The sequence below is a fragment of the Microbacterium sp. NPDC055455 genome, from assembly GCF_053619935.1.
In genome coordinates, this window is sequence record NZ_JBSHLB010000009.1 from 1 (window position 1) to 55,996 (window position 55,996).

Annotated in this window: 49 protein-coding genes, 2 tRNA genes and 1 pseudogene (1 of these 52 cut by a window edge); 28 read left to right on the top strand and 24 right to left on the bottom strand. The window is 72.2% G+C overall.

What is annotated here, in order from left to right; genetic code table 11:
• Both ACWGUG_RS17310 and ACWGUG_RS17315 read right to left on the bottom strand, forming a co-directional pair.
• Window positions 1-181, bottom strand: a pseudogene (locus ACWGUG_RS17310) (hypothetical protein); the annotation flags it as partial.
• Window positions 182-283: 102 nt separating this feature from the next.
• Window positions 284-1,804: a DEAD/DEAH box helicase gene (locus ACWGUG_RS17315; RefSeq protein ID WP_452325344.1), complete on the bottom strand. Its 1,521-nt coding sequence runs from the start codon at window positions 1,802-1,804 to the stop codon at window positions 284-286.
• 218 nt (window positions 1,805-2,022) lie between these two features.
• On the opposite strand from ACWGUG_RS17315, the gene ACWGUG_RS17320 reads away from it, so the two are divergent.
• Window positions 2,023-2,736: a ferritin-like fold-containing protein gene (locus ACWGUG_RS17320; RefSeq protein ID WP_336396776.1), complete on the top strand. Its 714-nt coding sequence runs from the start codon at window positions 2,023-2,025 to the stop codon at window positions 2,734-2,736.
• A 27-nt stretch (window positions 2,737-2,763) separates the two neighbouring features.
• On the opposite strand, the gene ACWGUG_RS17325 is transcribed toward ACWGUG_RS17320, so the two are convergent.
• Complete coding sequence (locus ACWGUG_RS17325; protein ID WP_336396777.1) at window positions 2,764-3,054, bottom strand: hypothetical protein; 291 nt, start codon at window positions 3,052-3,054, stop codon at window positions 2,764-2,766.
• A 13-nt stretch (window positions 3,055-3,067) separates the two neighbouring features.
• Window positions 3,068-3,292 carry a DUF3107 domain-containing protein gene (locus ACWGUG_RS17330; RefSeq protein ID WP_045296833.1) on the bottom strand — a complete coding sequence of 75 codons (225 nt, stop codon included), beginning with the start codon at window positions 3,290-3,292 and terminating at the stop codon, window positions 3,068-3,070.
• A 157-nt stretch (window positions 3,293-3,449) separates the two neighbouring features.
• Between ACWGUG_RS17330 and ACWGUG_RS17335 the strand changes: the two genes are divergently transcribed.
• Together ACWGUG_RS17335 and ACWGUG_RS17340 are read left to right on the top strand one after the other, a co-directional pair.
• On the top strand, window positions 3,450-6,638 hold the full coding sequence (locus tag ACWGUG_RS17335; protein ID WP_452325345.1) for an ATP-dependent helicase: 3,189 nt from the start codon (window positions 3,450-3,452) through the stop codon (window positions 6,636-6,638).
• Between the two features lie 2 nt (window positions 6,639-6,640).
• Window positions 6,641-9,997, top strand: a complete 3,357-nt coding sequence (locus tag ACWGUG_RS17340; protein ID WP_452325402.1) for a UvrD-helicase domain-containing protein — start codon at window positions 6,641-6,643, stop codon at window positions 9,995-9,997.
• A gap of 33 nt (window positions 9,998-10,030) precedes the next feature.
• Here the strand turns inward: ACWGUG_RS17340 and ACWGUG_RS17345 are convergent, their stop codons facing one another.
• Entirely contained in the window at window positions 10,031-11,320 is a 1,290-nt protein-coding gene (locus ACWGUG_RS17345; RefSeq protein WP_452325346.1) for a phosphotransferase, read from the bottom strand.
• Window positions 11,321-11,397: 77 nt separating this feature from the next.
• Here ACWGUG_RS17345 and nudC point away from each other — a divergent pair, with 77 nt between their 5' ends.
• Window positions 11,398-12,312 (top strand): NAD(+) diphosphatase, encoded by a 915-nt coding sequence (nudC, locus tag ACWGUG_RS17350; RefSeq protein WP_452325347.1) that lies wholly within the window; start codon window positions 11,398-11,400, stop codon window positions 12,310-12,312.
• On the top strand, window positions 12,309-14,087 hold the full coding sequence (locus ACWGUG_RS17355) for an ATP-dependent helicase (RefSeq protein WP_452325348.1): 1,779 nt from the start codon (window positions 12,309-12,311) through the stop codon (window positions 14,085-14,087). Before nudC ends, ACWGUG_RS17355 begins: the two co-directional genes overlap by 4 nt.
• Before the next feature lie 769 nt (window positions 14,088-14,856).
• Here ACWGUG_RS17355 and ACWGUG_RS17360 read toward each other — a convergent pair.
• The gene (locus ACWGUG_RS17360; protein WP_452325349.1) at window positions 14,857-16,257 is read right to left on the bottom strand and encodes a zinc-dependent metalloprotease; all 1,401 of its coding nucleotides are present in this window, start codon (window positions 16,255-16,257) and stop codon (window positions 14,857-14,859) included.
• A gap of 144 nt (window positions 16,258-16,401) precedes the next feature.
• Between ACWGUG_RS17360 and ACWGUG_RS17365 the strand changes: the two genes are divergently transcribed.
• Together ACWGUG_RS17365 and ACWGUG_RS17370 are read left to right on the top strand one after the other, a co-directional pair.
• Window positions 16,402-17,526 (top strand): YlbL family protein, encoded by a 1,125-nt coding sequence (locus tag ACWGUG_RS17365; RefSeq protein ID WP_336396783.1) that lies wholly within the window; start codon window positions 16,402-16,404, stop codon window positions 17,524-17,526.
• Between the two features lie 95 nt (window positions 17,527-17,621).
• Window positions 17,622-20,528: a UPF0182 family membrane protein gene (locus tag ACWGUG_RS17370; protein ID WP_452325350.1), complete on the top strand. Its 2,907-nt coding sequence runs from the start codon at window positions 17,622-17,624 to the stop codon at window positions 20,526-20,528.
• A 42-nt stretch (window positions 20,529-20,570) separates the two neighbouring features.
• Here the strand turns inward: ACWGUG_RS17370 and ACWGUG_RS17375 are convergent, their stop codons facing one another.
• From ACWGUG_RS17375 to idi, 7 genes are read right to left on the bottom strand one after another with little or no spacing between them, the layout of a single operon-like run.
• On the bottom strand, window positions 20,571-21,464 hold the full coding sequence (locus tag ACWGUG_RS17375; protein WP_336396785.1) for a prenyltransferase: 894 nt from the start codon (window positions 21,462-21,464) through the stop codon (window positions 20,571-20,573).
• Window positions 21,461-21,784: a lycopene cyclase domain-containing protein gene (locus ACWGUG_RS17380; protein WP_452325351.1), complete on the bottom strand. Its 324-nt coding sequence runs from the start codon at window positions 21,782-21,784 to the stop codon at window positions 21,461-21,463. Before ACWGUG_RS17380 ends, ACWGUG_RS17375 begins: the two co-directional genes overlap by 4 nt.
• Window positions 21,781-22,134: a lycopene cyclase domain-containing protein gene (locus tag ACWGUG_RS17385; RefSeq protein ID WP_452325352.1), complete on the bottom strand. Its 354-nt coding sequence runs from the start codon at window positions 22,132-22,134 to the stop codon at window positions 21,781-21,783. Before ACWGUG_RS17385 ends, ACWGUG_RS17380 begins: the two co-directional genes overlap by 4 nt.
• A gap of 2 nt (window positions 22,135-22,136) precedes the next feature.
• Window positions 22,137-23,702 carry a phytoene desaturase family protein gene (gene crtI, locus ACWGUG_RS17390; protein WP_452325353.1) on the bottom strand — a complete coding sequence of 522 codons (1,566 nt, stop codon included), beginning with the start codon at window positions 23,700-23,702 and terminating at the stop codon, window positions 22,137-22,139.
• On the bottom strand, window positions 23,699-24,580 hold the full coding sequence (locus ACWGUG_RS17395) for a phytoene/squalene synthase family protein (protein ID WP_452325354.1): 882 nt from the start codon (window positions 24,578-24,580) through the stop codon (window positions 23,699-23,701). Before ACWGUG_RS17395 ends, crtI begins: the two co-directional genes overlap by 4 nt.
• The gene (locus tag ACWGUG_RS17400; RefSeq protein ID WP_336396790.1) at window positions 24,577-25,632 is read right to left on the bottom strand and encodes a polyprenyl synthetase family protein; all 1,056 of its coding nucleotides are present in this window, start codon (window positions 25,630-25,632) and stop codon (window positions 24,577-24,579) included. The genes ACWGUG_RS17395 and ACWGUG_RS17400 overlap by 4 nt, the downstream gene beginning before the upstream one ends.
• Window positions 25,629-26,180, bottom strand: a complete 552-nt coding sequence (gene idi, locus ACWGUG_RS17405) for an isopentenyl-diphosphate Delta-isomerase (protein WP_336396791.1) — start codon at window positions 26,178-26,180, stop codon at window positions 25,629-25,631. Before idi ends, ACWGUG_RS17400 begins: the two co-directional genes overlap by 4 nt.
• A gap of 152 nt (window positions 26,181-26,332) precedes the next feature.
• Here idi and ACWGUG_RS17410 point away from each other — a divergent pair, with 152 nt between their 5' ends.
• Window positions 26,333-26,752 carry a MarR family winged helix-turn-helix transcriptional regulator gene (locus ACWGUG_RS17410; protein ID WP_336396792.1) on the top strand — a complete coding sequence of 140 codons (420 nt, stop codon included), beginning with the start codon at window positions 26,333-26,335 and terminating at the stop codon, window positions 26,750-26,752.
• A gap of 41 nt (window positions 26,753-26,793) precedes the next feature.
• On the opposite strand, the gene ACWGUG_RS17415 is transcribed toward ACWGUG_RS17410, so the two are convergent.
• A tRNA-Met gene (locus ACWGUG_RS17415) sits at window positions 26,794-26,867 on the bottom strand.
• A gap of 92 nt (window positions 26,868-26,959) precedes the next feature.
• Between ACWGUG_RS17415 and ACWGUG_RS17420 the strand changes: the two genes are divergently transcribed.
• On the top strand, window positions 26,960-27,478 hold the full coding sequence (locus tag ACWGUG_RS17420; protein WP_452325355.1) for a DUF6328 family protein: 519 nt from the start codon (window positions 26,960-26,962) through the stop codon (window positions 27,476-27,478).
• Window positions 27,475-28,278 carry a carbon-nitrogen hydrolase family protein gene (locus tag ACWGUG_RS17425; RefSeq protein ID WP_452325356.1) on the top strand — a complete coding sequence of 268 codons (804 nt, stop codon included), beginning with the start codon at window positions 27,475-27,477 and terminating at the stop codon, window positions 28,276-28,278. Before ACWGUG_RS17420 ends, ACWGUG_RS17425 begins: the two co-directional genes overlap by 4 nt.
• On the opposite strand, the gene ACWGUG_RS17430 is transcribed toward ACWGUG_RS17425, so the two are convergent.
• Window positions 28,265-29,485, bottom strand: coding sequence for an aminotransferase class I/II-fold pyridoxal phosphate-dependent enzyme (locus tag ACWGUG_RS17430; protein WP_336396796.1), 1,221 nt, complete (start codon window positions 29,483-29,485; stop codon window positions 28,265-28,267). The genes ACWGUG_RS17425 and ACWGUG_RS17430 overlap by 14 nt on opposite strands.
• Window positions 29,486-29,600: 115 nt before the next feature.
• On the opposite strand from ACWGUG_RS17430, the gene ACWGUG_RS17435 reads away from it, so the two are divergent.
• From ACWGUG_RS17435 to ACWGUG_RS17445, 3 genes are read left to right on the top strand one after another with little or no spacing between them, the layout of a single operon-like run.
• Window positions 29,601-31,172, top strand: coding sequence for a S1C family serine protease (locus ACWGUG_RS17435; RefSeq protein WP_336396797.1), 1,572 nt, complete (start codon window positions 29,601-29,603; stop codon window positions 31,170-31,172).
• 47 nt (window positions 31,173-31,219) lie between these two features.
• A complete protein-coding gene (locus ACWGUG_RS17440; RefSeq protein ID WP_452325357.1) occupies window positions 31,220-32,497 on the top strand; it encodes a CDP-glycerol glycerophosphotransferase family protein in 1,278 nt (425 codons plus the stop codon).
• The gene (locus tag ACWGUG_RS17445; protein ID WP_452325358.1) at window positions 32,494-33,945 is read left to right on the top strand and encodes a CDP-glycerol glycerophosphotransferase family protein; all 1,452 of its coding nucleotides are present in this window, start codon (window positions 32,494-32,496) and stop codon (window positions 33,943-33,945) included. The genes ACWGUG_RS17440 and ACWGUG_RS17445 overlap by 4 nt, the downstream gene beginning before the upstream one ends.
• Window positions 33,946-33,952: 7 nt before the next feature.
• Here the strand turns inward: ACWGUG_RS17445 and ACWGUG_RS17450 are convergent, their stop codons facing one another.
• The gene (locus tag ACWGUG_RS17450) at window positions 33,953-34,978 is read right to left on the bottom strand and encodes a glycosyltransferase family 2 protein (protein ID WP_452325403.1); all 1,026 of its coding nucleotides are present in this window, start codon (window positions 34,976-34,978) and stop codon (window positions 33,953-33,955) included.
• 109 nt (window positions 34,979-35,087) lie between these two features.
• On the opposite strand from ACWGUG_RS17450, the gene ACWGUG_RS17455 reads away from it, so the two are divergent.
• On the top strand, window positions 35,088-36,365 hold the full coding sequence (locus ACWGUG_RS17455) for a CDP-glycerol glycerophosphotransferase family protein (protein ID WP_452325359.1): 1,278 nt from the start codon (window positions 35,088-35,090) through the stop codon (window positions 36,363-36,365).
• An 11-nt stretch (window positions 36,366-36,376) separates the two neighbouring features.
• On the opposite strand, the gene ACWGUG_RS17460 is transcribed toward ACWGUG_RS17455, so the two are convergent.
• The 3 genes from ACWGUG_RS17460 to ACWGUG_RS17470 form a co-directional block, all read right to left on the bottom strand.
• A complete protein-coding gene (locus tag ACWGUG_RS17460) occupies window positions 36,377-37,780 on the bottom strand; it encodes a maltokinase N-terminal cap-like domain-containing protein (protein WP_452325360.1) in 1,404 nt (467 codons plus the stop codon).
• A 91-nt stretch (window positions 37,781-37,871) separates the two neighbouring features.
• Entirely contained in the window at window positions 37,872-38,783 is a 912-nt protein-coding gene (locus ACWGUG_RS17465; protein WP_452325361.1) for a hypothetical protein, read from the bottom strand.
• A 64-nt stretch (window positions 38,784-38,847) separates the two neighbouring features.
• Window positions 38,848-39,540, bottom strand: a complete 693-nt coding sequence (locus tag ACWGUG_RS17470) for a phosphocholine cytidylyltransferase family protein (protein ID WP_336396803.1) — start codon at window positions 39,538-39,540, stop codon at window positions 38,848-38,850.
• Window positions 39,541-39,734: 194 nt separating this feature from the next.
• Between ACWGUG_RS17470 and ACWGUG_RS17475 the strand changes: the two genes are divergently transcribed.
• The 3 genes from ACWGUG_RS17475 to ACWGUG_RS17485 are packed head-to-tail and all read left to right on the top strand — an operon-like array spanning window position 39,735 to window position 42,696.
• Window positions 39,735-40,838 (top strand): ABC transporter ATP-binding protein, encoded by a 1,104-nt coding sequence (locus ACWGUG_RS17475; RefSeq protein WP_452325362.1) that lies wholly within the window; start codon window positions 39,735-39,737, stop codon window positions 40,836-40,838.
• Window positions 40,814-42,379 (top strand): hypothetical protein, encoded by a 1,566-nt coding sequence (locus ACWGUG_RS17480; RefSeq protein WP_378883258.1) that lies wholly within the window; start codon window positions 40,814-40,816, stop codon window positions 42,377-42,379. Before ACWGUG_RS17475 ends, ACWGUG_RS17480 begins: the two co-directional genes overlap by 25 nt.
• Before the next feature lie 50 nt (window positions 42,380-42,429).
• Window positions 42,430-42,696, top strand: coding sequence for a DUF3039 domain-containing protein (locus ACWGUG_RS17485; RefSeq protein ID WP_109210754.1), 267 nt, complete (start codon window positions 42,430-42,432; stop codon window positions 42,694-42,696).
• Between the two features lie 29 nt (window positions 42,697-42,725).
• Here ACWGUG_RS17485 and ACWGUG_RS17490 read toward each other — a convergent pair whose 3' ends face one another.
• Entirely contained in the window at window positions 42,726-44,051 is a 1,326-nt protein-coding gene (locus ACWGUG_RS17490) for a nicotinate phosphoribosyltransferase (protein WP_336396806.1), read from the bottom strand.
• A 41-nt stretch (window positions 44,052-44,092) separates the two neighbouring features.
• Between ACWGUG_RS17490 and murI the strand changes: the two genes are divergently transcribed.
• From murI to ACWGUG_RS17510, 4 genes are all read left to right on the top strand, one after another.
• Complete coding sequence (gene murI / locus ACWGUG_RS17495) at window positions 44,093-44,920, top strand: glutamate racemase (protein ID WP_452325363.1); 828 nt, start codon at window positions 44,093-44,095, stop codon at window positions 44,918-44,920.
• Window positions 44,921-44,948: 28 nt separating this feature from the next.
• Window positions 44,949-45,695 (top strand): ribonuclease PH, encoded by a 747-nt coding sequence (rph, locus tag ACWGUG_RS17500; RefSeq protein ID WP_336396809.1) that lies wholly within the window; start codon window positions 44,949-44,951, stop codon window positions 45,693-45,695.
• Window positions 45,696-45,712: 17 nt separating this feature from the next.
• The gene (rdgB, locus tag ACWGUG_RS17505; protein ID WP_336397124.1) at window positions 45,713-46,369 is read left to right on the top strand and encodes an RdgB/HAM1 family non-canonical purine NTP pyrophosphatase; all 657 of its coding nucleotides are present in this window, start codon (window positions 45,713-45,715) and stop codon (window positions 46,367-46,369) included.
• 86 nt (window positions 46,370-46,455) lie between these two features.
• On the top strand, window positions 46,456-47,367 hold the full coding sequence (locus tag ACWGUG_RS17510) for a cation diffusion facilitator family transporter (protein ID WP_452325364.1): 912 nt from the start codon (window positions 46,456-46,458) through the stop codon (window positions 47,365-47,367).
• 6 nt (window positions 47,368-47,373) lie between these two features.
• On the opposite strand, the gene ACWGUG_RS17515 is transcribed toward ACWGUG_RS17510, so the two are convergent.
• Window positions 47,374-49,830, bottom strand: coding sequence for an ATP-dependent DNA ligase (locus ACWGUG_RS17515; RefSeq protein WP_452325365.1), 2,457 nt, complete (start codon window positions 49,828-49,830; stop codon window positions 47,374-47,376).
• A gap of 77 nt (window positions 49,831-49,907) precedes the next feature.
• Between ACWGUG_RS17515 and ku the strand changes: the two genes are divergently transcribed.
• The gene (ku, locus tag ACWGUG_RS17520) at window positions 49,908-50,831 is read left to right on the top strand and encodes a non-homologous end joining protein Ku (RefSeq protein WP_452325366.1); all 924 of its coding nucleotides are present in this window, start codon (window positions 49,908-49,910) and stop codon (window positions 50,829-50,831) included.
• A 3-nt stretch (window positions 50,832-50,834) separates the two neighbouring features.
• Here the strand turns inward: ku and ACWGUG_RS17525 are convergent, their stop codons facing one another.
• The 3 genes from ACWGUG_RS17525 to ACWGUG_RS17535 form a co-directional block, all read right to left on the bottom strand.
• A complete protein-coding gene (locus ACWGUG_RS17525) occupies window positions 50,835-51,614 on the bottom strand; it encodes a DedA family protein (protein ID WP_336396813.1) in 780 nt (259 codons plus the stop codon).
• A gap of 47 nt (window positions 51,615-51,661) precedes the next feature.
• A tRNA-Leu gene (locus ACWGUG_RS17530) sits at window positions 51,662-51,743 on the bottom strand.
• 68 nt (window positions 51,744-51,811) lie between these two features.
• Window positions 51,812-52,024, bottom strand: a complete 213-nt coding sequence (locus tag ACWGUG_RS17535) for a PLDc N-terminal domain-containing protein (RefSeq protein ID WP_452325367.1) — start codon at window positions 52,022-52,024, stop codon at window positions 51,812-51,814.
• Window positions 52,025-52,128: 104 nt separating this feature from the next.
• On the opposite strand from ACWGUG_RS17535, the gene ACWGUG_RS17540 reads away from it, so the two are divergent.
• The 6 genes in view from ACWGUG_RS17540 to ACWGUG_RS17565 are tightly spaced (at most 30 nt apart) and all read left to right on the top strand, a layout consistent with a single transcriptional unit that may run on beyond the window.
• Entirely contained in the window at window positions 52,129-53,277 is a 1,149-nt protein-coding gene (locus ACWGUG_RS17540) for a CpaF family protein (protein WP_452325368.1), read from the top strand.
• Complete coding sequence (locus ACWGUG_RS17545; protein ID WP_452325369.1) at window positions 53,274-54,134, top strand: type II secretion system F family protein; 861 nt, start codon at window positions 53,274-53,276, stop codon at window positions 54,132-54,134. Before ACWGUG_RS17540 ends, ACWGUG_RS17545 begins: the two co-directional genes overlap by 4 nt.
• 20 nt (window positions 54,135-54,154) lie before the next feature.
• Window positions 54,155-55,057 carry a type II secretion system F family protein gene (locus ACWGUG_RS17550; protein WP_452325404.1) on the top strand — a complete coding sequence of 301 codons (903 nt, stop codon included), beginning with the start codon at window positions 54,155-54,157 and terminating at the stop codon, window positions 55,055-55,057.
• Window positions 55,058-55,087: 30 nt separating this feature from the next.
• The gene (locus tag ACWGUG_RS17555; RefSeq protein ID WP_336397125.1) at window positions 55,088-55,276 is read left to right on the top strand and encodes a hypothetical protein; all 189 of its coding nucleotides are present in this window, start codon (window positions 55,088-55,090) and stop codon (window positions 55,274-55,276) included.
• A 4-nt stretch (window positions 55,277-55,280) separates the two neighbouring features.
• Entirely contained in the window at window positions 55,281-55,715 is a 435-nt protein-coding gene (locus ACWGUG_RS17560; RefSeq protein ID WP_452325370.1) for a TadE/TadG family type IV pilus assembly protein, read from the top strand.
• Window positions 55,690-55,996 carry the 5' portion of a TadE family protein gene (locus tag ACWGUG_RS17565; protein WP_336396819.1) on the top strand. Its footprint extends 149 nt past the window's final position, so 307 of the gene's 456 nt are visible here — the first part of the coding sequence; its start codon is at window positions 55,690-55,692; its stop codon lies beyond the right edge, outside the window. The genes ACWGUG_RS17560 and ACWGUG_RS17565 overlap by 26 nt, the downstream gene beginning before the upstream one ends.

A 55,996-nucleotide genomic window follows, 5' to 3' on the forward strand; every position in this document is an offset into this window, starting at 1 on the left:
GGAAGAAGACCCACACGGCCTTCCACCACCCGCTCAGCTTGTGGTCACGGAAGAGGTCGGAGATGATCGCGAACAGCGCGAACAGGTACGCCACGAAGATGAAGGCCCACAGGAACCACCAGATGAGGTCCCAGAAGGAACCCCAGAAGCCCTGGTATTCGACGGTTTCGAAGAATCGCACGATCGTGCCTTTCTGACGGGGACGACGGCGCCCCTGCGCCGTCAGCGCTCACGATAGCGCGCCCTCGCGGGCCTCGTGGGCCCCGTGGGTAACGATCCGAGATCAGGCGTTCGCTGCGGGCGCCTGACCCGAGCGGGGCCCGCGGCGCCGACGGCGTCGCCGCGGCGACGGGTTGCCGTCGTGATGCTCCTTGCCGCCGCCGTCGTGCGTCCCGCCGCCCTCCGACGAGCGATCGGCGTCGCCGCTCTGCGCGGCGTGGTCCCGCGACGTCTTGGCGCCGTCCCCGTCGCTCTCGAACGTCGAGCCGACACGCTCGTCCTGGCCGCCCGAGCGACGCCGGCGACGCCGGCGCGCGGGTGCCTGCCCGTTCGTCTCGACCTCGGCGGCGGCATCCGCAGCCCTCTCGGGCTGGACGCGGACGGCCTGGGTCTTCGGGGCGGTCACGATGCGCCCCTTCGTGCCGGCCGGGATGTCGAGATCGGTGAACAGATGCGGGCTCGACGAGTAGGTCTCGACGGGCTCGGGCTGACCGAACTCGAGCGCGCGGTTGATGAGGGCCCACTTGTGCAGGTCGTCCCAGTCCACGAACGTCACGGCGATGCCGGTCTTGCCGGCACGGCCGGTGCGACCCGCGCGGTGCAGGTAGGCCTTCTCGTCGTCGGGGATCGTGTGGTTGATGACGTGGGTGACGTCGTCGACGTCGATGCCGCGCGCGGCGACGTCCGTCGCGATGAGCACGTCCTTCTTGCCGGCCTTGAAGCCCGCCATCGAGCGCTCGCGCGCCTCCTGGCTCATGTCGCCGTGCACCGCGCCGGCGTTGAAGCCGCGGTCGCTGAGCTCGTCGACGAGCTTCTGGGCGGCCCGCTTCGTGCGCGTGAAGATCACGGTCTTGCCCCGACCGTCGGCCTGCAGGATCCGGGCGATGACCTCGTCCTTGTCGAGCGAGTGCGCCCGGTACACGAGGTGGCGGATGTTCGCCTGCGTGAGGCCCTCGTCGGGGTCCGTCGCACGGATGTGGATCGGGTTGGACATGAACCGCCGCGCGAGCGCGACGATCGGACCGGGCATGGTCGCGGAGAAGAGCTGCGTGTGACGGACCGCCGGGACCTTCGAGAAGATCTTCTCGATGTCGGGGAGGAAGCCGAGGTCGAGCATCTTGTCGGCCTCGTCGAGGACCACCTCGGTGGCGTTCGAGAGGTCCAGCAGGCGCTGATTGTTGAGGTCGATCAGGCGACCGGGGGTGCCCACCACGATCTGGGCGCCCGCCTTCAGCTGGTCGATCTGGCCCTCGTACGCCTTGCCGCCGTAGATGGCCACGACGCTCGTCGAGCGGTTCGAGGTCAGCATGTCCATGTCCTCGTAGACCTGGACGGCCAGTTCGCGCGTAGGCACCACGATGAGCGCCTTCACGCCGTGGGCCGGGTCCGGGCCCAGGCGCTGCACCACGGGGATGCCGAAGCCGAAGGTCTTGCCGGTGCCGGTCTTGGCCTGGCCGATGATGTCCTGGCCGGGCAGGCCGAGGGGGATCGTCTGCTCCTGGATGGGGAACGCGTCGACGATGCCCTTCGCAGTGAGGGTGTCGACGATGTCCTGATCGACGCCGAGTTCGGCGAAGGTCGTCACGATGTGTGCCTGTCCGGCAGTGGGATGCTGCCTGGGTTGGTGTCGCCCGGGCGCGGTTACCGGCCTCGTCGAGGCCGCCGCGCGGGCGGAAGTGCGGTCCACGCCCTTCTTTCCCACAGGCGCGGGCGCCCCGATCCGACGCCGGGGACGACACCCACGATACCCGAGGTGCCCCGCGAGGCACGCTTTCGGGCGCGCGCCCTCGTAGGCTTTCGTGCATGGTCAAGTGGTTCTGGGAGCGCCGCGACACGGGGCGCAAGCTCCAGCTCCGCTCGCGAGACGAGCTCAGCGGCGCGAATCGCGTCGACTTCGAGGAGCTGGCGCCCGACATCGACACGTTCCTGGGTCAGGCGGCGTATCTGCAGCTCGGCTTCTTCGAGACGCTGACCGAGCAGATCCAGACGATCCCCGAGCTCGCCGAGAAGGAGGCCGTCTCGCGGGCCGCCGGCGCGGCCCTGACCAAGCACGAGGCGCTCGTTGCGCTCATCAGGGAGCGGGGCGACGACCCCACTGAGATCATGCGCCCCTTCCGTGAGCCGCTGGACGCCTTCCGCGCCGCGACGCACGGCGTGCGGCCGCAGGAGACGCTGCTGTCCGTGCACATCACCGCCGGCATGCTGGACGACTTCTACCTCGCACTGTCGGCCAGCTACGGCGAGACCGGGGACCGCGTCGCGCGCATCCTGCTGGCGGACTCCGATCGTCAGGCGATCGTCGAGCTGATCGCCGAGACCATCTCCAGCGACCCGGAGTGGCGCTCGCTGCTGGCGCTGTGGGGCCGCCGTCTGGTCGGGGACACGCTGCTGATCGCACGCGCAGCGCTGCGGCCCACCCCGCGCGGGCTCGCTGCACAGGAGAAGGTCGAACCGGTCTTCACCGAGCTGATGGCCGCGCACTCGCGGCGCATGGACGCCATGGGCCTGGCTGCCTGACGACGGCGCCGGCGGCGAGGCGGCGGCTCAGCCGATGCCGAGGCGGGCCTTCTCGCGGACGTCGTGCTGCACGCGGGCGCGCGACACCGCGATGATGGCGGGATACGTCACGACGATCGGGACGACCAGCGCCGCCAGCCACGGCCACGGGGTGTCGATGCCCACACCGAGCCAGGTGAGGATCGCCCACGCCGCGCCGGCGGAGACCGCGCCGATCATCGGCGCGAGCGCGACGCCGCGTGTCAGGCGCTGGTGCAGCTGGAAGTGGATGCCGGTGCCGATGACCGCGCCGAGGATGAAGGCGATGAGGATCTGCACGCCGGGCTCCGGATCAGGCGACGAAGCCGACGCGCCGCGACTCCTCGGAGCCGAGCTCGATGTACGCCAGCCCCGCGGTGGGGACGATGTACGAGTTGCCCTTCGCATCGGCGAACGTGACGTGCGTGGCGCCGGCGTCGAGCGCTGCGGCGACGGACTTCTTCACGTCGGCCGCCGGCTCGTTCGTCTCGAAGTTGAGCTCGCGGCCGGTGTTCGCGATGCCGATGCGGATCTCCACGTGACTGACCTCCTGCGCGGGGCGACGGTTGCTCGCTGAAAGGCTCAGGGCTCCCCGGGCGCATGGCAACTCTACGACACGCGCGCGGGGCATCCGCCGTCGCCGAAACGCTCTGAGCGAACGGTCGGATGTCGGTCGCACGCGTTACCGTCGAGGCATGGTCTCGGGAGGCGGTGAGCGCGGGGCGCTCCCATTCGACGCGCAGCAGCGCGCGGTGATCGCGCTGCCCGCCACCGCCTCGGGTGTCGTCGTCGGGGCACCGGGCACCGGCAAGACGGCGACCCTGGTGGCCCGCGTCGCGGCGCTCGTCGACGCCGGCGCCGACCCCGACTCGCTGCTGGTGCTCACGCCGTCGCGGCAGACCGCCACGGCGCTGCGCGACCGCCTCGGACTGGCCGTCCGGGTGGCTACGAGCGGACCGCTGGCGCGGTCGGTCGCCTCCTACGCGTTCCAGATCGTCCGGGCGCACGCGGTGGCGGTCGACGCCGACCCGCCGCAGCTGCTCACCGGCGGCGACGAGGATCAGATCATCCGCGACCTCCTCGAGGGCGACGAAGAGGACGAGGCCGCCGGTGCGGCGCGCTGGCCCGACTGGCTCGGTCCGGCGATCCGCGGCACGGCGGGCTTCCGCACCGAGGTGCGGACGTTCCTGGCCGAGTGCACGACGCTCGGCATCGATCCGCGTCGGCTGCGCGACCTCGGCGAGCGCCACGAGCTGCCGGCGTGGGTGGCGCTGTCCTCCTTCTTCGCCGAGTACCTGCAGGTGCGCGACGGCATGCGCGGTGCGCATCGCGATGCCGCCGGCCTCGTCCGCGAGGCCGTGGGGCTCCTGCGCACCGCCCCCGCCGGCACACCGGCCGTCGACCGGGTCCGGGTGGTGCTCGTCGACGACGCGCAGGAGCTGACGCTCGGGGGCGTCGAGCTGCTCGAAGCGGTGCGCGCACGCGGCGCCGCCGTGCTGGCCTTCGGCGACCCCGACGTCGGCTCGGGGTCGTTCCGCGGCGCGACGCCGGAGAACTTCGCCCGCCTGGCGGGCTCGCTGGGCGAGGTGCACGTGCTGTCGGAGGGCCACCGCGGAACACCGTGGCAGCGTGTGCTCGTCGACCGGGTGACCGAGCGCATCGGGGCCGTCGGCGTGGTCTCGCACCGGCGCACGGGAGCCGACGGCGAGCCCGACGGATCGGTGCGCGCCCTGACGCTGCGCTCCCCGGCCGAGGAGTACGACGCGATCGCCCGGCTGCTGCGGGAGCGGCACGTCCACGACGGCGTGCCGTGGCACGCGTGCGCCGTGATCGCGCACGACACCCGGCAGGTCTCCGCCCTGGAGGCCGAGCTGTCCGCGCGCGAGGTGCCGGCGCGGGCCGGCGGTCCCGGGCGCGCGCTCGGCAGCGTCCGGCCCGTCGCCGATCTGCTTCGCCTGATCGAGCTGGCGGCCCAGGACGAATGGGTGTTCGAGGACGTGTCCGCCGCGCTCGTCGGGACCTACGGCCGGCTGGACGTCATCGAGCTGCGGCGGCTGCGCTCGGTGCTCCGTCACGCGGAGCTGCGGCTGGCGGTCGATCCGGCGCACGATTCCGCGCAACCCGAGCGCTCCGGGCGGGACCTGATCCTCTCCGCCATGCGCCGGCCGATCGAGTTCGACGTGCTCGACACGCGGGAGGCGCGCCGCGCGGCCTCCCTCGCGCGCACCCTCGCCGTCCTGCGCGACGACCTCGAGCGCGGTGCGACCGCCCACGAGCTGCTGTGGACCGCGTGGGACAGGAGCGGTCTCGAGCGCGCCTGGTCCGAGCTCGCCCGCGGGAACGGACCGCTCGCCGAGCAGGCGAACCGCGACCTCGACGCGCTCGTCGCCCTCTTCCAGGCGGCCAAGCGCTTCGTCGAGCGATCGCTGGACGCCGATCCGCGCGTCTTCGTCCGGTCGATCCTCGACAGCGGCGTCGCCGAGGACCGCCTCGAGGCTCCGACGCGCGCCGACAGCGTCCGCGTGATGACACCCGCCGGTGCGCTGGGCCTCGAGTTCGACACGGTCGTCATCGCCGGCGTCCAGGACGCGGTGTGGCCCAACACCCGCCTGCGGGGCAGCCTGCTCGACACCTGGCGCCTCGCCGATGCGGCCAGCCGCGCCGACGGCGAGGCGATCGGCACATTCGACCGGCGCCGGGCCGCGATGCACGACGAGCTGCGCCTCCTGGCGCGGGCCCTGTCGCGCGCCACCGCCCTGACGATCGTCACGGCCGTCGACGACGACGACACCGGTCCGAGCGTCTTCTTCGAGCTGCTGCCGGATCCCGAGCCGCTCGACCTCGATCACCCGGTCTCACTGCGAGGCCTGGTCGCACGCCACCGCCGCACGCTCACCACGGCCGGCATGCGCGGTCTCGTCCCGGCGCAGCCGGTGCCCGCTCAGAGCGTCGGGTCGGTGGCGCGGGCGGCCGAGCAGCTCGCGCTGCTGGCCGATGCCGGCGTCCCCGGCGCGGCGCCACGCGAGTGGTACGGCATCGCCGCGCCCACCTCGACGGGCGCGCTGCGCGACCTGGAGCGCGAGGACGTGCGGGTGTCGCCGTCGCGGCTGCACGCGCTGGAGGAGTGCGAGCTCAACTGGGTCATCGGCGATCTGGGCGGCGACCCGGGCAGCACGACGGCCGGTCTCGGCACGATCATCCACGCGGCGCTCGAGCATGCGACCGGCAGCGATGAGACATCGCTCTGGGCCGAGGTCGAGGCGCGCTGGGGGGAGCTGACCTTCGAGGCGGCGTGGCAGGACCGCGCCGAGCAGACCCGCGCCCGCGACCTCGTGCGAAGGCTGCACCTGTACCTGCGCCGCTTCGAGGACTCCGGCGGCACCCTCATCGGCGCCGAGCCGCACTTCGAGGTCGACATCCCCCTCGACGACGACGCCCGCCCCGTCGGCGGCGACCCGCACCGCGTCGTGCTGTCGGGGTACATCGACCGCGTCGAGCTGACCCCCGAGGGCAGCGTCGTCATCCTCGACCTGAAGACCGGCAAGCGCGAGCCGCAGACCGATGCCAAGGTGCTCGACAACCCGCAGCTGGCGGCCTATCAGCTCGCCTTCGAGGCGGGGGCGATCCCCGCGGCGAGCGGCCATGCCCCGGGAGGCGCGAAGCTGCTGGTCCTGCGGCCCACGGCCACCAAGGCCGACTACGCCACGCCCTGGCAGCCGCCGTTCGACGACGAACGGCGCGACGCGTTCCTCGGTCGCATCCGCGCGGCGGTCTCGGTCATGCGCGGCGAGTCGTTCACCGCGCCGTACGAGGAGCACTGCCGCGACGAGCACGCGTACGGCCTCTGCCGCATCCACACCATCGGTGCGGTGAGCGCGTCGTGACGATGATCGACCCGCCCACCGCCGCGGCGACGGCGCCCGCCGGAACCACCACCACGCCTCGCCTCCCCGCACGGGTCATCGCCGCGGCGCTCGGCCAGTTCCCGCCCACGGACGAGCAGACCGCGGTGATCGAGGCGCCGCTGGCTCCGGCGCTCGTCGTCGCGGGCGGGGGCAGCGGCAAGACCGAGACCATGGCGGCCCGCGTGGTCTGGCTGGTCGCCAACGGCATCGTGCGGCGCGACGAGGTCCTCGGCCTCACCTTCACGCGCAAGGCGGCGGGCGAGCTCGCCGAGCGGATCCAGAAGCGCCTCGCGCGCCTGGCCGAGTTCGAGCGTCGCGGCCTGCTTCCGGCTCTTCCGGCGCTCGCCGAGGCCGGGCGCCTCGACGTCTTCGGCGAGCTCGAGCGATCGGGCGTCGAGGGCGCCCGCGCCACCGCCGAGCGGCACCGTCTGCTGGATGCGCTCGCGAGTTCGGTCGGCGCCCAGGCCCAGTCGTCGGCCGAGGACGCGCTCCTGCACCGCCCCACCGTCGCCACCTACAACAGCTTCGCGGATCAGATCGTGCGCGAGCATGCGCTGCGGATCGGACGGGATGCCGAGGCCGCCGTCCTCTCGGAGTCCGCGGCGTGGCTCCTCATGCGGCGGGTCGTCTTCGCCTCCGACGACCCTCGCCTCGAGGTGCGGGCGGAGGCCGTGCGCACGATCGTCGATGCGGCGCTGCGCATCGCGCGCGACGGCGTCGACAACCTCGTCGACTTCGACGAACTGGCCGCCTTCCCGGCGCTTTTCCAGGCCGTGCGCGATCTGCCGTCGACGAACAAGCGCACGACGGTGTACGCCGACGTCGCCGAGGCCGTCGAGAAGGTCGGCGCGCTCTCGCTGCTGTCCGACCTCGCCCGCGAGTACGCCGCAGAGAAGCGGCGTCTCGGCGTCATCGACTTCTCAGACCAGGTGGCGGGCGCGCTCGAGGTGGTGGCCAGTCACCGCGCCGTCGCCGACGAGCTGCGCGAACGCTATCGTGTCGTGCTGCTGGACGAGTATCAGGACACCTCGGTCGTGCAGACCGACCTCCTGGCCGCTCTCTTCGCCGGCACGGGCGTCATGGCCGTCGGCGACCCGCACCAGGCCATCTACGGGTGGCGGGGCGCGAGCGCCGGCAACCTCGGCGGCTTTCCCGCGGCGTTCTCGCCGGATGCCCCGTGCGCCCGGTACTCGCTGCTGACGAGCTGGCGCAACAGCGCGTCGGTGCTGGCCGCGGCCAACGCCGTGCTTGCGCCGCTCGCGGCATCGGCGTCGGTGCCCGTGCATGAGCTCCGCGCGCGTCCCGGCGCGCCCGGCGGGCTGGTCGAGCTCGGTTTCGAGGCCGACCTCGACACCGAGGCCGACCGGGTCGCGGAGTGGTTCGCCCGCGTCCGCGCCGAGCGAGCGCAGGCAGGCCTCGCCACCACCGGTGCGATCCTGTTCCGCAGCAAGAAGCACATGGTGCGGTTCGGCGACGCGCTGGGGCGCCGCGGGATCCCGCACCGCATCCTGGGGCTCGGGGGACTGCTCTCCACCCCGGAGGTGGTCGACGTCGTCTGCGCGCTGCGGGTGATCAGCGACCCCTCGGCCGGCTCCGCCCTCATCCGGCTGCTCAGCGGACCGCGGTGGTCGATCGGGCTGCCGGATCTGCGCGAGCTCGCCGCGCTCGCCCGTCGCCTGGCCCGCCACGATGCGTCCTTGCAGCCGCTCGCGCCCGAGGTGGTCGAACGCATCCGCGGCAGCGCCGGAGATGACGACGGCTCGCTCGTGGACGCGCTGGACTTCGTGCTGCGTCACAAGCCCGACCACGGCTGGCTGTCGGGGTTCACGCCCGACGCGAGGGAGCGGCTGCGCGATGCGGCGTCGGTGTTCGCGGGCCTCCGCCAGGCGACCGCGATGCCCATTCCCGAGCTGGTGCGGCTGATCGAGCTCGAGCTGAGGCTCGACATCGAGCTCGCGGCGAACGAGTCGCGAGGTCCTGCCCGCGTGGCTTCGGCGCAGCTGCGCGCGTTCGTCGACGAGGTGCACGCCTTCCTGGCGGCCGATGAGACGGGGTCCCTGTCGAGCCTGCTCGCGTGGCTCGACCACGCCGAGCAGCTGGACGAGTTCGCCCCGCGCACCGAGCCGCCCGAGGACGACGTGGTGCAGCTGCTGACGATCCACGGATCCAAGGGCCTCGAGTGGGATGCCGTCGCCGTGGTGCGCATGGTCAAGGACGAGCTGCCCAGCGCGCCGCGCGACACGAAGGCCTGGCTGGGCTTCGGCGTGCTGCCGTTCACGTTCCGCGGAGACTCCGCATGGCTTCCCGAGCTCGGGTGGCGGTCGGCGCAGACGCAGCAGGACCTGAAGGCGGCGATGGAGGCGTTCATCGAGGCGAACCGCGCGCGCCAGCTCGAGGAGGATCGTCGCCTGGCGTACGTCGCCGTCACCCGGGCACGCGAGCATCTGCTCCTCACGGGCGCCACGTGGTCGGGCACCAAGCGCCCTCGCGCCCGCAGCACGTTCTTCACCGAGATCGCCGCGGCACTGGGCGTGACCCTCTCCGACGACGAGCCGGGCGAAGATCCGTACCAGGGCGAGCGCCGGGTGCTCCAGTGGCCGATCGACCCGCTCGGGGCGCGGCGCGCCGCCGTCGTACAGGCGGCCTCGGCGGTCGACGACGCCGCCGCCGGGCCTCGCGCGGCGCTCGATCCGCAGGCGGCGCTGCTGCTGGCCGAGCGGGACGCCCGCCGCGCCCGCCCGATGCACACCGCCCCCACACGCATCGCCGCGTCACGCTACAAGGAGTACGTCGCCGACCTGGAGGGCACGCTCGCGAGCATCGCCCGCCCGATGCCCGAGCGCCCGTTCCGCCAGACGCGCCTGGGGACGCTCTTCCACGCGTGGGTCGAACAGCGGTCCGGTCGTGTGGGACTCGGCGGGTCCATCGACGACGCGCTCTGGGAGACGGACGACGAGGCGCCCGACACGGAGGCCTCCGTCGAGGACGCCGCGGCCCTCGACCGCCTGCGCGAGCGGTTCCTGGCCTCCGAGTGGGCGCCGCTGAAGCCGATCGAGGTCGAGACCGAGATCGATTTCGCGACCACCGGGCCCGACGGGCTGCCGCACATCGTCATCTGCAAGCTCGACGCCGTCTACCGGCGGGCCGATCGCGGCGGTCGCATCGAGATCGTGGATTGGAAGACGGGCGTGGCACCGCGCACCGCGGCCGAGAAGGACGAGCGGATGCTGCAGCTCGAGCTGTACCGGCAGGCGTACCACGCCAAGCACGGCGTCCCCCTCGAGGACATCGACGTCGCGCTCTACTACGTCGCCGAGGATGTCATCCTGCGCGGCTGAGAGCTACGGGCGAGTGCCGGGTCCGGACCGACGTCAGTCGGCGAGCCAGCGACGCAGCGCCGCCTCGGACGCGCGCTCCGCCTCCGCTGCGGCATCCAGGCCGTCCGCCGACCCCGACCCTGACCCTGACCCCGACTCGGCGCGCGCTCCCGCTGCCGCCGGCACCGGGAGCTGGATGGGTGCCGTCGACAGGTCGTCGGGACCGGCGTCGGGACCGGCGTCGGGACCGGCGTCCGCGTCGGTGTCGGGCCGGTCGACGTCGTCCGTCACCCACTGCGCGAGCTCTTCGGGATCGTAGGCGTCGGTGTGCATCGAGGTGTCGACGGTCGGCGCGGAGGCCTCGGGCATGCGCTCGAGCAGTGCGATCGCGTCGTCGACGCCGAGGCCCTCGCGGGGGACGATGTCGTCGGTCGAGACGCCTCCGGCGAGCGACTCGAGCAGATCCACCGCATCGGCGACGATGTCCTCGCGGCCCTCATCGTGGCCGTGCACGAGCCACTTGGCGAACTCCAGCTCGGCGTACAGGCGGGCGCGCTCGCGGGCGCGGGAGTCCGGTGCCCGGCCGCTCGCGGCGACGTACGAGGCGTAGACGTCCTCGGCCGCCTCAGGCGCCGAGGCCAGCCACTGCAGGTCCGTCGCGGGGTCGCCGATCGACAGGCCGTGCCACTCCAGCAGGCCGGTCACGGTCGGCACGCCGTCGAGATCCTCGAACAGGAAGGATGCAGCCCCGGCGCCGCCGAGCACGACGGCCGATTCGAAGCGCCACAGGTCGTCGGAGTCGACGGCGCGATGCCACCGCGCCGCGAGGCTCATGGGCAGCCGGCGCGTCGCCGTCGCCCGGTCGATGAGGCGCCCGGCATCGGCCCGCACCTGCTGCGGTGTCCGCGCGGGCAGCCCCTCGGTCTTCACGACGGAATGCGGAAGCGCGTGCAGGGCCGCCAGCGCGGCGCCGAGCGACGTCGCCGCTCCGCGGCCGGGAGGGAGGTGCACCGCATCGACCCGGTACCCGGGCAGGAAGTCGACGACGACGACGCGGCTGCCGCCGAGGCCCGTCTCGCCGAGCAGCTCCGGAGCGCGGAACGGGAGGAGGCCGCGCACGCCCGGCGTGAGGGCTCGCAGCGCCCGCGCCTCCGCGGCCAGCTCCTCGGCGGCCGACGCGGCAGCGGGAACCCGCACGACGACGCGCCGGCCGTCGTCGAGGTCTGCCACCGCGGTGTCGTAGCGACCGGTCGCTCCCTCGGTGAGCGCACCGACTCCCACGACCCCGACCCGCGGCAGAGCCGACGTGACGGACGCGGCTAGAGTGAGGGGTGAGCGTGCCATGTGCCCAGGGTAGGTCGGTCGCGCTCGTCCGTCCCCGCGCCACGCCCGGCCCAGATCGACGAAGCGGAGCATGTCCGATGACGGCGCCCGACAGCACCACACTTCCGCCGCCGGCCGGTCCAGGGCTCGACCGCGCGGCCGAAGAGCGGCTCGTACCGGGGCTGGTCGACGAGCTCCGGGCGGATGCCGCGACGCGGGTCCTCACGATCGCGGGCGACACCGCGCCGCTGGCCACGCCCGACGCGCTGCGGTGGGTGGTGCCGTCCGAGGTGCCGGCCGGCGCCGAATGGGCCTTCCTCGGCCGTGACGCCGACGGCGCCGCCCTGCTGGCGGCAGTGTTCCCGGCGCAGGAGGACGAGCTGTTCGCCACGGCGTCCGGCTGGGCCGCGCTCCGCGCCGTGGGCGGCGCGCTGTCGTCCCGCGACGCGAGCGCCTTCGTCGAGGCGCTGAGCCTCGGCCGATGGCTCCTCGACGCGCCCTTCTGCCCGGCGTGCGGCGCCCGCACCGACCTCGGCGATGCCGGCTGGTCGCGGCGGTGCCCGAACTGCGGTCGCCAGCACTTCCCCCGCACCGACCCCGCGGTGATCGTCGCCATCACGAGCGCCGAGGACCCCGACGCCCTGCTGCTCGGCTCGAACGCGCTGTGGGGTCCCGAGCGGTTCTCGTGCTTCGCCGGCTTCGTCGAGGCGGGGGAGTCGCTCGAGGCCGCGGTGCGGCGCGAGGTGTTCGAGGAGTCGGGGATCGCCGTCGGCGCGGTGACCTACTGCGGCTCCCAGGCCTGGCCGTACCCGCGGTCGCTCATGGTCGGCTTCCTCGCCACGGCGCGCGACGACGCTTCGGCGCGCGCGGACGGCGAGGAGATCGCCGCCGTCCGGTGGTTCACGCGCGACGAGATCGGGCGCGCGCTGGCCGGCGAGGGCGAGGTGGTCCTTCCGGGACGGGCGTCGATCGCGCACCGGCTCATCTCGGACTGGCACGCGGAGCGGGTATGAGCACCGGTGCCCTCGCCGGGCTCGACGACCGTCAGCTCGAGGCTGCGACGGCGCTCCGCGGGCCGGTCGTCGTGCTGGCCGGTGCCGGCACGGGCAAGACGCGCGTCATCACCCACCGCATCGCGCACGGCGTCGACACCGGCGCATACTCGCCACAGCGGGTGATGGCGGTCACCTTCACGACCAAGGCCGCCGGCGAGATGCGCGGGCGACTGCGGGCGATGGGTGTCAACGGCGTCGCCGCACGCACCTTCCACGCGGCGGCGCTCGCGCAGCTGAACTACTTCTGGCCGACGCTGGCGCGCGACACCGCGCCGGCGATCGTCGACAACAAGGTGCGTCTGCTCGCCCATGCGGCCGACGGCATCGGCCTCGATCCCGACGTGGCCACGCTCCGCGACGTCGCCTCCGAGATCGAGTGGCGCAAGGTCTCGATGATGGGCATCGACGACTACGCCGCCGCCCGTCCGGGCGGGGTGGGGCGCCTCTCCGTCGACCGGGTGGTCGCCCTGCAGCGCGCGTACGAGAAGCTCAAGGACGAGCGCCGGCAGCTCGACTTCGAGGACGTGCTGCTCGCCTGCGCCGGCATGCTCGAGGCCGAGCCCCAGGTCGCCAAGGCCGTGCGCGAGCAGTACCGCCACTTCACCGTCGACGAGTTCCAGGACGTCTCGCCGCTGCAGAACCGCCTGCTCGAGCTCTGGCTCGGCGACCGCCGGGACCTCTGCGTCGTCGGCGACGCGAGCCAGACGATCTACTCCTTCGCCGGGGCGGACGCACGCTTCCTCCTGGAGTTCCCGTCCCGGTACGAGGGCGCGCGCATGGTGCGCCTGGAGACGAACTACCGATCGGATGCCGCGATCCTCGCGGTCGCCAACGAGCTCATGCGCGGGCGGCCCGGTGCCCTCCACCTGGAGGCGGCGTCCTCTCGCGGCGACGCGACCGCGTCCGACGTCATCCCGACGGTGACCGCGTTCGAGGACGACCGCGCCGAGGCACGTGCCGTGGCCGCGCGGATCGCGGAGCAGATCGCCGGGGGCGCGGACCCTGGCCACATCGCCGTGCTCTACCGCTCCCATGCCCAGTCGGCGGAGCTCGTCGCCGCGCTGTCGGACGCCGGCATCGCGACGACGGTGCTCGGCGGCCGCCGGTTCTTCGACATGCCCGAGGTCCGGCAGGCGGTGATGGAGCTGCGGGCGGCGTCGATCGCTCCCATAGAGAGCGGCTTCGTCGACACGGTGCGCGACATCCTTCGCTCGCGGGGCCTCACCGACGAGCCTCCTGCCGCGGGCGGTGCGCTCCGCGACGCCTGGGAGGCGCGCGCGGCGCTCCTGCGCCTGGCGCAGGAAGCGCCCGCGGGCACCACCCTGCGCGCGTTCACCGACGAGCTCACCGCTCGCGCGAAGGTCCACGACGAGCCGGCTATGCGGACGGTCACCCTCGCGACGCTCCATGCGGCCAAAGGCCTGGAGTGGGATCACGTGCATCTCGTCGGAGTGGCCGAAGGGCTGCTGCCGATCTCGTACGCGACCACGTTCGAGCAGGTCGACGAGGAGCGCCGCCTCGCCTATGTCGGGATCACGCGGGCCGGGCGAACGCTGTCGCTGACCTGGTCTCGAGGGGTGCGGGAGCGGCAGCCGTCGCGCTTTCTCCGAGAGATCGGCAGCGGCAGTCTGCGTGCGGGCGGTGCGAGCGCACGGTCCGGTGCAGCGAGTCGCCGCGCAGCGCCACCGACCGCGTCCGGGGCGGCGCGGGGCTCTGCGCGCGCTCCGCGATGAGTCGCCCCGCGACGATGCCCGCCTCCCACAGCACCGCGGGTGCGACCTCGACCGGTCTTCCCAGCAGCTGAGCGGCGACGACCGGCCACGACGGGTCCTCGTCGCGACGGGCGGCCGCCACGCACGCGAGGCAGGCGGTGCGGCCGGGCACGACGAAAGGGCCGATCTCGGCGCCCGTGCCGGTGAGCGCGACGGGGACATGGGCGCGGTCGGCGGCCATGAGCGCCGCCGCGGAGCCAGGCGGAACGACGCGGTGGACGACCAGCAGCACGGCCGATCCCGGGGGAGAATCCGTCACCGCGTCGAAGCGGTGAGCGACGGCCACGTCGGCCCCCGCTGCCGAGACGCCCGCGGCGATCGCATCGCGCTGCTCGTCGGGAACGTGATCCTCGCACCGCACGGAGATCCGCGGGCGCGGCGGGGGATCCTTGGCCAGGCACCCTCGCAGCTGTGCGAGCAGGCGGCTCGCGGCGGCGGCGTCGGGCGCGCCCATCGCCTGCGCGAGGGGAGTGAAGGCGGAATCCGGGATGCCGCGCTCCAGCTCGCTCACCAGCCGCAGCATCCACGGCTCGGGGTCGGGAAGCACGGCGGCAGGCTCCGCGCCGAACTGGAGGACGGTGTCTGTCCGCCACACCGGCGGGTGCGAGGGGTCGAGGCGCAGCATGCCCTGATCCTGCCCGAGCGACGCGGCGCCCCGATGCCTGTCCACAGGCGCGGGCGGCGAACCGCCTCCGGCCGCGAGCCTGGGGAGGAGACGGTGCAGCCCGGCTCAGACCGGGCGGTGATCGTCCGGGGCGCTGCCCTCGTCGTCGCCGCGACCCTGTTCATCGAGTCCGTCGGCCTCGGGCACCTCGCCCGCCAGCAGGCGCGCGAGGGCGTCATCCAGTTCATCCCTCGCCGGCTCCTCGCCGCGGGCGCGGGCCTCCAGCCGTGCCACGAGCGCAGCCGGATCGTCGATGTCGGCGGCGCTCGGCATGAGGTCGGGGTAGTCCCACAGCGCGTCCCGGGCACTCGCGCCGACGGCATCCGTCACCGCACGCCACATCGCGGCGGCCTCGCGCATGCGGCGCGGCCGGATCTCGAGGCCCACCAGCGAGCCCAGCGCGCGCTCCGCCGGACCGCCTACGGCACGACGGCGGCGCACCGCCTCGGCGATCCGCTGCGCGGCAGGAAGGCGCGAGGTGGCGGTCTCGGTCACGACCTCGACCCACCCCTCGATGGTGGCGAGGAGATTCTCGAGGCGGGCCAGCGCCGCGTCCTGCGCTTCGGAGCGCGCGGGCAGCAGCGCGCCGCTCTCGATGGCGCTGCGCAGCTCGTCGGGATCGGACGGGTCGAAGCGCGACGCGAGGTCTTCGAGCGCGTCGGTGTCGACGTGCACGCCGCGCGCGAAGTCGGTGACCTGCGAGATGACGTGCAGCCGCAGCCAGCGGGCGTGGCGGAACAGTCGTGCGTGCGCGAGCTCCCGCGTCGCGACGTACAGGGCCAGCTGGTCTTCCGGCACCTCCAGGTCGCGGCCGAAGTCGGCGAAGTTCTGCGGCAGAATGGCGGCCTCGCCGTCGGGCATGAGCGGGATGCCCACGTCACCGCCGCTCACGACCTCCTTCGAGAGACTGCCGACGACCTGCCCGAGCTGCGAGGCGAACAGCGAGCCCCCGACGGTGCGCATGAGCCGTCCGGCGCCCTGCACCATCGCCTGCATGTCCTCGGGCGCCTGCTCGCTGAGCGCCGTCGTCAGAGCGTCGGCGATGCTCGTCGCGACGGGCTCCGCGAGCTCCTGCCACACCGGCAGCGTGGCCTCGACCCACCCGCCGCGGGTGATCGTCGCCGGGGGAGCGGGAAGCTCCGAGATCGTCGTCGCCTCGCTGAGCCACAGCGTCGCCAGCGAGAACGCCTGATCGAGGTCGGTGCGCTGGCCCGCGGTGACGCCCAGTCCCTCCTGGTTGGCGATGTGCAGCGCCTGGCGCTTGGCGAGGTCCCACGAGATGCCCTCGTCGGCGCCCGCGAACGCTCCCTGCAGCTGGCGCATGACGGCCTGCATCATGGCGGGGTCGATGTTCATCCCCGACAGCCGCGACAGCTGCTCGGCGTCGAGGTCGCCCGCGGCGCCGCCGAACAGCTGGCGCATGAGCTCCTGGAAGTCGTCCTCGGGACTGCGGTCGTCGTCTGCCACTTCAGTCGCCTTTCAGCCGGTCGGGACCCACGCGCTCTACGCTAGTCGCAGCATCCGTCGCACTCCCCGGCAGGGACCCCGTACGCCTTACGCCGGTCGCGAACGACCAGCGAATCCACCCAAGGCACGGAAGAGAGGTCCCGCGTGGCCCTGTTCGACGAGAACTCCACCATCGAGCCCGCCCCGCGGCAGCGCATGTCGCGGCGGACGGTCGCCGGTGTGTGGGCCCTCGCGGTGGCGATGGTGGCGCTGCTGGTCATCACCTTCCTGCCGACGTCGTACGTGATCCAGCAGCCGGGGCCGGTGTACAACACGCTGGGCACCGCCGAGAACTCCGACGGCGAAGAGGTCCCGCTGATCTCCGTCGAGGGCGCCGAGACCTTCCCGACGGACGGCTCCCTCGACCTCCTCACGGTGCAGGTGCAGGGCAACCGCGAGCAGACCCCGTCGTGGTTCGAGCTGGCGCTGGCGTGGTTCGACCCGACCAGGGCGGTGCTCCCGATCGACTCGATCTTCCCCGAGGACCAGACGACCGAGCAGCGCAACCAGGAGAGCGCCGCCATGATGATCGACTCGCAGCACGAGGCGACCGCGGCCGCGCTCACCGAGTTGGGGTACGACGTCGGCGGCCAGCTCGCCGTCTACTCCGTGATCGACGGCGCCGCCGCGGAGGGGCTGCTCGAGCAGGGCGACATCATCCTCGCCGCCGACGGCGAGGAGGTGACGGATGCCGCCACCCTGCGCCGTGTCATCAACGACGGCGAGGGCGCCGCCGTCGAGCTCCTCGTCGATCGGGCGGGCCAGGAGGAGACCGTGGAGGTGACGCCCGAGGAGACCGTGCTCGACGGCGAGGAGACGTGGCTCATCGGCGTGAACCTCACCACCGACTACGAGTTCCCCATCGACGTGACGATCCAGCTCAACAACGTCGGCGGTCCGAGCGCCGGCATGATGTTCGCGCTGGGGATCATCGACACCCTCACCCCCGGCGAGCTCAACGGCGGGCAGCAGGTCGCCGGCACCGGCACCATCTCGGCGGACGGCACCGTCGGACCCATCGGCGGCGTCCGGCAGAAGATGTGGGGCGCGGTGGATGCCGGGGCGGAGTGGTTCCTGTCCCCGGAGGCGAACTGCGACGAGGTCGTCGGGCACATCCCGGGTGATCTGCGCGTGTTCGCGGTCGAGGATCTCGACGACGCGATGGCGGTGCTCGACGCCGTTCGCGAGGACGGCGACCTGGACGCGCTGCCCACCTGCACCGCACGCTGACGCGCGGCGATCGTTCCCGAAACGTTGCGCGTTTCGGAGAGTTCGCCCAGGCAGGACTAGGCAGGGCCTGGGAATCCGCCGCCTAGGATGGGATCGTGACCACGACCTCGTCGCCGACTCCGGCCACACCTTCCCGCACCAGACGCGTCATCGCCATCACCCTCGCGGTCATCGCCGGACTCGTGGTGGCGTTCTTCGTCTTCGCAAGCCTCTACGCCGACTGGCTCTGGTACGACCAGCTGGGGTTCTCGGAGGTGCTGCTGACGCAGTGGATCGCGCGCGTGATCATGTTCGCGGTGGGCTTCCTCGGCATGGCGGTGCCGGTGTGGCTCGCCATCCAGCTCGCCTACCGCCTGCGTCCCGTGTACGCGCGGCTGAGCTCGCAGCTGGACCGGTACCAGGAGGTCGTCGAGCCGCTGCGACGCCTGGCGATGTGGGGCATCCCCGTCTTCTTCGGCTTCTTCGCCGGCTTCGCCGCGTCGGCGCAGTGGGAGACCACCTGGCTGTGGTTCAACGGCGTCGCCACCGAGACCACCGACCCGGAGTTCGGGCTGGACACCGGCTTCTACATGTTCGCGATGCCGTTCTGGACCGCGCTGGTGGGCTTCGCCTCGGCCGTGCTCCTGGTGTGCCTCCTCGTCACCGCCCTCGTGTCGTACCTGTACGGCTCGGTGCGCATCGGCCAGCGCGAGCTGCGCATCTCGAAGTCGGCGCGCATCCAGCTCGCCGTGATCGCCGGCCTCTACCTCCTCGTGCAGGGGGTGAGCCTGTGGCTCGACCGGTTCAAGACCCTCGTCGAGTCCGGTGCCGACGGGCGCATCACCGGCCCCGGCTACACCGGCGTCAACGCCATCATCCCCGGGCAGACGATCCTCGCGTTCGCGGCGGTCATCGTCGCGATCCTGTTCTTCGTGACGGCCATCATCGGCCGCTGGCGCTACCCGCTCATCGCGACGGCGCTGCTGGTCGTCTCGGCGATCGTCGTCGGCGTCGGCTACCCGTGGGTGGTCAACACGTTCCAGGTGCAGCCGAACCGGTTCACGCTGGAAGAGGAGTACTACCAGCGCAACGTCGACATGACCCACGAGGCTTATGGGGTCGCCGGTCTCGAGCAGCAGGACTTCACCGCGGTGACCGACGTCGCGGCCGGGCAGCTCCGCGACGACGCGGCCACGACAGCGCAGGTGCGGATCATGGACCCGGCGATCATCTCGCCGAACATCCGTCAGCTCGAGCAGTACCGCTCGTACTACCAGTTCGCCGATCCGCTCGACGTCGACCGCTACGCGATCGACGGCGTCTCCCAGGACACGATCGTGTCGGTGCGCGAGCTGAACCTCGACCAGCTCGGCAACGCGGCGGACTGGCAGAACTCCGCCGTCGTCTACACGCACGGCTACGGGCTCGTCGCCGCGAAGGGCAACGACCGCACCGGCGAAGGAGACCCGGTCTTCCTCGAGCGCGGCATCCCCGCCGCCGGCTTCCTCTCGGACCGCGAGAACTTCCAGCCCCGCGTCTACTTCGGCGAGTACTCGCCGCCGTATTCGATCGTGGGCGCCCCCGAGGGCGCTGATCCCGTCGAGCTCGACTACCCCTCGGGCGAGGACGGCTCGGGTGAGACGAAGACGACGTTCGACGGCGAGGGCGGACCGAGTCTCGGCAGCGTCTTCAACCGGCTCATCTACGCGCTGAAGTTCCAGGCCGAGCAGATCCTCTTCTCGGACTACGTCAACGAGGAGTCGCAGATCCTCTACGACCGCAATCCCCGCGATCGGGTGCAGAAGGTCGCGCCGTATCTGACGCTCGACAACGACGCGTACCCGAGCGTCGTGGACGGCCGCATCGTGTGGATCGTGGACGGCTACACGCTGAGCTCGAACTACCCGTACTCCTCGACGGTCAGCCTCACCTCGGCGATCTCGGACTCGTCCAACCCGGCGCCGCGCTTCGCGCTGGACGACATCAACTACATCCGCAACTCCGTCAAGGCGACCGTCGACGCGTACGACGGCTCGGTCACGCTGTACGCGTGGGACGAGGAGGACCCGGTGCTGCAGTCGTGGCAGAAGGTCTACCCCTCCACGATCAAGCCGATCGAGGACATGTCGGCCGAGCTGATCAGCCACGTGCGCTACCCGACCGACCTGTTCAAGGTGCAGCGCACCATCCTCGGCGTCTACCACGTCGACGACGCGCGCTCGTTCTACCAGAGCGACAACCGCTGGCAGACGCCCGCCGACCCGCAGGAGGAGACGCAGCTCCAGCCGCCGTACTACCTCACGATGCAGATGCCCGACCAGGACGAGCCGACGTACTCGATGTTCACGTCGTTCATCCCGGCGGCCACGGCCGGCAACGCGCGCAACGTCCTGATGGGCTATCTCGCCGTGGACTCCAACGCGGGCACCGAGGCCGGGGTCAAGAGCGAGGACTACGGCAAGCTCCGCATGCTCGTGATCGACGCCGACACCACCGTCCCCGGACCCGGACAGGTGCAGAACACCTTCAACTCCGACCCGCTGGTGTCGTCGCAGATCAACCTGCTCAAGCAGGGGCAGTCCGAGGTGCTCAACGGCAACCTGCTGACGCTTCCGGTGGGCGGCGGGCTGCTCTACGTGCAGCCGGTGTTCGTGCAGTCCTCGGCGGGGACGAAGCTGCCGAAGCTCCAGAAGGTGCTCGTCTCGTTCGGTGACGACATCGCGTTCGAGGACACCCTGAACGAGGCGCTGGACACGCTCTTCGGAGGCGACTCGGGAGCGGATGCCGGTGACACCGACGTGCAGCCGACGCCGGGAGCGACGCCCGCGCCGACACCGGCGCCGACGGAGCCCACGGACCCGGCCGAGCCGACCGACGAGTACCAGGCCGCCCTCCAGGAGGCGCAGCAGGCGATGCTCGACCGGCAGGCGGCGCTCGAGGCCGGCGACTGGGCCGCGTACGGCGCTGCCGACGAGCGCCTCACCGCCGCGGTGGACAGGCTGATCGAGCTCGGCACGCCGTAACCGCCACCTCGCTGCCACGCTGCCGCCGCGCGGGCCCGCAGGTCAGGCCGTGAGGACGGCGTACCAGATGAGCAGCAGCGTCACGAGGAACCCCGACAGCTGGTTGAGCCACAGGAACCGGCGCCAGCCGGCTGTCGCGGCCCCGGCGTCGGCGTCCGCGATCGAGCGGTACGGCCACACGGTGACGAGGTAGGGCACGGCCACCACGGCGGCGAGGGGACCCGGCCAGTCGGTCGCGAACATGACCAGGCCGGCTGCCGCGTAGCAGGCGAGCGCGAACCGCACCGTCCAGCGGGCACCCCGCGCCGTCGCGATCGAGGCGATGCCGGCCTCGCGGTCGGCCACGACGTCCTGCACGGCGCCGAAGGCGTGCGAGGCGACGCCCCACAGCGCGAACGCGACGATGAGGGCGACGAGGCCCGGTGTCCAGACGGCGCCGGCCAGGACCAGCCCGTAGACCGCGGGGGAGAAGAAGTGGATGCTGCTGGTCGCCGAGTCCAGGAACGGCCGCTCCTTCAGCCGCAGCGGCGGCGCGCTGTAGAAGACCACGAAGAACAGGCTCGCCGCCAGCACCGCCCAGGACGCCGGGTCGCCGATCGCGACGAGGTACACCACGAACGGCAGACACGACAGGCCTGCCGCCCAGAGGGTGATCCGGTGCAGCCGACGATCCAGCACGGCGCCGTGCGCGCCGCCCTTGCGGGGGTTGCGCAGGTCGGACTCGTAGTCGAAGACGTCGTTGATGCCGTACATCGCGAGGTTGTACGGCACGAGGAAGAAGAGCGTGCCGACGATGAGGGGCAGGTCGACCTGGCGCGTCGTCAGCAGATACGCCGCGGCGAACGGGTAGGCGGTGTTGATCCAGCTCACCGGCCGCGACGAGACGAACAGCTGCCGGGCCACGCCTGAGGCCCGCAGCGGCGCCGCCGCCGTCACGGGCGCACCTCCTGAGCCGCTCGCCGCGGTTGCGACAGGAGCACGAAGACGGCCGGCACGAGGAAGGCCGCGCACAGCGGGTACGCGAAGTCCTCGATCGGCGCGAGGCCGATCCGCACGCCGGAGATGAGGCCCTCGGGGTACGTGAAGAGCCCCGCGGCGATCATCACGTTGTCGAAGACGGCGGTCAGCGCGATGAGGACGGCGGCGGCGATGGCGGATGCCGTCATCCGGCGGCCGAACCCGGGCCGCGTTGCCGTCAGCAGCACGACGACGGCGGTCAACACCAGGAACGGGAGGTTCAGCAGCAGGTACGTCACGGCATGCCCTCCCTGCCGGAGGCGACGGCATCCGCTCTCCGCCGCTCGATCAGGCGCTGGGCGCCCGCCCACGCGACGAGCGCGAGGTAGCACAGGAAGGCGAGGAAGACGGGCTCCTCGAGCGGCAGATGGGGCGCGAGATCGATGCCCAGCAGCAGCGGGCTGTCGCCCTTGACGAACACGCCGACGGCGATCCCGACCGCATCCCACGCCAGGAAGAACGCCGTGCCGAGGAGCACCGCCGCGGCCGTCCGGCCGGGATGTCGCCATGCCGCAAGGCGCCAGCGGCGGTCGATCAGCAGGATGCCCGCTGCGGAGGCGAGGATGGCGGCGAGATAGATGCCGGGCACCCTCATACTCTCGCAGGTTCGGCGATCGGACCGGGGGATCGGTCGCCGCGGAGACGCTTGACCACGAGTTCCGCCGAGATCAGGCACATCGGCAGGCCGATGCCGGGGAGCGTCGATGCCCCGACGTACGCGAGACCGTCCACGGTTCGGGAGGCGTTCCGCGGCCGGAACACCGCGCTCTGTCCGAGCGTGTGCGCAAGGCCCAGGGCGTTGCCGCGCCAGGCCCCGAACTCGTCCGCGAAGTCGCCGGGAGCGACCGTGCGGCGCACGACGACGCGGCTCGCGAGGTCGGGGATGCCGCACCACGTCGCGATCTGGTCGACGACGCCCTCGGCGGCAGCCTCGATGCGCGCGTCGCCGTCGCCGTCGACGCCGCCGTGCCCGAGCGACGGGTCGGCCGGCACCGGGACGAGCACGAAGAGGTTCTCATGCCCCTCGGGTGCGACCGTGTCGTCGGTCGCGCTCGGTCGGCATACGTACACCGAGGCGGGGTCGGGGATCCGTGGGTGCGCGCCGAAGATGTCGTCGAAGTTGGCCCTCCAGTCGCGCGTGAACAGCAGCGTGTGGTGCGCGAGCTGGGGGAGGGATCCCGCCACGCCGAGCATCACCAGCAGCGCGCCCGGGCTGGGCGTGCGCGAGCCCCACCACTTCTCGGGATACGTCTGCTTCTCGGGAGGGAGCAGCCCGGTCTCGGTGTGGTGGAGGTCGGCGCCCGACACCACGAGGTCAGCCGTGAGGCGACGGCCGTCCGCCAGCTCCACGCCCGTGGCGCGGCGCCCCTCCGTCGTGATGGCGGCGACCCGCGCGCCGGTCTCGATCCCGACGCCGGCGGCCTCCGCCAGGCGCGTCACCGCGCGGATGATCTCGGTGAACCCGCCTCGCGGGTACAGCACGTGCTCGTCGAGGTCGAGGTGGCTCATCAGGTGGTACAGGCTCGGCACCCCGTACGGCGATCCGCCGAGGAACACCGCGGGGTACTCGAGGATCTGACGCAGCCGCGGGTCGGTGAACCTGCTGTCGACATGGCGTGCGAGCGTCCTCGTGAGCAGCGGCGCGAGGCGTGGCATCCGTCGCAGCAGGGCGGGGTCGCGCAGCCCCGCGGTCGTCTCGTACGTGTCGTAGAGGAACCGCGTCACGGCGAGGTCGTACGCGTCGGCGGCGGAGTCCAGGTACGCGTCCAGGCGCGCGCCCGCACCGGGCTCGACGCTCTCGAACAGGGCGGTGGCCGCCTCGCGTCCCGAGTGGACGTCCAGAGGTCCGAGCCCGGTCGCGGGATCGGAGTACACGCGGTACGCGGGATCCAGCGGCACGAGGTCCAGTTCGTCGGCGGCCGTGGTGCCGAGCAGCCGGAAGAAGTGATCGAAGACCTCCGGCATGAGGTACCAGCTCGGCCCGGTGTCGAAGCGGAAGCCGTCCTGCTCCCACGAGCCCGCGCGTCCGCCCAGCTCGTCACGCGCCTCGAGCAGGTGGACGCCCCAGCCGTCCGAGGCGAGCAGTGCCGCCGCGGCGAGGCCGCCGATGCCGCCGCCGATCACGATCGCGGTCCGCGACCCGTCGCTGGAAGTCATGCGCGCGCCTCCTTGGGAGCGAATCCGAGCAGGGCCCGGGCGGCCAGGCGGGCCTTGACGGCGTCGGGGACGCGGACGCGCCCCTCGCCGCCGTGCGCCGCCCGCAGGCGGCGTGCGAGCTCGGCGAAGAGATCGTGGGCGGCCGTGACGGCGCGCCGGCAGTCGGCCGGGAGCTCGGGGATCACGCCGGCCGCCGTCGCGAGGTCGGCGTCGATGCGGTCGAGGACCGCCGCGCGGTCGCCCGCGGGCGTCGACAGTCCGAGGTAGTCGCGACCGAGCCGCGTGCTGTCGTCGTCGAGGTCCCGCAGGAAGTTGACGTCCTGGAAGGCGGCCCCGAGCCGTCGGGCGCCGTCGACGAGCCGCGGCGGGGGAGCGACCGGATGCGGCGACCCGGCGTTCACGAACACCTGCAGGCACATCAGCCCGATCACCTCGGCCGAGCCGTACACGTACTCGTCGTGCGATGCCGCGTCGTGGCGCGAGACCTGGAGGTCGGCCCGCATGGAGGCGAAGAACGGGGTGATGAGATCGGCGCCGATGCCGCACTCGCGAGCCGTGCGGGCGAACGCGTGCAGGACCAGGTTCGTGCTGAATCCGCGGTCGATCGCCGCGAAGCACTCCTGCTCGAGCTGGTCGAGCACCGCGGCCGTCGCCTCGGGCGAGAGGCCGGCCTCCTGTGCGGGCCCGTCGACGACCTCGTCGGCCACGCGCGCCAGCGCGTAGACGTTCCGCACGTGCGGGCGCGGACGCGGACCCAGCATGCGGCACGCGAGTCCGAACGACGTCGAGTACCGGGCGATGACCGCGGCCGCCGCGTCCTGGGCCGTCCGGTCGTAGAGCGAGAGTCCGGTCGCCGCGGGCCTTCGGGAGGCCTTCACGGGATCCTTCCTTCGACCCGGTCGGCGAGGGTGCGCAGCAGCGCCCCCGCCCGCTCCGGCAATGCCGGATCGGCCGAGACCTCGCGGACGTCGTCCAGGGTGTCGGAGATGAGCGCGACGAGGCGGTCCCGCGCGCCGCTCGCCTCGAGCACGATCTGCGCCTCGCGCACCGCGACGGGGCCGGTTCGCGCGAGTGCGAGCGCGTGGTCGACGCCGGGCGCGGCATCCGTCTCGCGCGCCAGGGCGACCAGCGGCGTGCGCTTGGTCTCGCGCAGGTCGGGTCCGCAGTCGCGTCCGGTCTGCGCAGACGTGCCGAAGGCCCCGATGAGGTCATCGACCAGCTGGAAGGCCAGTCCGAGGCGTCCGCCGGCGTCGCCGAGCACACGCAGTGCGTCGGCGTCGGCTCCGCCGAGGAGCGCACCGGCCTGCAGCGGGGCGCGGAAGGAGTACACCGCCGTCTTGTTGAAGGCCGTGTCGAGGGTCTCGGAGCGCGAGGGGAAGGCGGACGTGACGCTGTTCTCGACATCGGCGAGCTCACCGGCCGCCGACACCAGGACGGCGTCGTCGAGGAGCGTGAGCAGCCGATCCTTCGTGGCGTCGTCGGTGTGCGCCATCGCCACGAGACGGAACGCCTCATGGAGGAGGATGTCGCCGGCCAGGATGGCGGCGGCGTCCCCGAGCAGGGCCGCGCCGTCGGCGCCGGCGCCGTGGGTGCGCCCGCGCTGACGGAACTCCCCGCCGACGTTGGGGACGCCGCGTCGCTCGATGTCGTGGTCGATCACGTCGTCGTGCACCACGAACGCGGTGTGCAGCAGCTCGAACGCGGCGGCGACCGAGAGCGCGGCCGAGGCGTTGGCGTCGCCGGAGCGGAACGCGTCGAACGACGCGGTCACCAGCGCGGGGCGCAGGCGCTTCCCGCCCTGGGTGGCGCGCGTGATGGCGTCGGCCAGGGCGCCGAAGCCTGGTCCGAGCTCTGCCGCGCGCTCCCGGATGCGCGTCAGTGACCCGTCGATCGCGATGCCGACGCCGGGATCCTCAGGTCCGATGATCATGACGCCCTTCGCTGACGTGCCGGCGAGTCGAAGAGATGCAGCTGCTGGGCCTGCAGCACGAGCCACGGGCTGAACGCCCACGGCGTGGCCTCGAGGGATGTCGCGAGGTCCCGGGGCTCGACCCAGCGTGCGTCGAGCGCCTCGAGGGGGTTGAGCACCGGCTCGTCGTCGGTGTGGGCGATGTAGACGGGGCAGACCTCGTGCTCGACGATGCCGTTCGCGTCCGTGGCGCGGTAGCGGAACAGGGGGAGTGCGACGCGGAGATCGCTGAGGGCGAGGCCCAGCTCGAAGTCGGCGTGCCGGCGGACGGCCGAGATGACCTGCTCGGCGGGCCGCGGGTGGCCGCAGAAGGAGTTCGTCCAGACGCCGGGCCACGTGCGCTTGGACAGCGCACGGCGCGTGATGAGCACCTTGCCCTCGCTGTTGAGCACGTGGCACGAGAAGGCCAGGTGAAGGGCGGTGTCGGGCCCGTGAACGCTAGACTTCGGGGCGGTTCCGATGGCTCGGCCCTCGTCGTCGAGCAGCACCACGTGGTCGGTGTCCGTCATCGGAAAGCTCCTCTCAATCGCTAGCTTAGCTAGCGAATTATTGAGTGTGATGCTACAACGGCATGGAGGTGACGTCCACGATGTCAGAGCGCTGGTTGCCACAGACGGAGCACGACCACGCCGTGCTGCGTGTGCTCACGTCCATTCGTAGCATGAGCGACGCCATGGAGCGCATGCACAGCGGGATGAAGGGCGACATGGCGATGAACGCCTCGGACGTCGCCGCACTGCGGCTGCTGGTCATCCGGGAGCGCACCGGGCGTCCGGTGAGTCCGCGCGACATCGCCCAGCACCTGCGCATCAGCACTGCGTCCACCACCAAGCTGCTGGACCGGCTGGTCGAGTCGGGCCACGTCGAGCGCCGGCCGCACCCGAGCGATCGGCGGGGGCGCGTGGTCGTGCTGACGGATTCCGCACGGGCAGCGTTCTTCACGGTGTTCGGCGCACGCTTGCGCGCGATGCGCGAGGTCGCCATGAGGTACGACGGGCATGATCTCGACGTGATCGCCCGATTCCTCGACGATCTCGGCGAGGCCATGGATCCCGCAGCCACAGAGAAGCGGGAGACATGAAGAAGGGCGCCCCCTCGTCGGGGACGCCCTTCTTCTTTCTGTTGCGGGGACAGGATTTGAACCTGCGACCTCTGGGTTATGAGCCCAGCGAGCTACCGAGCTGCTCCACCCCGCGGCACAAGAAATAGCCTAACACGGGTTTCGAGTGGGTCGTGCCACAGGTCGCCTCGGGTTGCCGCGACGCGAGCGGCGCGAAAGGATGAGCGCATGTCCGATCGCCCCGAAGCAGACTCCGTGGCGGACCGCGCCGAGGGTCGCGACGAGACCCGCGAGGAGCGCGCCGACCGCAACTGGAACGAGGTGCTCCAAGAGCTGCGCGTGCTGCAGACGGGCACGCAGATCCTCACCGGCTTCCTGCTCGCCCTGGCCTTCCAGCCCACCTTCGCCGAGCTGAGCGCCGGGCAGCGAGCTGTATACCTCACGCTGGTGGTGCTGGCAGCCCTCAGCTCGATCATCGCGCTGGCCCCCGTCGCCCTGCACCGCGTGGTGTTCCAGCAGGGTGCGAAGCCGGCGGTCGTCCGCTACGGCCACGTCGCCCTCATCACCGCTCTGCTCACGGTCTCCGTGCTCATGGTCGGGGTGGTGGCGTTCGTCTTCGACGTCGTCGTCGGCGGATCGGCCTTCTGGTGGGCGCTCATCCTCCTCGCCGCGGTCATCGTCGCGCTGTGGGTGCTGGTCCCGGCACTCATCCGCGTCCGCGCGAGAGAGAAGGGCGGCGCCCGATGACGGACACCCTGGGAGTGGGCGTCGCGCAGTTCGCGCCGACCGCCGACACCGCGGCGAACCTGGACGCCATCGACCAGCTCACGGCCACCGCGTCCGCCCGCGGGGCCCGTGTCGTCGTCTTCCCCGAGTACTCGAGCTACTTCGTCGACCCCTTCGACGAATCGCTCGCCGCCAACGCCGAGGAGCTCGACGGCCCCTTCGTGCAGGAACTCGCACGGATCGCGGCCGCACATGACGTCGTCGTCGTGGCGGGCCTGCTCGAGCGGGCGAGCGACGAGGCGCGCGTGCGCAACACGGTGGTCGCCGTCGACGGGGCGGGCCTGCAGGCGCACTACCGGAAGATGCACCTGTACGACGCGTTCGGACAGCGCGAGTCGGACTGGGTCGAGGCGGGGGAGCCGGCGCCGCCGCAGACCTTCGCCTGCGGCGGTCTGACGTTCGGACTCATGACCTGCTACGACCTGCGCTTCCCCGAGGTCGGACGGCTGCTCGTGGACGCCGGCGCCGAGGTGTTCGCGGTCCCCGCCGAGTGGGTGCGCGGCCCGCTCAAGGAGCACCACTGGCGCACGCTCCTGCATGCCCGCGCCATCGAGAACACGGTGTTCGTGGCAGCGGCCGATCACCCGCCGCCGCTCGGGGTCGGTCACTCGCTGATCGTCGATCCGCAGGGCGTCGAGCTCGCCGCGGTCGGTACGTCGACTGATGTCGCGGTCGCCCACCTCGACCTCGGCGCCATCGAGCGTGTCCGCCGGGTCAACCCGGCGCTGCGGCTGCGGCGATTCGCGGTCAGCCCCCGGTGACCCCGGATCCGGCCGCCGAGGCGAGGCGGGATGCCGCGTCCTCGAGCACGTCCACGCGCTTGCAGGCCGCGAAGCGCACGAGCGTGGCGTAGTCGGCTCGGCGTTCGGCTGTCGCGAACGCCGTGAGGGGGATCGCCACCACGCCTGCCCGCTCGGGAAGCCCGCGGCAGAAGTCCGCGGCATCCGTCGCGCCGAGCGGCGCCGCATCGGCCACCGTGAAGTAGGAGCCGGCAGGCGTGGACACTTCGAAGCCGGCGGCCCGCAGCCCGGCGCCGAGCAGGTCGCGCTTGGCCCGCAGCGTGTCGGCGATGCCGCGGAAGAAGGAGTCCGGCAGCCGGAGTCCGGTCGCGATGGCAGGCTGGAACGGGCTGCCGTTGACGTACGTGAGGTACTGCTTGACCGCGAGCACGGCGTCGACGAGCGGGGCGGGCCCGGTGACCCAGCCGATCTTCCATCCGGTGGTGGAGAACGTCTTGCCACCGGACGAGATGGTCAGGGTCCGGTCCCAGGCGCCGGGGAGGGTGGCGATCGGCACGTGCGGCTCGTCGAAGACGAGATGCTCGTAGACCTCGTCGGTGACGATGAGGGCATCGTGGTGATGGGCGAGCCGCACGATCTCGTCGCGCACCTCGGAGCCGAAGACGGCTCCGGTGGGATTGTGCGGGTCGTTGACGAGGATGAGGCGCGTGCGGTCGCCGACCGCGGCGCGGAGCTCGTCGAGATCGGGCTGGAAGTCCGGCCACCGCAGCGGCACCGTGACGAGCTTCGCGCCCGCGAGCGCGACGACGGCCGCGTACGAGTCGTAGTACGGTTCGAAGACGACCACCTCGTCATCGGGCCCGTCCAGCAGCGCCAGCAGCGCTGCGGCGAGCGCCTCGGTCGCGCCGGCCGTGACGAGTGCGTCGCGGGCAGGGTCGATGTGCAGGCCGTAGAAGCGCAGCTGGTGCTCGGCGACCGCGTCGAGGAGATCCGGGATGCCGCGACCCGGCGGGTATTGGTTCACGCCGTGGGCGATCGCGGCGCGGGCGACCTCGAGCACCTCGGCCGGGCCGTCCTCGTCGGGGAACCCCTGTCCGAGGTTGATCGCGCCGGTGCGGGCCGCGAGGGCGGACATCTCGGCGAAGATGGTGGGGTGGATCGACCCGTCCGAGCCGACGAGTCCGGCACCGGCCGCCGTGCGGTGCCACGCTCCGGGGATCTGTCGCATCGCTTCACCGTACCGGGCGGGCTCATCCCCGTTGCATAGGCGAGTCCCATTCCCGACATAAGAAACGCACAGCATCGGTGGGCACAGTTGTGAGTGCTTGGCAGAAGGAGCAATCATGAGCGACATCCAGGGCGACCGCCCGGAAGACCACGTCCCCGCCGACGCGTCGGCCACGCCCGATGACACCACGGCGCCGAGCGTCACCCCTGCACAGCCCGCCGTGCCCGCCCAGCCGGCGGCCGAGGCCGCCGCCCAGCACCGCGCGCCGACCCAGCCGGTTCCCCCGGCGGGGTATCCGGCCGGCGGCCACGCGTACGCACGTCCGCAGGGGTATGCCGGACAGCCCGCGCCGCACCCCCACTCCTACGCGGGGCAGGGCGGCGCATCCGGTCCCGGTGCCGCCTTCGGCGTCGCGTCGGCCGACACCATGCCCACGCTGCCCATCGACGGCGGCGACCGCGGCACGGCCACGGCGCAGGCTCCCAAGAAATCCTCCGGCGCCGGCAAGGTGGTCGGCCTGCTCGTCGCCGCGGCCATCGTGGGGGGCGCGGCCGGCCTCGGCGGCTCGTACGCCGGCGTGAACTGGTTCACGTCCGCGGCGACGTCGCCCGCCGCCGGCCCGAGCACCGTCACGGTGAACGACTCCGATTCGGTCAACGAGACCACCGGCATCGCGGCGAAGGTCGTGCCGAGCGTGGTGACCATCTCCGCGACGGGCTCGGCGGGAGCCGGAACCGGCTCCGGCGTCGTCCTCTCCGAGGACGGCTACGTCGTGACGAACACGCACGTGGTGACCCTCGACGGGGCGACCGGCGACGCGCAGGTGCGCGTCACGACGGCCGATGGCCGCGTGTACGACGCCGAGATCGTCGGCACCGACCCGACGTACGACCTCGCGGTCATCAAGCTCCAGGACGCCGAGGGTCTGACCCCGATCGACTTCGCCGACTCGAGCGACCTGAATGTCGGCGACACCACCGTGGCGGTGGGGGCGCCGCTGGGACTGGCGAACTCCGTCACCGAGGGCATCGTGAGCGCCCTCAACCGCAGCATCCAGATCGCGTCCTCCGCCGCGCCGGACACCGGAGACGAGAACCAGGACCAGCCGGAGGAGAACGGGCAGGAAGGCCCGTTCCGCTTCGACTTCGGCCAGGGCGACCAGCAGTCGACGGCGACCGAGAGCATCTCCATCGCGGTGATCCAGACCGATGCCGCGATCAACCCGGGCAACTCCGGCGGCGCGCTCGTGGACTCCGAGGGCAGGCTCATCGGCATCAACGTCGCGATCGCGACCGCGGGCGGTGCGTCCGCCGACGGCTCCGGCTCGATCGGCGTCGGATTCGCGATCCCGTCCGACATCGTCGAGCGGATCACCGACGAGCTCATCGAGAACGGCGAGGCCACGCACGGCCTCCTCGGCGCGACCGTGCGGCCCGCGGCATCCGTCGAAGGATCGACCATCACCGGGGCGTACATCAACGAGGTGACAGACGGCGGCGCGGCGGCGTCGGCGGGCCTCGCCGCGGGCGACGTCGTGACCGGCTTCAACGGCGTGCCCGTCACCGACTCCACCGACCTGACCGCGCAGGTGCGCGGCGCTGCCGCCGGAAGCGAGGCGGAGGTCACCTTCGTCCGCGACGGGGAGACGCAGACGGTGACCGTCACGCTGGGCGCGCTCGAGCAGTAGGCGGCACGCACCGGGGCGCCATCACGCGAGCAGGATAGGCTCGCGTGATGGCGTCCTTCTCGTTCGGCGCGGGGAATGCGCGGAAGCTCGCGACGATCCCGCTGTATGCCGCAGGACGCATCCTCACCCTCGTCGTACCGCGCTCGCGCGACGAGTGGGTCTTCGGCTGCGCCGTCGGCATCGCCGACGGCGCGCTCGCCCTCTGGGACGCCGCCGCCGCCGACGGCCGGCGCGCCGTGTGGCTGGTCGGCAGCGCGCGAGAGGCGCGGGATGCCGCAGCCCGCGGCATCCCGAGCGTCCCCAAGCGGTCGCTGCGGGGACTGTGGCGCACGGCGCGGGCGCGGGTGGTCGTCGTCACGCACGGCTTCGGCGACGTGAACCGCTACGCCGTCTCGGGCGCCTTCGTGGTGCAGCTGTGGCATGGGATCCCACTGAAGCGGATCGGCCTGGACTCGCCCGAGACCCTGCGGCTGCCGCGCGCCATCGCGCGGACGCCGGCGGCGCGGCCGGCGCATGCGATGCTGCGGGCGATGTACCGCGGCGCCGCGCGCCGGATCCGCCTGCTCCCCGCCGCGTCGCACCTCGTGCGGGGCCGGCTGGAGTCCGCGTTCGCGCTCCCCGACGACGCCGTTCTCGTCACCGGCGAGCCTCGCGTCGACGTGCTGTCCCGCGGCACCGCGGAAGACCGGCGCGTGCAGGCCCGCGCGGCGATCGCGCGGGCCGTGCCGCGGGCCGAAGGGTCCGGGCGACTCGTGCTGTACGCGCCGACGTGGCGCGACGGCGCGCCCGACCCGGCGATCCCGACCGCCGCGGAGTGGGCGCGGATCCTCGGCGTCCTCCGCCGCCACGGAGCGACGCTCCTCATACGCTCCCATCCGCTCGGCGCCGGCGACTACGTCCCGCCCGTCACGACGGATCTGGTGCAGTCGCTCGGGAGCGATCTGGTGGCCGACGTGACCCCGCTGCTGCCCGGGCTCGACGCCCTCGTCACCGACTACTCCTCCCTCGCGTTCGACGCAGCCCTCGTGCCGCTCCCGACGCTGTTCCTCGCTCCCGACGTCGTCGACTACGCGAAGCGCCGCGGGTTCTACGGCGCATACCGGGATGTCGCGGGCGACGAGTGGGCCGTCGACTGGAGCCAGGCGGCCGCGCAGCTGGACGCGCTCTTCGGCGACGAGTCGGAGCGCGAGCGGCGCGTCGAGCACGCCATGGCGCTCAGCGCGCGTGTCCACGCGCACCGGGACGGCCGCAACGCCGAGAGGGTGTACCGTGCGATTCTGGCCGGTACGGCCGCCCACGCCCGCCCGAGGGAAGGAAACGGATGACCGACGCGCGCTTCACGACGGACGGCGGACCTGCGCTCGTGCTCTCGGGCGAGGGCGAGCGGCCGGCGACCGTCGAGCTCGTGGGCGCGCGCGCCCGGGTCGTCGCACGTCTGAGCGGCCGCGGCAAGACGTGGCGGGCGACGCTGCCCCTCCGCGCCGCGCGATGGGGCGGGCCCGAGCTGCCGCTGCCGACCGGGACGTACGAGGTCCGGGTGACGGATGCAGCGGACCGGGGCATCCCTGCTCCCGACGCGCTCCCGCTCACCCAGCTCGGAACGCTGCGTGCCGAGCTCGAGCAGTGGACGCTGCGCGTGGGACCGCCGATGGACCCCGCCTACGACTCCGGCGAGGGACAGGATGCGCTCGAGCGCCGCTACGCCACCCGTCCGGCTTCCGGGTTCGAGAACGCGGTGTTCTTCGAGAGCTTCTACGGGCGCAACGCCAGCTGCAATCCGCTCGCGATCGATCGGGAGCTCACGCGCCGCGCGCCGGGCGTGACGCGCTACTGGAGCGTCGTGGATCTCTCGGTGGCAGTTCCCGAGGGCGCGATCGCCGTCGTCGAAGGCACCCCGGAGTGGTGGCGGGCGCGGGGCGCCGCGCGTCTGCTCGTCGTGAACGACTGGCTCCGCCGGCGATTCGCCCGGCGCAAGGGGCAGGTCGTGCTGCAGACGTGGCACGGCACGCCCCTCAAGCGGCTCGCCCTGCACCGCCCCGGCTTCGACCCGCGGCGCATGGCCGCGGTGGTGCGAGAGTCGCGGCGCTGGAACATCCTGCTCGCGCAGAACCCGTATGCCGCCCGCATCCTCGGCAAGGCGTACGCGTTCCTCAGCCGGCCGATCTGGGTGGAGGGGTATCCGCGCAACGACGTGCTCGCGAGCGGCGACGGGACCGCGACGCGCGGCGCGCTCGGGATCCGGCCCGGTGAGCGCGTGCTGCTGTACGCGCCGACGTGGCGGGACGACCGCGAGCAGATCGTCGACTTCGTCGACCCGGTCGCGCTCGCCGCGGCGACGGACTCCGTCGTGCTGGTCCGCGGGCACTCCCGCACGCTCCTGCCGGGTCGCGACGCCGAGGGACCGCGCGTCATCGACGTCACCGGATTCCCCGACACGTCGCAGCTGCTTCTCGTCGCCGATGCGCTCATCACCGACTACTCGTCGGTGATGTTCGACTTCTCGGTGACAGGCAAGCCGATGTACTTCCTCGTGCCCGATATGGAGCACTACCGCGGCGAGCTGCGCGGCTTCTACTTCGACCTCGCCGAGCACGCGCCGGGCCCCATGGTTCGCACGCAGGACGAGCTCGCCGCCGCCCTCGGCGATGACGACCGCGAGCGTTACGCGGAGAGGTACGAGCTCTGGCGGGCGAAGTTCAACGCCCGCGACGACGGCCACGCCGCCGAGCGCGTGGTCGCCCGCATCCTGGATCAGGGGCTCATCGACCCCTGAGACCCCGTCAGGGCAGCGGCGTGTTGCGACTGCCGAGCCGCGAGGTGTCGACGGTGTCGTGGGCGCCGCGGATGATCCCCACGACGAATCCCCAGCCCCACGCGAGGTGCATCGTGGGCAGCACCGCCGCCGTCCAGAGCTTGTCGCGCCAGCCTCGCCCCCCGCCCGGGCCGAGCGCCACGCCGATGACGAGCGCGACGTACACGACCAGCGGCACATAGACGACGGATGCCGCCACCGACCACCACCCCTGGAGCACGCCCGTCAGCTGCAGGGCCGCCACCACCACGGCGAGCAGGATCGTCAGCACCAGGAGCGGCGGAGCGAAGAAGCGCAGCGAGTTGCCTCGACCGAAGCGCCGCACCAGCTCGCCGCGCCACCGGCCGGTCGCCGCGAACTGCCGCACGAGCCTCGTCCAGCTCTCTCGCGGCCAGTACGTGACCGCGAGCGCCGGATCGAACCACACCCGGTAGCCCGCGCGACGGATGCGCAGGTTGAGCTCCCAGTCCTCGCCGCGGCGGATGCTCTCGTCGAAGAGCCCGACCTCGTCGAGCACGGCGCGCCGCATGACGCCGAGGTAGGCGGACTCCGCCTCGCCCTCCTGCGTGCCGCCGTGGTACGCGCCGCCGCCCAGGCCGATGGGGGAGTTGTACGCGCGGGCGACGGCTCGCTGGAACGGGGTGCGGCCGTCGGCGCGCATCACCCCGCCCACGTTGGCCGCGCGCACGCGGTCGAGCGACGCCAGGGCCCTGCGGGCGTAGCTCGGGTCGAGCTCGGAGTGCGCGTCGACGCGCACGACGGTGGGGTAGCGGCCGGCCCGGATGGCGAGGTTCAGCCCGATCGGGATGTCGGCCGCCGGGTTGTCGACGAGGATGATCCGCTCGTCCTCCCGGGCCAATTCCCGCGCGAGCTCCGTCGTGCCGTCCGTCGAGGGGCCGAGCGCAAGGACGAGCTCGGTGGGTCCCGGCACGTCCTGCGCGAGGACGGTCTCCACCGCCCGGCGCAGGTAGCCCCGCTCGTTGAGCACCGGCATCACGAAGCTCACACCGGCGTCCGGCGGGACGATCGGAGCGTCCCTGCGCCCGTGTTGCTCGACATGCACGCGTCGATCATGTCACGGGTGCCCTGGGTAGGCTGGACGGGTGGCACTGGTCTCGGACGGCAGGAAGGCGATCGCGCTCGTACGGAAGGCGGTGCGCAACCGCTCCGCCGTCATCGACGTCAGGCGCACGCAGTCGGCCGGGCCGCAGCATCCGCCGTTCCACTACCGGGTGGCGGTGTACTTCGCCGATGGCGCGGTCAACATGTACCAGATGCGGCAGTGGTACAAGCCGCTCGCCGGGCTGGCCAAGACGTGGCCGGTCGTCGTGCTGAGCCGGTCCGCGACGGGCGCGCAGGCGCTGCTGGCAGACGACGCCCTGCCGGTCGCGTTCGTGCCGACGGTGCGCGATCTGGAGCGCTTCATCTCCACGCAGGACATCCGCGTGGTGCTCTACGTGAATCAGAACACCCGCAACTTCCAGATGTTCCGCTACGGCCGACGCTGGCACGTGTTCATCAACCACGGCGAGTCCGACAAGATGTACATGACCACGAACCAGTACAAGGCCTACGACTACGCCATGATCGCGGGCGACGCCGCACGGCAGCGGCTGTCGCGGGTGCTCTGGGACTACGACCTCGACCACAGGGCGATCGCGATCGGCCGCCCGCAGGCCGACCACTACTCCGGCGCGCTGCCGTACACGCCCGACGACCGGACCGTGGTGCTGTACGCGCCCACGTGGGAGGGCGACCGGCCGTCGGCCCACTACGGGTCGATCGTCACGCACGGCGAGGCGCTCGTGGCGGCGCTGCTGCGCACCGGTCGCCATCGCGTCATCTACCGGCCCCACCCTCGTTCGGGGGTCGTGAACGCCGAGTACGGCGCCGCGAACCGGCGGATCATCGCCGCCCTCGCCGCAGCGAACGCCGCCGATCCTGCGGCGCAGCACGTGTTCGACGACGGCCCGGACCTCGGCTGGCAGCTGTCGGCCGCCGACGTCGCGGTCGTCGACATCTCGGCGATGGTCTACGACCGGCTGGCGGCCGACAGGCCGCTGCTGATCACGCGTCCGGCCGACCCCGCGGCCGCCATCGACACCCACGGCTACCTGTCGGCGTGCGAGTGGCTGACCGCCGCGGACGCCCCCGACATCGTCGCGCAGACCGAGCGGGTGCTGGACGACCCCGACGCGGTGGCCCGCCTCGAGCAGTGGGTCTCGCGCTACTTCGGCGACACGACGCCGGGCGCCGCGACCGCGCGGTTCCACGCCGCCGTGCAACGGCTGATGGACGAATGGGACGCGTGGTACGCCCGCTCGGTCGACGAGCGCGACGACGAGCCCGAGGACGAAGCCGAGCTCGACGACGAGGGCTGAGGCCACGCCGGTCAGGCGACCGCGGCCGGACGCCCGACGAGCCGCGCGACGGCGCCGAGCGGGATCGTGACCCACGTGGGGCGGTTGCGCGACTCGTAGATCGCCTCGTACACGGCCTTGTCCAGTTCGAGCGCGGCCAGCAGCGGATGCCGGGGGTCCAGCTCGCCCCCCGAGGCGGCGGCGTATCCGTCCACGAACGCCTGACGCGCTTCGCGCGCCCATCCGCGCACGGCCTCGGTCGACCGCGAGGGATCGTCCCGCCGCAGCGAGCCGGCGACGTAGTCGAAGGAGCGCAGCATGCCCGCGACGTCGCGGAGTGCGAGATCCGGCTGCGTGCGCTCGGTCATGGGTCGCAGCGGCTCGCCCTCGAAGTCGACGACGATCCATCCGCGCTCCGGAGAGTGCAGCACCTGCCCCAGGTGGTAATCGCCGTGGATGCGCTGCAGCGCCGGCCACGGCACCTCCAGCGCCCGCCGGTACACGGCCGCCGCGGCCTCCCGCTGCTCGGCGATCTCGGGCACTTCGGCCATGGCGATCGAGAAGCGGCGCTCCCATGTCGCCGCGGTGGCCGCGCGGTCGGCCGCCGTGGCTGTCCGTGTGGGAAAGCACCTGGCCAGTGCCAGATGCACCTCGGCCGTGGCCGCGCCCAGAGCGTTCGCACTGTCGCGGAAGTCGTCGCCGCGCGCGGCGGCCCGCAGTGCGACCCGCCAGGCGTCCTCGACGTCGGGGAGGAATTCCTGGGCGAACGCCAGGGAGCCGCGCACCGAGCCGTGCGCCGTCGTGAGGTCCGGCCACGTGCCCTCGATGGATCCCACGGGCAGCGCGACGTGCGCCGAGCCCGATGCCGCCAGCGCCTCCTGCAGCTCGATGTCGGGGTTGAGGCCGGCGTGCAATTGGCGGTACACCTTGCAGATGATCGGCATGCCCTCGCCCTCGTACACGAGGGAGGTGTTGGACTGCTCGCCGCTCATCACCCGGGCCGACCTCGCACCGGGGTGCCCGCCCGACGCGGAGGGGCGTCCGAGAGCGAGGGTCTGCGGCCCGTGTGCGGTGCCGCCCTCCGCGATGAGTCGCAGGAGCGCTTGGGCGTAGGCCGGATCGTGCGGCCCGTCGATGAACGTCGCGCCCGGCGTCGGACTGCCCACGATGTGATCCGGATCGGCGTCGACGGTCTCGGTCGCCCGCTCGACGATGGGGATCTGGTAAAGCACCGCCGGAAGCGCTCCCTCGTCGGCCACGAGGAACGTGCGCACGCGCACGCCGCCGTCAGCGGGGGACAGATCGTCCTCGGAATCGTCCGAGCCCGGGGCGAGATCCCACCAGGCCACCAGCCGCAGGCTGGGTGGCCGCCCCTTCGCGGCGTACCACCGCTGGCGCGGCATCCACGCCGCCAGGCACGCCAGAGTGCTGTCCATACCTGCGAGCGTATGCCCGCGCAGGTGGCGTGTCGAGGAACCGCATGCAAGCGCTTTCAGCATCGGCTGACGATCGGGAGAGGGTGCGCGCTCAATCCTCGTCGGGAGGTGCTTCCAGCGCGGGCTTCCCGCGGCGCACGACCCTGCCCACCGCCGAGGTGCCGCGCGAGACTCCGCCCGCGACGGCCGCCCCCGCACGGCGGATGCCGCGCGAGGCCAGTCGCTCGATGCGGTCGGCGCCGGGCCGCGGCTCCAGCTCGACGGGGAACTGCCACGGCGGCGCGCCGAAGGCGCGACGGGCGCCGACGAGCACCCGTCGGCCGAGGATGTGGTTGCCGGCGCCGCCGATCGCGGCGCCGATGCCGAACGGCAGCGCCTTGCCGATCCACGACGCACCGCCGCGCACTGCGAACTGGTGGATGAACGAGTTCTTGAGGCGGTCGACGAGGGGCCCCACCGCGGCGCGGGGGATCGTCTTGGTCACGAGCTCGCCCCAGTAGCGGTCCCGGGTGGGTCCGCGGCCGGCTGCCTGCCCGGCGAGCTGGGACACGAGGTCGACGCCCTCCTTGCCCAGCATGAGCGTGAGCACCAGCGCGCGTGCGCGGTCGGGATCGGCGACCGGGATGCCGTGCACCTCGGTCACCGATTGGGCGAAGAGCGTCGTCGCCTCGAGGAAGCCGACGGTCTCGACGCCGCTCAGCGCCAGCGTCACCCCGGTGCCGATGCCGGGCACGACGGCCGTCGCTCCGACCGCGGCGCCGCCCGTCGTGACGGCGGCGAGGTACCGGCGCTCCAGGATGCGGACGATCTCGGCGGGGGAGGCGTCCGGATGCCGCAGGCGGATGCTGCGCAGATGCGCCAGCACCACGGGGCGCTGGATCGCCAGCACGCGGTCGAGCGCGCGGATCGTGAGAGGGTGCTCGTCCGACCCCGTGGGCGGCAGACCTCCCTGCCACGGCGCGTCGCCGGGAAGCGAGTGGATGCGGTGAACCTTGTCGGTCATCGCGCCGAGTCTATGCGCCCGATCCGGACCGCCGACGTGGGGTTGACAGGTCGCGCCCGGCGACTCAGACGAACAGGTTCGCGCGCTCGAGGTCTTCGGCGAAGTCGACCTCGACGGCGTAGAGGTCCGAGATGTCCAGCGGCAGGAGCCGAACGCCGTCCTCGGCGATCGCGAGCTCGAGGCCGCGCTCGAAGTAGTCCTGGTCGTCGACGCGCGTGAGGTGGCGCATGAAGGACTTCTTGTCGGTGCTCGAGATGTAGTTGATCCCGACGGCCTCGCCGATGCCGCCCTTCACGGTCTTCGAGAGCTCGTTGATGAAGCCCTCCGGTGTGACGGTGTACTTGACCTCTTCGTCGCTGACCTTGGAGGTGTTGACCGTGACGAACGACTGGTCGCGTTCGATGAGCTCGATGGCGCGGCCCAGCACACGCGGGTCGAAGACGACGTCGCCGTTCATCCAGAGCACGCCGCCCTTGCCGGTCTTGGCCAGGGCGCGGAGGAGGCTCTTGGAGGTGTTCGTCTGGTCGTACCGGTCGTTGTAGACGTAGTCCACGTCGGGGAAGGCCTCGACGATCGTCTCGGCGCGGTAGCCGACGACGGTCGTGATCCGGGCCTCGCGGCCGAAGGCGGCGCGGATGTTGTCGTGCTGCTGCTGCATGATGCTGCGGCCGTCGCCGAGCTCCGTGAGGGGCTTGGGCAGGCTGCGGCCGAGACGCGAGCCCATTCCGGCTGCGAGGATGACGGTCTGAAGGGTCAAAGTCTGCTCCTGAGTGCGTGATTCACTGCCGGTTCACCGGCCCGACACCCCTTCGTGCCTGCACCATGGTAGCGAGAGGGACTGGGAAGGTGCAGAATGCCGCCTGCCCGTTGCCGTTTCGTGACTTTCGCTGTTAGCCGCCACGCGCCGGAACGAACCGCCCTTCGATCAGCACCGCTTGGTACCGTGGTCCGGTGACAGCCTCCCTCCCGGTGCCGAATGACATCGATCCGGAAGAGCCGGACCGTCACACCGACGCGCGTGTCGTGCGGCTCCCCGACACCGCGAAACCGGCGTCTGAGAAGCCTCGCAAGCCCGGAAAGCCGCGCAAGGGCGGCGGCTCCCAGGCGAGCAGCGCCGCCGAGCCGGGACCGCCCCCGCTGCCGAGCGATCTCGCGCGGGCCGCGAGCGCCGCGGCGGGCATCGTCGTGCCGCCGCGTCCGCCGCTGCCCGCGTCGGAGGCAGAGGCGCCGGCAGCGACCGTGACGCAGGAGACGGCATCCGTCATCGCCGATCCCGATCGTCGGCCGGTCTCCGATGTCAGCGCCCTCGAGCTCCGGGGCGTCACCAAGAGCTTCGGCGCCACGCACGCCGTGGACGGGATCGACCTGACGGTGCCGGCCGGCACCTTCTACGGCCTCGTCGGTCCCAACGGCGCGGGCAAGACGACCACGCTGTCGATCATCGCGGGACTGCTGGTGCCGGATCGCGGGACGATCCGCGTCGGGGGGATCGACGCCGCCGCCGAGCCGCTCGCCGCGAAGCGTCTGATGGGCGTGCTGCCCGACCGCCTTCGCACGTTCGACCGGCTCACCGGGCGCCAGCTGCTCTACTACTACGGCGTGCTGCGCAAGCTGCCGCCTGCCGTCGTCGAGAGCCGGACCGCCGATCTCGCGCGGGCGTTCGACCTCGAGGACGCGCTCGGCCGAAGCGTGTCGGACTATTCCGCCGGCATGCTCAAGAAGGTGATGCTCGCGGGCGCGCTCATCCACTCGCCGCGCCTGCTGGTGCTCGACGAGCCGTTCGAGGCCGTCGACCCGGTCTCGAGCGCGATCATCCTCGACATCCTCTCCACCTATGTCGCGCACGGCGGCACGGTCGTCCTCTCCAGCCACGGCATGGAACTCGTGGAGCGCGTGTGCTCGCGGGTCGCTGTGATCGTGGCGGGGCAGGTGCTCGCCGAGGGCTCCGTCGAGGAGGTCCGCGGCGAGCTGACGCTCGAGCAGCGCTTCGTCGAGCTGGCCGGGGGCCTCAGCGACGTGGAGGGCCTCGAGTGGCTGCATACATTCTCCGACTGAGGGTCGCGCTGCTCTTCGGCGCGCTGCGCGGCGACACCCGCCACGTCGTGCGCGTCGTCAGCGGACTCGTGCTGCTCGTGGCCGCCACCATCGCGGTGTGCTGGGGGATCCTGACCCTGCGCGACGCGCCCGCCGACGAGGTGCTGGTCGTCACGGTGCTCGGCGGCTCCGCGGTGACGCTCGGATTCGCGCTCGCGCCTCTGTTCGCAGCCGTCGACGATCCCCTCGACCCGCGCCGGTTCACGCTGTTCGGGCTGCCGCCCGGCCGGCTCGCCGTCGTGCTCGCGGTGGCGGGCCTCATCAGCGTGCCGATCATGGTGCTCGTCGGGGTCGCCGTCAGCGCGGCGGTCGTGTGGGAGGAGCACTGGGTGGGCACGCCCGTGACGGTCTCCAGCGTCGTGCTCGGGGTGCTGACCTGCCTTCTCCTGGCCCGCGTCTGCATGGCGCTGGCCTCGCTGCACCTCCGCGAGCGGCGGTCACGCGAGCTCTCCGGCGTCTTCGTGCTCGTCGTGCTCGTGGTGGTCGTCCCGGTGGGCGTCTTCCTTGCCTCGCTGGAGTGGCAGGGCGCCGTGCCGCCGCAGCTTCTCCAAGCGGTGCGCGCCCTCGCGCTCACGCCGTTGGGCGCCGCGTGGGCGCTGCCGGGGATCGTGGAGTCCGGTGGCGACCCGTGGCCGTCGGCCCTGGTGGCCGCCGGCACCGTGGCGCTGCTGGCTGTCCTGTGGATGTGGATCGTCCGGCGTGTGCTGACCACGACCGAGCGGCCGGCCGCCGGCCGGGTGCGGGGCGGGCTCGGCTGGTTCGGCGTGGCACCGGGCACGCCGGGCGGCGCCATCGCGGCGCGGAGCCTCGTGTACTGGTTCGGCGATCGACGCTACGTCGTGAACGGGATCATCATCCCCTTCGCCGCCCTCGTGACCGCGGTGCCGCTGCTGGTCGCCGGCGTGCCGCCCGAACTCGTCGCGCTCGTGCCGGTTCCGTTCGCCGCCCTGCTCCTCGGCTGGCTGCCGCACGACGACCTCGCCTACGACTCGACGGCCGTGTGGATGCACATCGCCAGCGGCGTGCGGGGCGTCTCGGACCGGGTCGGCCGCCTCGTCCCGGTGCTGCTCGTCGGCGTGCCGCTGCTCGCCGTCGCGGTGCCGGTCGCGATCTCCCTCCACGGGCGCTGGGCGATGCTGCCCGCCCTCGCCGGCGTCTGCGCCTCGCTGTTCCTGTGCGGCCTGGGTCTGTCCAGCATCTCTTCGGTCGTCTCGCCGTATGCGGTGTCGCGTCCGGGCGAGAGTCCGTTCCAGCAGCCGCAACGCACGAGCGCGCGGGGCGGGATCGCGCAGGCTGTCGTGATGGTCGGCTCGCTCGTCCTCTCGGCGCCGGTCGTGTGGTGCGCCTGGCTCGCGCTGCAGGGAGACGCGGTCGCCGCGACGACCGCGCTGTGGGGCGGTCTCGCGATCGGCCTCGGCGTCCTCATCGTGGGCGTCACCGTCGGCTCGCTGGCGTTCGAGCGTCGCGGCGGACGTCTCATGGAGTTCGCGGAGTCGACATGACGCCCCGAGGACCGAGCCGAGCGCGGTCCCCGCGGGTACACTGACAGACCATGAGCACCCCGCTGGACAGCCCCGACCAGGGCGGTATCGCGACCCTCGATCGCGAGCTCGAAGAGCTCCTCAAAGAAGAGAACATCGAGCCGGGTGACCATGAGCGCTTCTCGCACTACGTGAAGAAGGACAAGATCCTCGAGTCCGCGCTCACCGGCAAGCCGGTGCGCGCGCTGTGCGGCAAGAAGTGGACTCCCGGTCGCGACCCCGAGAAGTTCCCGGTCTGCCCCACCTGCAAGGAGATCTACGAGTCCCTCCAGGGCTGACGCCAGGCATCCCGGCAGCGGGCCGGCCGTCAGTCGGCGTCGGTGTAGACGGTCGGGAGCGCCGGGTCGGAGCGACTGAGCGCGAGCCCGCGCACCGGAAGCTCCTCGCGCACACGCGCATGGTGGGCGCGCGCCGCCTCGACGCCCGCCGGACCCTCGAAGGAGGCGTCCGGCTCGCCGTCGACGACCAGCTCCACCTGGAGCGGGCGGGCATCCGGGTGCGCGGCCGCCGTCTGGAGCTCCTCGAAGCCGTCCGACACGACGATCAGCTCACTGGTCGCGGTGCCTTCGTCCAGCGTGCGGAACGCCGCCTTGCGGCCGCCCTTGGAGCCCTTGTCGGTCGACGCCTTCGCGACCGCCACCCAGCCGCCCTCGGCATCCTGGCGGGCGACGAGCTTGTAGACCATGCCCGCCGTCGGCGTGCCCGACCCGGTGACGACCGAGGTGCCCACGCCGTACGCGTCGACGGGGGATGCCGCGAGTGCGGCGATCGCGTACTCGTCCAGGTCGCTCGTCACGGTGATCCGCGTGCCGGTCGCCCCCAGTTCGTCGAGCTGCGCGCGCACCTCCGCGGCGACGGTGGGCAGGTCGCCGGAGTCGATGCGCACCCCGCCGAGATCCGTCCCCGCGATCCGGATCGCCGTCTCGACGCCGGTGCGGATGTCGTAGGTGTCGATGAGGAGCGTCGTGGAGACGCCGAGCGCCTCTACCTGCGCGCGGAACGCGTCCTCCTCCGTGTCATGCAGCAGCGTCCACGAGTGCGCGGCGGTGCCCATCGTCGGGATGCCCCACTGTCGGCCCGCCTCGAGGTTCGAGGTCGCTCCGAACCCGGCGATGTACGCCGCGCGGGCCGCCGCGACGGCGGACTGCTCCGCTGCCCGCCGGGAGCCCATCTCCGCGAGCGGGCGGTCCCCGGCGGCGATGCTCATGCGCGCCGCCGCCGTGGCGACCGCGGAGTCGTGGTTGAGGACGCTGAGCGCCAGCGTCTCGAGCACGACGGCCTCGGCGAACGTGCCCTCGATCGTGAGGATGGGGGAGCCGGGGAAGTACAGCTCGCCCTCGCGATACCCGGTCACCGAGCCCGTGAACCGGTAGCCCTCGAGGAAGTCCAGGGTGGCGGCATCCACCACCTTCTCGTCGCGGAGCCACCGCAGCTCGTCGTCGCCGAACCGGAAGTCGCGGATGAGCGACAGCAGCCGCCCGGTGCCCGCGACGACGCCGAAGCGCCGCGCGCCGGGCAGGCGCCGGCCGAACAGCTCGAACACGCACCGGCGCTCGCCCGTGCCGTCGCGCAGGGCGGCGTCGATCATCGTGAGCTCGTAGCGGTCCGTCAGCAGGGCGGTCGAGGGACTCATGCGGGTCAGCCTAGCCAGCGCCTGGCGTAGGCTGGGGCATCGTGAATGACGCGCCGATCGGAATCTTCGACTCCGGTGTCGGCGGACTCACCGTCGCCCGCGCCGTGTCGGCGCAGCTCCCGCGCGAGTCGATCCTCTACATCGGAGACACCGCCCGCTCGCCCTACGGTCCCAAGCCGATCGCCGACGTGCGACGCTACGCCCTCGAGGTGCTCGACGATCTCGTCGCGCAGGGCGTGAAGATGCTCGTGATCGCATGCAACACGGCCTCTGCCGCGATGCTGCGCGACGCGCGCGAACGGTACGACGTCCCGGTGGTGGAGGTCATCAACCCGGCGGTGCGCACCGCCATGTCGACGACCCGCAACGGGCGCGTCGGCGTGATCGGCACCGCCGGCACGATCAGCTCGGGCGCGTACCAGGACATGCTGAGCGTCAACGAGCGGCTCACGGTCTTCGCGCAGGCCTGCCCGCGCTTCGTCGAGTTCGTCGAGGCCGGCGTCACCGACTCGCCCGAGGTGCTGTCGGTCGCCGAGGAGTATCTGGCACCCCTGCGCCACGCGGAGGTCGACACGCTCGTGCTCGGGTGCACGCACTACCCGTTCCTCGAGGGCGCGATCAGCTACGTGATGGGCCCCGACGTGAGTCTGGTGTCCAGCGATACCGAGACGGCGAAGGACGTCTACCGCCAGCTGGTCTCGCGCGACCTGCTCGCGGGGCCGGATGCCGAGCCCCGCCACGTCTACGAGGCCACCGGTGCGTCCGCGGACGAGTTCCTGCGACTGGCCCATCGCCTGATGGGCCGCGAAGTCAGCGCGGTGCGCCTCGTGCAGACCGGCGCCATCGACCTTCCGCATCGCCTCGGCTGAGGCATCCGCACCCTCCCGGAGGAGACACATGACCGACATCACCCGCGCCGACGGGCGCACCGTCGACCAGCTTCGCCCCATCACGATCGAGCGGGGCTGGTCGAGCCAGGCCGAGGGGTCGGCCCTCATCTCGTTCGGCGGCACCAAGGTGCTGTGCACGGCCTCGTTCACCAATGGCGTGCCGCGCTGGCTGACCGGCAAGGGCAGGGGCTGGGTCACCGCGGAGTACGCCATGCTGCCGCGCGCCACCAACGAGCGCAACGACCGTGAGAGCGTGAAGGGGAGGGTCGGGGGACGCACGCACGAGATCTCGCGCCTCATCGGACGCGCGCTGCGCGCGGTCGTCGACACGAAGGCCCTCGGCGAGAACACCATCGTCATCGACTGCGACGTGCTGCAGGCCGACGGCGGCACGCGCACGGCGGCGATCACCGGTGCCTATGTCGCGCTCGCCGACGCCATCGAGTGGGGCCGCGGCAGGAAGTTCGTCGGGCAGAAGGCGAACGTGCTGTTCGACTCGGTGTCGGCCGTGTCGGTCGGCATCATCGACGGTGAGCCGATGCTCGACCTCGCCTACGTCGAGGACGTGCGCGCCGAGACCGACATGAACGTCGTCGTCACCGGTCGGGGGCTGTTCGTGGAGGTGCAGGGCACGGCCGAGGGCGCCCCGTTCGACAAGCGGGAGCTCGACGCGCTGCTCGAACTCGGCGTCAACGGCTGCGCCGAGCTCCGCGAGCACCAGCTGGCCGCGCTCGGCGGCGGGAGTGCCGGGTGACCGCGCAGCCCGACCAGATGGCCGAGGTCATTGCCCAGGCCCTGGCCGAAACGGCCGGTGGCGAGGAGGCGCTGAGCAAGATCGTGCTCGCGACGCACAATCCGCACAAGGTCGAGGAGTTCCAGGCCATCGTCGCGGCGACGCGGCCCGATCTGCTGGTCGTGGCCTACGACGGCCCGGAGCCCGTGGAGGACGGCGTCACGTTCGCCGAGAACGCGCTGATCAAGGCGCGCGCGGCGGCAGAGCACACCGGTCTTCCCGCGCTCGCCGACGACTCGGGCATCTGCGTGGACGTGCTGGGCGGCGCCCCCGGCGTCTTCTCGGCGTACTGGGCCGGCCACGCGAAGGACGCCGCGGCGAACCTGAGCCTGCTGCTGGACCAGCTCTCGGACATCCGCGACCCACACCGCACCGCGCAGTTCGTCTCGACGATCGCCCTGGTGGTGCCGGGCGACGGGTCGCGTGAGGGCGTCGTCGAGGGCGTGTGGCCGGGCCGCCTCGCGACCGCGCCGGCGGGCGACGGGGGGTTCGGCTACGACCCCGTGTTCATCCCCGACGGGCAGCCCGAAGGCGAGGAGCGCACCGTCGGCGAGTGGACGTCGCTGCAGAAGAACGCGTCGTCGCACCGTGCCCGTGCCTTCGAGGCGCTGGCGCCCCTCCTCGCCGAGCTGTGACGCGCCGGCCGCGACTGAGAATCAGCATCGTTCCCGACTGCGCCGCACGCGTCGTCGGGCGGCGCGCCCGGGCTTAGCCTGGGCTCATGCACGACCACGCGCCCTCGGGCATCCGGGGGACCGGCAACCGCCGGCTCCTCGCGATCTCGCTCGCCATCACGGCGACGGTGATGGTCGTGCAGGTCGTCGGCGCGGTGCTGTCGGGCTCGCTCGCGCTGTTCGCCGACGCGGTGCACATGTTCACGGATGCCGCGGCCCTCGTGATCGCACTCATCGCCAGCGTCGTCGCCGCGCGACCGGCGAACGACCGCCGGACCTTCGGCTACCAGCGCGCGGAGGTCTTCGGCGCCCTGATCAATGCCGTGATCCTGATCGTGCTGTCGGTGTGGGTGGCGGTCGAGGGCGTCACGCGACTGATGCACCCCGGCGAGACGGAGCTCGCGGGCGGGCTGATGCTGGTCGTCGCGATCGTCGGGCTCGTGGCGAACGCGGTGGCGCTGTGGCTGCTGAGTGCCGCGCAGCGGCACAGCATCAACGTCCGCGGCGCCTACCTCGAGGTGCTGGGCGACCTCATCGGATCCGCCGCGGTGATCGTCGCGGCCGTCGTCATCGTCACCACGGGCTGGCTGCAGGCGGATGCCATCGCCTCGCTGCTCATCGCGGCGATGATCGTGCCGCGCGCGATCGGCCTGCTGCGCGAGGTCGTGTCGGTGCTCACGGAGTCGGCGCCGCAGGGCACGCACGTGAAGGAGATCCGCGAGCACATCCTCTCGACCCCCGGAGTGGTCGACGTCCATGACGTCCACGTCTGGCAGCTCACCCGCGGGGCGCCGGTGTTCACGGCGCACGTCGTCGTGGACGACGCGGCCTTCGCCGACGGCCGGTCGAGCCGCATCCTGAGCAGGCTGCAGACCTGCCTCGCCGAGCATTTCGACGTCGAGCACTCGACCTTCCAGCTCGAGCCTGCCGGGCACGTGGAGCACGAGGCCCACGCCTGACGGCGCTCACTCCTCCCGGCGCACCTCGGCGGGGAGCTTGTCGGGCCGCAGGCCCCGCCACCGCGGGTGGCGGAGGATGCCGCCGGGCGTGAACTCCCCGTACTCCACCTCGCCGACCAGCTCCGGCCGCACCCACAGCGCGTCGCGCGCGTCGAGCGGCGGCACGCCCACGAGCGGGTTGTCGTCGGTGCGCAGCGGCAGGAGCGTCGTCATCAGCGCCTTCAGGGTGGAGTCGCTGAAGCCCGAGCCCACGCGGCCCGCATACCGCAGGCCCTCCTCGTCGGGAATGCCGAGCAGCAGCGAGCCGAACGTCGTGCTGCGGCCGCCCTTCCCCGGTCGGATGCCCGCGATCACGACCTCCTGCGTCCGCGTGAGCTTCACCTTGAGCCAGGCATCCGATCGTCTGCCACGCAGATATCGCGAGGCGGGATCCTTCACCACGATCCCCTCCAAGCGCAGCTGCTCGCTGGTCTGGAGCGCCGCGTCCACGTCGTCGAACACCGGCGGGACGGCGATGGGATCGACGGATGCCGCAGCCACCGCTTCCAGCACGTCGCGGCGCTCACGCAGCGGGAGGTCGGCGAGGTCGTCGCCGTCGTGGGTGAGCACATCGAAGAGGTAGTAGCGCACCGGGGTACGGCGGGCCTCGCGGGCGATGTCGCCCGCGCGCTCGAGGTTCATCCGCGTCTGCAGGAGCGGGAAGCTGGGCCGCCCGTCCGGCTCGAGGGCGACGAGCTCGCCGTCGACGACGCAGGGCGCCCCGCCCAAGCCCGCGTCGAGAGCCGTCAGCTCGGGGTAGCGGTGGGTCACCTCGTTGCCGCTCCGCGCGAACAGCCGGAGGCGCCGGCCATCCCACGCGCCCACGGCGCGGATGCCGTCCCACTTCATCTCGACCCACGCGGTGTCGCCCCCGTCGCGCTGCGCCCATCCCCGGGCCGCCGTCCGCGCCTCGACGGGCGTCGCACTCGAGGCGAGCATCGGGCGCAGATCGGCCGTCCCCGCGGACGAGGGCTCGTCCGCCTGCGGTGTGGGCTCGACGACGATGCCGTCCGGCTGCGGCCGGCCGTCGGCATCCGTCTTCATCCGATGCAGGAGCCAGCTCGACTTCTCGCCCTCGCCCTGCGTGCGGATGAGCGCCAGGCGGACGCGCCCCAGCGGGCCGCCCGGCCGCCCCTCGAGCGTCGCGATGATCTCGTCGTCGCGCCACTTCTCCAGGTCGTAGCGTCCGTCGTCCCAGATGGTCACGGTGCCCCCGCCGTACTCGCCGGCGGGGATGGTGCCCTCGAACGTCGCGTACTCCATCGGGTGGTCCTCGGTCATGATCGCGAGGTTGTTGCGCTTGTACGAGTGCGGGACGCCGCGCGGCACCGCCCAGCTGACCAGCACGCCGTCGTGCTCGAGCCGGAAGTCCCAGTGCAGCGCGGTGGCGTGATGCTCCTGGATCACGAAGCGCGGGCGCTCGCCGCTCGGGGTGGTGCCGAGCGGGTTGGCGGGCACCGGCTCGGGCGTGCGGTCGGCGCTGCGCTTGGAGATGTACGTCGACAGCGGTCCTGCCTCCGCCTCCCGTCCGCCCGCCTGGAAGCCCAGCGCCGCCATCGGATCCCCGATGGTCTCGATCCGCTCGAGCACCTCGGTGAAATCGAGATGACCGAGACCCGGCTCGTCGAGCTCGCTCCAGGTGCGCGGTGCGGCGACCGTCGGATGCGCGCGGCCGCGCAGCGAGTACGGGGCGATGGTCGTCTTCGAGCCGTTGTTCTGGCTCCAGTCGATGAGCACCTTCCCGTGCCGCTCGGACTTCTTCATGCTGCTGACGACCAGGTCGCGATGGTCGGCCTCGATCGCCCGGGCGAGCTCGTTCGCGAGCGCCGACGCCTGCTCGGTCGTCTGGCCGGGCGGCAGGGCCGTATAGAGATGGATGCCTTTGCTTCCGCTCGTGACCGGGTACGGCTCGAGTCCCATGTCGACGAGGATGGTGCGCGCCCAGCCGGCGACCACCGCGCATTCGGCCAGCCCCACGCCCGGACCGGGGTCGAGGTCGAGCACGAGACGGTCGGCGGGGCCGCGTTCGCCGGCCGGCGTGAACCGCCACTGCGGCACGTGCAGCTCGAGGCTGGCGACCTGCGCGAGGTAGACGAGGGTCGGCACGTCGCCCACCAGCGGATAGTCCTTGGTTCCCGACGAGTGGGGGATCGGCATCCGTCTCACCCACGAGGGCGCACCCCGCTCGAGGTCCTTCGCGAAGAACACCATGCCCGGGTCGTCCTCGGTGCCGACGCCGTCGGGCCAGCGCTTGCGGGTCACCGGGCGCCCGATCACGTGAGGGATGAGGACCTCTGCGACGCGCGAGTAGTAGTCGATGACCTCGCCCTTGGTGGTGCCGGTCTCGGGATACAGCACCTTGGCGAGGTTGGTGATGCGCAGACGACGGCCGCCGATGCGCACCAGCTGCTCGTCGCCCGCCATAGGCCCATCCTGCCCTGTCGTGCAAGCCCGGTGCGCAGGGCTAGCCGCGGGCGGTGTGACGGGTGTCTACTGGTGTGGTGAGGGCGATCTGGAAGGGTGCGCTGACGTTCGGGCTCGTGAACGTCCCGGTCAAGGTCTATGCCGCGACCGAGGATCACGACGTGTCGCTGCACCAGGTGCACAACAAGGACGGCGGTCGCATCCGCTATCAACGCAAGTGCGAGGTGTGCGGCGAGGTCGTCGCGTACCAGGACATCGACAAGGCGTACGACGACGGCGAGCGGACCGTCGTGCTGACCAAGGACGATCTCGACGCGCTGCCGGCCGAGCGCAGCCGTGAGATCGACGTCGTCGAGTTCGTGCCCAGCGCGCAGATCGACCTGCTCACGCTCGACCGCGCCTACTACCTCGAGCCGGATTCGGCGTCGCCGAAGGCATACGTGCTGCTGCGCAAGACGCTCGAGCAGACCGATCGCACGGCCATCGTGCGCTTCTCGCTGCGCCAGAAGACGCGCCTGGCGGCGCTGCGGGTGCGCGGCGACGTTCTGGTGCTGCAGACGCTGCTGTGGGCCGACGAGGTGCGCGAGGCGGCCTTCCCCGCACTGGACGAGCCGGTGCGGATCTCGGCGAAGGAGCTGGAGCTGTCGGCCTCCCTCGTCGAGAGCTTCGCGAGCGACTTCGACCCGGAGGAGTTCACCGACGAGTACCAGCAGGAGCTGCGGACCCTCATCGAGGCGAAGCTCGAGAAGGGCGACGCGCTGGACACCACCGAGACCTTCGGCGAGCAGGAGGAGGAGACCGGCGGCGAGGTCATCGACCTGATGGCGGCGCTGCGGGCGAGCGTGGAGAAGTCCCGGGCGGCGCGCGAGGGCGGCTCGAGGGGGGCGGGCAAGGGCGCCGACGCCGACGCCGACGAGAAGCCGGCGGCCAAGGCATCCGCGAAGAAATCCTCGACGAAGACGACCGCCAAGAAGCCCGCGGCGAAGAAGAAGGCCTCCTGAGGATCAGCCCTTGGGCGCCTCGTCGTGCTCGGGGCCGCGGTCGAAGACGTCCTGGTCGAGCACGAGCGCCTCGGCCTCGTCGTGGTCGGTGACGACGTCCTCGCCCGCCGCGGCCGCCTTCTTGGCCTTGCTGCGCTCGCGCAGGTAGTGCCACAGCGTCACGACCGCGGTGCCGCCGACGGCGGCGAGCAGGATGAGGTCGATGTAATTCTCGACGAAGTCCGCCACCGGCGGGATGAAGCCGATGAGGTAGCCGAACATCGTCAGGCCGAAGCCCCAGATCACCGCGCCGATGAAGTTGTAGAGCGTGTACTTCCACTTGTTCATGTGGCCCACGCCGGCGGCGACGGGTGCGAACGTGCGGACGATCGGCACGAAGCGGGCGAGGATGATCGTGAGCCCGCCGAAGCGCTCGAAGAACGCGTTGGTGCGCTGGACGTTCTTGACGCTGAAGAGGCCGGACTCCTTCTTCTCGAAGACCGCCGGACCCCCCTTGTGGCCGATGTAGTAACCGACTTCACCGCCGATGAACGCCGACAGTCCGATGAGGAGTGCGACCCACCACACGCTCAGCCCGAAGACCCCGTGCGGCGCGTACGGCTGGGGGTGGGACAGGAGCCCGGCGATCACCAGCAGCGTGTCGCCCGGCAGCAGGAAGCCGACCAGCAGGCCGGTCTCGGCGAACACGATGAAGCAGACGACGACGAGCGCCCAGGGGCCCGCCCATCCGATGATGGCGGCCGGGTCGAGCCACGGGATCAGGGCGGTGGGAACAGCATGCACGATGAGGGTTTCCCGTCGTCAGTCGGCGGAGGATGCGAGCGCTCGCGTGCGGAAGGTGGGACTTGAACCCACACGCCCGAAGGCACAGGAACCTAAATCCTGCGTGTCTGCCGATTCCACCACTCCCGCGAGTGGGATCAGTCTACTGACGGGACCGCCGATCGGCTGTCGGGCTGACCCCCGGATCGCGGGCGGGTTCAGCGGCGTATGCCGAACAGGAAGTAGCTCGCCGGGCCGATCCAGTTGACGAGGATCGCCGGGATCCACACCGGCTTGGGTCCGCGCACCTCTTCGGCTCGGCGGTGAGCGAGATCCCAGAAGGCGAGGAATGCGAAGGCGGCCTGCAGGAGGCCCAGGACGCCGAGCCCGGCCTTCGCCCCCGGCGTCAGTTCTCTCTTCATCGTGGTCATCGTCGTCCCTTTCGTCGCCGACTCCCATCCTGCCCCGCTCGGGCGTCCGCCGCATCTGTGGATAACTTTCGGCTGGCTCGGTGCCGAATTGCCAGGATGCTGGGGTGACTTCTCCCGCCGCTCCCGTCGCGACCCTCGTGGCCGAGCGGGTCCGCGAGAGGCTGCGCGCGGAGCGGTCGGATCCCACCCGCGATCCCGAGTTCGCCGCGCAGATCGCGCGGGCCGAGGTCCGCCGGCACAACGACTTCGCGCTGGCGCGTGGCCTCGCACCGGTCGACGACGAGACGGCGTGCGTGCGGGAGGTGCTCGCGGCCGTCGCCGGGTTCGGGCCGTTGCAGGCGTATCTCGACGATCCGACCGTCGAGGAGGTGTGGATCAACGCGCCGGACCGGATCTTCGTCGCGCGCGGCGGTGTGCCCGAGCGCACCCCGCTCATGCTCACCGACACCGCGGTGCGGGACCTCGTCGAGCGGATGCTGCAGTCCAGCGGCCGTCGCGTCGACCTGAGCCAGCCGTTCGTCGACGCATCGCTTCCCGACGGCAGCCGCCTGCACGTCGTCATCCCCGACATCACGCGTCGGCACTGGGCCGTCAACATCCGGAAGTTCCTGCCGGCCTACCGCGATCTCGGGCGACTGGTGGCCGCAGGATCCCTCGCGCCGGAGGCGGCCACGATGCTGCGCGACGCGGTCGTCGCGGGGCGGTCGGTCCTCGTGTCGGGGGCGACCCACGCGGGCAAGACGACGCTGCTCGGCGCGCTCATCGCCGCCTGCCCTGCGGACCACCGGATCGTCACGGTGGAGGAGACGTTCGAGCTGGCGGTCGCCGCCCCCGACCTCGTCGCACTCCAGGGCCGCCAGCCGAGCCTCGAGGGGACCGGCGAGGTGACGCTGCGCCGCCTGGTCAAAGAGGCGCTGCGCATGCGGCCCGACCGGCTCGTGGTGGGCGAGGTCCGCGACGCCGAGGCGCTCGACCTGCTCCTGGCACTGAACACCGGTGTCCCGGGCATGGCGACGATCCACGCCAACTCGGCGCGCGAGGCGCTGAGCAAGCTCGCCGCGCTGCCTCTGCTGGCCGGGCGGAACATCGACTCGGGCTTCGTGCTGCCGGCCGTGGCGTCGTCCGTCCAGCTGGTGGCGCACTGCGAGCGCGAATCGACCGGCGCGCGACGGGTGGTGGAGATCGTCGAGCCCACCGGCGTGGAGGACGGTGTCATCACGGCGCGCACGCTCTACCGGGCGGGTCCTTCATGACGTTCGTCTGGGGTGCCGTGCTGGCGGTCGGTCTGCTGCTGATGCTGTCCCCGTGGGTGTGGCCGGCAGGCACCCGGCCGAGGCCGGATACCCCGCGGCGCGGACGCCTGTCGCGCCTGCTCGAGGACGCCGGCATGCCGCGGGTATCGGCGGCGGCGACGGTCGTGGTCGCCGGAGTCTGCGCCGTCGTGGCCGCCGCGGTCGCATGGCTGATCGCGCCAGTGGCCGCGCTCGCGCTCGTCGCGGCGGCGGCCGGGGCGGCCGCGCCGTTCGCGTGGCTGCGAGCGCGGCGCTCGAAGCTCCTGCGTGCGCGCCGTGGCCTGTGGCCGGACGTCTGCGATCTCCTCATCGCCTCGGTGCGTGCCGGCATGTCGCTGCCCGACGCCGTGGCCGGTCTCGCCGATTCGGCGCCGGCCGAACTCCGTCCCGCCTTCGCGGGTTTCGCCCGAGACATCTCGGCCTCGGGCCACTTCGAGTCGAGCATCCAGCGACTGAAGACGGCTCTCGCCGATCCGGTGGCCGATCGCATCGTCGAGACGCTGCGGATGGCGCGCCAGGTGGGCGGAACGGAACTGACGCCGGTGCTGCGCGCACTCGCCGCCTCGGTCCGCGCGGACGCCGCCCTGCGGGCGGAGGTCGAGTCGCGTCAGTCGTGGATCCGCGGCGCGGCCGCCCTGGGCGTGGTGGCGCCCTGGGTCATCCTCGCGCTCCTCGCGATGCGACCCGAGGGCGCCGGCGCCTACAGCAGCCCGACGGGCATCGCGCTCATCGTGACGGGCGCCGCCGTGTCGGTCGTCGCGTACCGGCTCATGCTGCGGCTGGGTCGCCTGCCGGAGCCCCGGCGGTGGTTCGGGTGAGTGGTCTCGTGCTGGGCGACATGGCGTACGCCGTGGTGCTGGGCACCGCGCTGGGCGTGGGGGCGTGCCTGCTCTTCTCGCTGGCGCCCCGCTGGGGTGCGCCGAGTCTCGCGCGTCGGATCGCCCCGTACGTCCGCGACGTCACCGATGCGCGCGGCCTCGACGTGTCTCCCGGCGGCGGGTCCGCTTTCGCATGGTCCGCGTTCGCGCAGCGCCGGCTCGCGCGTCTCGCCGGCGGCGACGCCGTCCTGGCACGCCGGCTGCATCGCGCCGGGTGGACGATCGACCCGGTGACGTTCCGTGGGCGCCAGCTCGCGTGGGCGGTCGTCGGCCTCGGCGGGGGCGGCGCGCTCGTCGTTGTGCTCGTGCTGCTGGGGCGCGGATCGCCGGCTCTCGGGCTGCTTCCGCCGGTGGCCGCGGTCGCCGCCGCACTCGGATACGACGCGTGGCTGGGCCGCGCGGCGCGCTCGCGCGCCGCGCGAATCGAGGAGGAGCTTCCCACGGTGCTCGAGTTCCTCGCACTGTGCCTCTCGGCGGGCGAGGGCATCCTCGACTCGCTGCGGAGGGTGAGCGAGGTCGGGGCCGGCGAGCTCACCGCGGAGCTCCGCGGCGTCGTGGTCGCCGTGGGAACCGGGTCGCCGCTGGGCGAGTCGCTGTCGCGTCTGGCCGGCGGGCTCGAGATCCCGGCGCTCGCCCGCGCCGTCGACCAGCTCGTCGCAGCCCTCGAGCGTGGTGCCCCGCTCGCGAACGTCCTGCAGGCGCAGGCGATCGATGCGCGTGAGGACGCCAAGCGGGCCCTCATCGAGCGCGCGGGGCGGAAGGAGATCTACATGCTCTTCCCGCTCGTGTTCCTGATCCTTCCCCTGAGCGTCCTGTTCGCGGTGTTCCCGGGGATCTTCATGCTTCGACTCGGACTCGGCTGACCGCCGGAAGGAGAAACGATGAAAGCACGGATGCAGCGGCTGACCACGCGGGTGCGCGCGGCGATGCACGACCTCGCCGTCGACGACCGCGGTGACGTCCCCGGGTGGGTCCTGATCACGCTCATGACAGCGGGCCTGGTGGTGGTGATCTGGGCGATGGCCGGTCCCGCGCTCGCCGATCTCTTCGAGCAGGCGATCAGCCGCGTCTCCGGTCTGTGAGCCGGTGCGTCTCGTGGCCGCCCGCGCGACGGCGGGCCTGCGTGCCCGGCTGGCCGCGGAGCTCCGCGACGACGCCGGTGCCAGCCCGGTCGAGTTCGTGCTGGTGGGGACGCTGCTGACCGTCCTCACCCTCGGTGTGCTGCAGTTCGGCCTGGCGGTGTACGTGCGCAACGTCATCCACGATGCTGCGGTGGAGGGTGCGTACCATGCGGCACTCGCCGACACGACGCTCGAGGACGGCGCAGAGCGCACCCGGGAGATCGTCTCCCGCACGGTCGGCGCCGGGTATGCGAGCGACGTCGCCGTGCGCGAGACCTCCGATCTCGGCCATGACGCCGTCGAGGTCCGGGTCGCTGCGACGCTGCCGCTCCTCGGCCTGCTCGGAGCCCCGCGTGCCCTGGAGGTGACGGCGCATGCGCCGGTCGAATCCTTCGACTGATGACGACGGGGAGCGCGGGTCGGCCGCGCTCGAGTTCATCCTCGTCGGCCTGCTCATGCTCGTTCCGCTCGTCTACCTCGTGGTCGCGCTGGGGATGATCCAGGGTCAGAGCCTCGGTGCCGAGGCGGCCGCGCGGCACGTGGCGCGGGCGGTGTCGACGGCGGCGGATGCCGCCGACGCCCGGCAGCGGGCGGATGCCGTCGTCGCCGCGGTCTCGGACGAGTACGACCTCGCCGAGGTCGATCTCGCGATCGCGTGCGCGCCGGAGGGCGCATCCTGTC

Excerpts from the sequence above, each read along its gene's own strand:
- ACWGUG_RS17320 (WP_336396776.1), top strand. The coding sequence starts at position 2,023 with ATGGTCAAGTGGTTCTGGGAGCGCCGCGACACGGGGCGCAAGCTCCAG.
- ACWGUG_RS17335 (WP_452325345.1), top strand. The coding sequence starts at position 3,450 with ATGGTCTCGGGAGGCGGTGAGCGCGGGGCGCTCCCATTCGACGCGCAG.
- ACWGUG_RS17340 (WP_452325402.1), top strand. The coding sequence starts at position 6,641 with ATGATCGACCCGCCCACCGCCGCGGCGACGGCGCCCGCCGGAACCACC.
- ACWGUG_RS17345 (WP_452325346.1), bottom strand. The coding sequence starts at position 11,320 with ATGGCACGCTCACCCCTCACTCTAGCCGCGTCCGTCACGTCGGCTCTG.
- nudC (WP_452325347.1), top strand. The coding sequence starts at position 11,398 with ATGACGGCGCCCGACAGCACCACACTTCCGCCGCCGGCCGGTCCAGGG.
- ACWGUG_RS17355 (WP_452325348.1), top strand. The coding sequence starts at position 12,309 with ATGAGCACCGGTGCCCTCGCCGGGCTCGACGACCGTCAGCTCGAGGCT.
- crtI (WP_452325353.1), bottom strand. The coding sequence starts at position 23,702 with ATGACTTCCAGCGACGGGTCGCGGACCGCGATCGTGATCGGCGGCGGC.
- ACWGUG_RS17400 (WP_336396790.1), bottom strand. The coding sequence starts at position 25,632 with ATGATCATCGGACCTGAGGATCCCGGCGTCGGCATCGCGATCGACGGG.
- idi (WP_336396791.1), bottom strand. The coding sequence starts at position 26,180 with ATGACGGACACCGACCACGTGGTGCTGCTCGACGACGAGGGCCGAGCC.
- ACWGUG_RS17410 (WP_336396792.1), top strand. The coding sequence starts at position 26,333 with ATGAGCGACGCCATGGAGCGCATGCACAGCGGGATGAAGGGCGACATG.
- ACWGUG_RS17420 (WP_452325355.1), top strand. The coding sequence starts at position 26,960 with ATGTCCGATCGCCCCGAAGCAGACTCCGTGGCGGACCGCGCCGAGGGT.
- ACWGUG_RS17425 (WP_452325356.1), top strand. The coding sequence starts at position 27,475 with ATGACGGACACCCTGGGAGTGGGCGTCGCGCAGTTCGCGCCGACCGCC.
- ACWGUG_RS17430 (WP_336396796.1), bottom strand. The coding sequence starts at position 29,485 with ATGCGACAGATCCCCGGAGCGTGGCACCGCACGGCGGCCGGTGCCGGA.
- ACWGUG_RS17435 (WP_336396797.1), top strand. The coding sequence starts at position 29,601 with ATGAGCGACATCCAGGGCGACCGCCCGGAAGACCACGTCCCCGCCGAC.
- ACWGUG_RS17440 (WP_452325357.1), top strand. The coding sequence starts at position 31,220 with ATGGCGTCCTTCTCGTTCGGCGCGGGGAATGCGCGGAAGCTCGCGACG.
- ACWGUG_RS17445 (WP_452325358.1), top strand. The coding sequence starts at position 32,494 with ATGACCGACGCGCGCTTCACGACGGACGGCGGACCTGCGCTCGTGCTC.
- ACWGUG_RS17450 (WP_452325403.1), bottom strand. The coding sequence starts at position 34,978 with ATGCCGGTGCTCAACGAGCGGGGCTACCTGCGCCGGGCGGTGGAGACC.
- ACWGUG_RS17460 (WP_452325360.1), bottom strand. The coding sequence starts at position 37,780 with ATGGACAGCACTCTGGCGTGCCTGGCGGCGTGGATGCCGCGCCAGCGG.
- ACWGUG_RS17465 (WP_452325361.1), bottom strand. The coding sequence starts at position 38,783 with ATGACCGACAAGGTTCACCGCATCCACTCGCTTCCCGGCGACGCGCCG.
- ACWGUG_RS17485 (WP_109210754.1), top strand. The coding sequence starts at position 42,430 with ATGAGCACCCCGCTGGACAGCCCCGACCAGGGCGGTATCGCGACCCTC.
- ACWGUG_RS17490 (WP_336396806.1), bottom strand. The coding sequence starts at position 44,051 with ATGAGTCCCTCGACCGCCCTGCTGACGGACCGCTACGAGCTCACGATG.
- rph (WP_336396809.1), top strand. The coding sequence starts at position 44,949 with ATGACCGACATCACCCGCGCCGACGGGCGCACCGTCGACCAGCTTCGC.
- rdgB (WP_336397124.1), top strand. The coding sequence starts at position 45,713 with ATGGCCGAGGTCATTGCCCAGGCCCTGGCCGAAACGGCCGGTGGCGAG.
- ACWGUG_RS17510 (WP_452325364.1), top strand. The coding sequence starts at position 46,456 with ATGCACGACCACGCGCCCTCGGGCATCCGGGGGACCGGCAACCGCCGG.
- ACWGUG_RS17515 (WP_452325365.1), bottom strand. The coding sequence starts at position 49,830 with ATGGCGGGCGACGAGCAGCTGGTGCGCATCGGCGGCCGTCGTCTGCGC.
- ACWGUG_RS17535 (WP_452325367.1), bottom strand. The coding sequence starts at position 52,024 with ATGACCACGATGAAGAGAGAACTGACGCCGGGGGCGAAGGCCGGGCTC.
- ACWGUG_RS17545 (WP_452325369.1), top strand. The coding sequence starts at position 53,274 with ATGACGTTCGTCTGGGGTGCCGTGCTGGCGGTCGGTCTGCTGCTGATG.
- ACWGUG_RS17550 (WP_452325404.1), top strand. The coding sequence starts at position 54,155 with ATGGCGTACGCCGTGGTGCTGGGCACCGCGCTGGGCGTGGGGGCGTGC.
- ACWGUG_RS17555 (WP_336397125.1), top strand. The coding sequence starts at position 55,088 with ATGCAGCGGCTGACCACGCGGGTGCGCGCGGCGATGCACGACCTCGCC.